This window comes from Streptomyces sp. NPDC000983 (assembly GCF_040299205.1).
In the GTDB taxonomy this organism is placed as follows: domain Bacteria; phylum Actinomycetota; class Actinomycetes; order Streptomycetales; family Streptomycetaceae; genus Streptomyces.
Genome location: NZ_JBEPBM010000021.1, coordinates 1 through 57671, shown reverse-complemented (window position 1 = coordinate 57671; position 57671 = coordinate 1). Strand labels below are relative to the sequence as shown.

Here is a 57671-nt window from a genome sequence, read left to right as displayed (position 1 = left end):
TGGCATTGCCGTTGTAATGCAGCAACCTTGCGCATCACCGCAAGATCATTGCGTTCCTCGGCACGGCGTGGGTGTTCGTTGCGCGGCGGCGGAGGACCGTTGCGCGGCGATGACTCACAGGGGTTCTTTGACCAGGAACGTGCAGGGATCGACGCACTCGCGCAGCGCGCCGTCCTGGTCGTCGTAGGAGTACCGGTCGAGGTAGTCGGTCAGCGGCCGGTAGCCGAGCCGTTCGTACAGCGCGGCGGCCCGCGGGTTGTCCCGGCCGACGCCGATGCCGACGGCGCTCAGTCCGCGCCGCCGGGCCAGTTCCTCGGCGGCGCCCACGAGCGCGCTGCCGATGCCCCGCGAGCGCAGGTGGTCGGGCCACACGGCGAGGCCGCCGATCTCCGGGCAGCCCGGGCGGGCGGCCCGCACCTCGGGGGCCGAGCAGCCGATCCAGCGCATCTCGGTGTGCCCGACGGGCCAGCCGTCGAGGTGGGCGACGAGGTACGTGCACTGACCCGCCCGCTGCCTGGCGAACCGGCGCGCGTGGAAGGAGGTGCGGCCCGGCGAGCCCATGTACCGGTCGAGCAGCGCCACGTCCGAGGCCGTGCAGACGGTGATGTCCATGCCCCGACGGTAGGGCCCCGGACCTGCGGACGGCCCCCGGTTTTCCCGCGCGAGGGGAATAACGGGGGCCGTCCGCAAGGGAGTTCGGTCAGCTCCAGCTGGCGTGCAGGGGCTTGCCCTCGGCGTATCCGGCGGCGCTCTGGATGCCGACGACGGCCTTCTCGGTGAACTCCTCCAGGGAGCCGGCACCGGCGTAGGTGCAGGACGAGCGGACGCCCGCGATGATCGAGTCGATCAGGTCCTCCACACCCGGGCGGACCGGGTCGAGGAACATCCGGGAGGTGGAGATGCCCTCCTCGAACAGGGCCTTGCGGGCGCGGTCGTAGGACGACTCCTCGGAGGTGCGGTTGCGGACCGCGCGCGCCGAGGCCATGCCGAACGACTCCTTGTACAGGCGGCCGCCTGCGTCCTGCTGGAGGTCGCCCGGGGACTCGTAGGTGCCCGCGAACCAGGAGCCGATCATCACGTTGGAGGCGCCGGCGGCCAGGGCCATCGCCACGTCACGCGGGTGCCGGACGCCGCCGTCGGCCCAGACGTGCTTGCCGTACTTGCGGGCCTCGGCGGCGCACTCCAGCACCGCGGAGAACTGCGGGCGGCCGACGCCGGTCATCATCCGGGTGGTGCACATGGCGCCCGGTCCGACGCCGACCTTGATGATGTCGGCGCCCGCCTCGATCAGATCCCGCACGCCCTCGGCGGCGACGATGTTGCCGGCCACGATGGGGACCTGCGGGTCGAGCGCGCGGACCACCCTGATCGCGCTGATCATCGACTCCTGGTGGCCGTGCGCGGTGTCGATGACGAGGGTGTCCACGCCCGCGTCGAGCAGCTGCTTGGCCTTGCCCGCCACGTCGCCGTTGATGCCGACGGCGGCGGCGACGCGCAGCCTGCCCTGCGCGTCGACGGCCGGCGTGTACAGCGTGGCGCGCAGGGCGCCCTTGCGGGTGAGGATGCCCGCGAGGCGGCCGTCGGCGTCCACGGCCGGGGCGTAGCGGCGGTTGTGGTGGTCGAGGGTGTTGAACGCCTCGCGCGGGTCGATGCCGGCGTCGAGGAGCAGCAGGTCGCGGGACATGACCTCGGCGAGCTGGGTGAAGCGGTCCACGCCGGTGAGGTCGGCGTCGGTGACCACGCCGACCGGCTTGTGGTCCTCGTCCACGACGACACCGGCGTTGTGGGCCCGCTTGGGCAGCAGGGCGAGGGCGTCGGCGACGGTCTGGTGCGGGGCCAGCACGATGGGGGTGTCCAGGACGTGGTGCCGGCTCTTGACCCAGGAGACGACGTCGGTGACGACCTCGATGGGGATGTCCTGCGGGATGACCACCAGACCGCCGCGCCGGGCCATCGTCTCCGCCATCCGCCGACCGGCGATGGCGGTCATGTTGGCGACGACGAGCGGGATCGTCGTGCCCGTGCCGTCCGGGGCGCTGAGGTCCACGCCCTGCCGGGAACCGACCGCGGAGCGGCTCGGGACCATGAAGACGTCGTCGTACGTCAGGTCGTACGGGGGCTGGATGTCATTCAGGAAACGCACGTGCTGCACATCCCAGTCGTTCAGAGGTGGCCCCCGGACAGGTCAGCCAGGGGGAAAGAGCACGTACTTCATTCTCCCATGACGACCCCCGCGCCATACACGGTCGGTTCGTCCAGGGCCGCCGGAACCCGCTAGGAGGATCCTCCAAGGGCGAGGGCCACGGTGACGGCCGAGGCGTCCGTGAACACCTCGCGGGCGGTGTCCCACTCCTGCGGGCGCGCCTCGGCGTAGGCCCGCCAGTTGCGTACGACGACCACGGCGGCCTCCCCGGGCCACAGCTGCGGGTCGGACAGGACGTCGGCCAGCGCGTCCCAGTTGCGGCCGAACCAGTCCGGCAGCGCCAGGTCCCGCAGGCACCGGTCCATCAGGCCCGCCTTGTCGGTGACCCCGTCGAGGTCCAGCGTGAGCAGGACTTGCGTCATCTCGGTACCGCCCTGAACGAGTCGTGGTGATCGTCGGTGGAGTGGACCTCGGCGCCGGAAGGGCCGATGGCACCGTGCGGGGCGCACGCGGCAAACGGGCCGCGGCGGCATCCAGGCGATGCCACCGCGGCCCGTCAATGCCGACCCTCTGTCAGATACCGTCCGGATCGGCCCTGTTGAGCGCGGGCTTCGGGGTCGGTCCGGTGGTCATCAGCACGTCCGCGGCGGAGGTGTCGGTCACCAGGCTCGTCACGAGTCCCGACCGCAGGACCGCGTCGATCGCGGACGCCTTGCGCGCCCCGCCCGCTATGGCGACCACCTCGGGGATACGGCGCAACTGGTCGGCCTTGACGGTGATGCACCGCTCGCCCAGGTCCCGGCCGACCCGGCGGCCGTCGGAGTCGAAGAGGTGCGCCGACATCTCGGCGGCCACCCCGAGCGAGGCGTAGTGCGCCCGCTCCTGGTCGCTGAGCATGTCGTGCACCGTGGAGATGCCGGGCTCCCAGGATCCGATGGAGACACAGGCGACCGTGACCTTGTCGAAGTACTCGAAGGCCCGGGCGATCCCGGTCTGGTTGCGCAGCGCCGCCGCGGTGGCCGCGTCCGGCAGCAGCATCGGCGCGTAGATGGGGTGCGCGTCGCCGCCGGAGACCTGGGCGGCCCGGCGCACCGCCTCCACCGAGCCGCGCTCGGCGGTCCCGGCGTCGTAGACGCCCGTCAACTGCACGACCGTGCAGGGCGGCAGCCGGTCCAGCGCGGCCGCCATGTGGATGGTGGACCGGCCCCAGGCCAGGCCCAGCACATCGCCCTCGTTCACCAGTTCGCCGAGCAGGTCGGCGGCCACTTCTCCCAGGTTCTCCGGGTCGGGAGTGTCCTCGGCCTCCGCGGGCGACTCGACCACGACGGCATGCCGCAGACCGTAGCGGGCGCGCAGCGCGTCCGAGCGCTCGGCGTCCAGCTCCGCGGGGACTCGGATCTCGATACGCACGAGATCCCGCTCGAGGGCGGTCTCCAGGACCCGGGCCACCTTGAAGCGGCTGACGCCGAACTCCTCCGCGATCTGGATCTTGGACTTGCCCTCGAGGTAGAAGCGGCGGGCCATGGCCGCCGCCTGCACCAGCTCAGCGGGTCCCATCCGCATGGCTGACCGGCCCGCCGACATACCCGACACGGCGATCTCCTCACTACTGTTCAACTGTTCACACTCTGGGTTCGCCGTTCATCCTTGCAGATCCGGCGCGATGGATCCGCCCTGAAGGGCGCCGTTCACGTTCCCTTGGCTCAGTGGCCGCATGCCCAGGCGGCGGTCTTCGTCGTCGCCTCGGCCCGCTCGCGCAGCGCCCGGACCGCCTCGGCGGGGTCCTCGGCGCCGTACACCGCGGAACCGGCGACGAAGACGTCCGCGCCGGCCTCCGCGCACCGCTCGATCGTCGCCTCCGAGACCCCGCCGTCGACCTGGAGCCACAGCTCGAGGCCGTGCTTGCTGATCAACTCGCGGGTGCGGCGAATCTTGGGGAGCATGATGTCGAGAAACGCCTGCCCCCCGAATCCCGGCTCGACCGTCATGATCAGCAGCATGTCGAGCTCGGGGAGCAGATCCTCGTACGGCTCGATCGGCGTCGCGGGCCTGAGCGCCATGGAGGCCCGCGCGCCCTTGGCCCGGATCTCCCGGGCCAGACGCACAGGAGCGGCGGCGGCCTCGACATGGAAGGTGACGGAACCGGCCCCCGCCTCCACGTACTGGGGCGCCCACCGATCGGGGGCCTCGATCATCAGATGGCAGTCCAGCGGAGTGTCCGTCGCACGGGCCAGCGACTCTACGACCGGCACACCGAGCGTGAGGTTCGGGACGAAATGGTTGTCCATGACGTCGACATGGAGCCAGTCGGCTCCCTGGACCGCCTTCGCCTCGTCCGCGAGGCGGGCGAAGTCGGCGGACAGGATGCTGGGATTGATCTGCGCGGCCATGCCCCAAGCGTATGCGGTCCGCACGACTTGAGCCGTGGGGGCCCAAGGGGTGGCGGTTTCCGGCCCGGTGCGGATTGGATGGGGCCGATCGCGCCCGCGCGGCGGTCGCCGCGGATCGAACACAGCCGTGCGCCCCACGGGTGCCGGCACGGAGGTCTCCATGCCGGATAACCGGGGCATTGCGCATCTCGTCTGCGGGCGCCGGGCCAAGTGGGTCGTGCTGGTGCTCTGGCTCATCCTGCTGTTCCTGACGGCTCCGTTCGCCCAGAAACTCGCCGACGCGCAGGACAACGACGCCGCCTCCTGGCTGCCCGGCTCGGCGGAATCCACCCAAGTCCTCCACATCTCCGAGGACTTCAGGCCCGAGCAGATCCCCGCCGTGGTGGTCTACGCCCGCGACGACGGCCTCACCGCCCAGGACCGGGCCGCCATCGAGGAGGACGTGCGGGAGCTGAAGCAGCTCACCGTCTACGGAATCCGCGGCGACGAGACCCGCGGGCCCACCTACGACCGGGACGTCGATCCGCGCGCGGCCCAGGTGTACGTGCCGATCACCATGGACGAGCAGGGCTGGGAGCGCATCGCGCCGGCCGTCGACGAGATCCGGGACGTCGTCGGGGAGGGCGGCGGCGGCCTCGCCGTGCACATCACCGGGCCGGGCGGGACCTCGGCGGACTTCTCCGAGGCGTTCGAGGGCATCGACTCCACGCTGCTGCTGTCGGCGATGGCCGTCGTCATCGTGATGCTGCTGATCACCTACCGCAGTCCGACGCTGCTGCTGGTGCCGCTGCTCGCGGTGGTCGCCGCGCTCTTCACCGCGCAGGCGGTGATCTACTTCCTCGCCGAGCACGCCGGGCTGACCGTCAACGGCCAGAGCGCGGGCATCCTCACCGTGCTGGTCTTCGGTGCGGGGACGGACTACGCCCTGCTGCTCGTCGCGCGCTACAGGGAGGAGTTGCGCCGTCACGAGGACCGGCACGAGGCGATGGCGCTGGCCCTGCACCGGGCGGGCCCTGCGGTGATCGCCTCCGGCGCGACCGTGGTGCTCAGCATGCTGGTGCTGATGTTCGCCGAGATGAACTCCACCAGCGGTCTGGGACCGGTCGCGGCGATCGGCGTCGCGGTCGCCGTGCTCGCGATGATGACGCTGTTCCCGGCGCTGCTGGTGATCTGCGGACGGTGGATCTTCTGGCCGGTGAAGCCGCACCTGGGCGCCCCGAACCCGCACGACAGCGGCATCTGGGCGCGCATGGGCAGCCGTATCTCCGCGCGGCCGCGGATGATCTGGGCGGTCACCGCGGTGGCCCTCGCGATCTGCTCGCTGGGCCTGATCCAGCTGCGCGCGGAGGGCATCAGCAACGCGGACGCGTTCACCGGCACCCCGGACTCGATCACCGGCCAGGAGATCTCCGAACAGTACTTCCCGGCGGGCAGCGGCGATCCGCTGGTCATCATCAGCAATCAGGCGCAGGCCCGGGAGGTCGGCCTGGCGGTCGCCGAGACCCCGGGCGTGGTCCCGGAGTCCCTCGGGCTGCCACCGGGGACCGCTCCGTCCGTCGACGGGAAGGTCCTGTTCGAGGCCACGATGTCCGACCCGGCCGACAGCGAGGCCGCCAAGCAGACCGTGGAGCGGGTGCGGGACGCCGTGCACGCGGTGCCGGACGCCGACGCCCAGGTGGGCGGCGGTACGGCCGCCCTGCTCGACATGGACCGGGCGACCACGCACGACAACATCCTGATCATCCCGCTGGTGCTGGTCGTGGTGCTGCTGATCCTGTGCGTCCTGCTGCGGGCCGTGATCGCCCCGCTGCTGCTGATCGGGACGGTGATCCTGTCCTTCGCGGCGGCGCTGGGCATCAGCGCGCTCGCCTTCCGGTACATCTTCGACTACGCGGGCGAGTCGACGGACTTCCCGCTGTTCGTCTTCGTGTTCCTGGTCGCCCTGGGCATCGACTACAACATCTTCCTGACCACCCGGATCCGCGAGGAGGCGGCCCACCAGGGCACCCGTGCGGGTGTGGTGACCGGCCTCGCCGCGACCGGCGCGGTGATCACCTCGGCGGGGCTGGTGCTGGCCGGCACCTTCGCCGCCCTCGGCACGCTCCCGATGGTGGCCTTCGCGGAGATCGGCTTCGCGGTCGCCCTGGGCGTGCTGCTGGACACCTTCGTGGTCCGGTCGGTGCTGGTCACGTCGCTCTTCCTGGACGTGGGCCCGAAGGTGTGGTGGCCGCACCGGCTGGCCAAGGAGGACGGCCGCGCGGCGGCTCCCGAACCGACCCAGGAGTCCCGCACCGGCTGACGTCGGCGCGGGACCCGCTCTCAGGCCGTGCGGCGGATCAGGGCCAGGTACATGGCGTCGGTGCCGTGCAGGTGGGGCCAGAGCTGGACGTCGGGCCCCTCGCCGAGGTCGGGCACACCGGGCAGCAGCGGGCGCGCGTCGATCAGTTCCGCCTCCGGGTGCTGCTTGAGGAGGTCGTCGACGACGGCACGGGTCTCGGCGAGGTGCGGGGAGCAGGTGGCGTAGCCGACGACGCCGCCGACCCGCACGGATTCGAGGGCCGTCCCCAGCAGGGCCCGCTGGAGCGGCGCGAAGGCGTCGAGGTCCTCGGGCCTGCGCCGCCACCGCGCCTCGGGCCGCCGCCGGAGCGCGCCGAGACCGGTGCACGGCACATCCATCAGCACGCGGTCGAAGGAGCCGGGGCGCCACGGCGGACGGGTCCCGTCGGCGGCGATGACCTGCCAGGGCCCGGGGTTGCCGTCGAGGGCCCGGGCGACGAGGCCGGCCCGGTGCGGCTGCTTCTCGGAGGCGAGCAGCACGGCTCCGCGCCGGGCGGCGAGCGCGCCGAGCAGCGCGGCCTTGCCGCCGGGTCCGGCGCATCCGTCGAGCCACCTGCGGTCGGGTCCGTCGACCGGCGCGTTGGCGAGCGCCAGGGCGACCAGCTGACTGCCCTCGTCCTGCACCCCCGCGCGCCCGTCGCGCACGGCGCCGATGGCGCCGGGCTCCCCGCCCTCGGCGAGCCGCACGGCGTACGGCGACCAGCGTCCCGGTACGGCGGCCTCCTCGCCGAGCAGTTCCTCGGTGGTGGCCCGCCCGGGCCGGGCGACCAGCGTCACCTCGGGCCGCTCGTTGTCGGCCGCGAGCAGCTCCTCGATCCCCGCGCGGCCGCCGCCGAGGGAGTCCCACAGGGCGGAGACGACCCAGCGCGGATGGGAGTGGACGACGGCGAGATGGTCCTCGGGGTCGTCGTCGTAGGGCGGCGCGACCCGCTCGATCCACTCGTCGAGACCGTGCTGGGCGATCTTGCGCAGCACGGCGTTGACGAACTTGGCCCGGCCGTCGCCGAGGACGACCCGGGCGAGCTCGACGGAGGCGGAGACCGCGGCGTGCGTGGGGATCCGGGTGCCGAGCAACTGGTGCGCCCCGAGGCTCAGCACGTCGAGCACCGGCGGGTCGACCTCGCGCAGCGGCCGGTCGACGCAGGCCGCGATGACCGCGTCGTAGGTGCCCTGGCGGCGCAGCGTCCCGTACACCAGCTCGGTGGCGAGGGCGGCGTCCCGGTTGTCGAAGTCGCCCTTCTCCCGCGCCTTGCGCAGCAGGGGCGGGAGGACCAGGTTGGCGTAGGCGTCCCGCTCGTCCACGGCCCGCAGGGCCTCGAAGGCGAGGATGCGGACGGGGTCCTTCTTGGGCCGCCGGTAGGGCTTGCCGGGCTTGTGGGGCCGAGGGGAGGTGTCGCTCACGAAAAAGGTGCTCCGGATTGCTGGATGACGAACCGGCCGCTGCCGGCCGCCGTGTCCGTCCAGCGTACGACGCACCGGGCGCCCGGTGCGCGGCCGGTCAGGGCCCCCGGGGCCGGTCAGGCGCCGAGCAGCTCGCCGTCGGTGATGCGCACGCCGCGCGCCCAGTCGGCCGCCCGCATCGGCTTCTTGCCCTGCGCCTGCACCCACAGCAGCTCCACGGCGTACGAACCGGTGCCGGTGTGCACGCTGTTCTTGCCGACGGCGAGCGCGCCGGGGGCCAGTTCGGTGCGCTCCGGCACCGGACGCACCTGGATCAGCTTGAGCCGCTCGCCGCGGAAGACCGTCCACGCCCCGGGCGCGGGGGTGCAGCCGCGCACCAGCCGGTCGACGCGCAGGGCGGGGGCGCGCCAGTCGACGTGGGCGTCCTCGACGTTGACCTTGGGGGCCAGGCTGACGCCGTCGCCGGGCTGCGGCACGGCCTTGAGGGAGCCGTCCTCGATCCCGTCCATGGTGGCGGCGAGCAGTCCGGCGCCGGCGAAGGCGAGCCGGGTCAGCAGGTCGCCGCTGGTGTCGGTGGGCCGGACCTCCTCGGTGACCGTCCCGTACACCGGTCCGGAGTCGAGGCCCTCCTCGATCAGGAAGGTGCTGGCGCCGGTGATCTCGTCGCCCGCCATGATGGCGTGCTGCACGGGAGCGGCACCGCGCCAGGCGGGCAGCAACGAGAAGTGCAGGTTGACCCAGCCGTGGGCGGGCACGTCGAGGGCGATGCGCGGGAGGATCGCGCCGTAGGCCACGACGGGACAGCAGTCCGGCGCGATCTGCCGCAGCCGCTCCAGGAACTCCGGGTCGCGCGGCTTGGCGGGCTTGAGGACCTCGATCCCGGCCTCCTCGGCGCGCTGGGCGACGGGCGAGGCGACCAGGCGGCGCCCGCGCCCGGCGGGGGCGTCGGGCCGGGTGACGACGGCGGCCACCTCGTGCCGCCCGGAGGCGAGGAGGGCGTCCAGGGCGGGAACGGCGACCTCGGGGGTACCGGCGAAGACGAGCTTCATGAGTGCGTACGGGCCTCTCGGGGTCGGGTTCGGTCGGGCAGCACACCAGTCTATTGGGGTACGGCGCCCGGGGGTTGCCGAGGCCACCGGGAACGGACGCGGCCGTACGCGCCCCGGGACCGACGCGCGACGCCGCGCCCTCCCCGGCGCACGCATATGCCGGTACGCCCCCTCTGCGTGACCAGCGGAGCGCAGACGCGTTGGTCAAGAAAGAGTTGACCACAGCGGGCCGCACATCGCTCGGCCCGATCCTTTTCAACGCCGGTTTCGAGAGGCTTGTTCATGGCCGACCACGCAACCCACGACGCCCAGGCTCGGGCCAGCCTGCACTTGCTGGTGCGGGACATCGAGCGGGTCCGCCGGCAGGTGGACGCACTGCGCACGCTCACCGCCCAGTTGGGCAACGTCTACCGCCCGCGCCGCTCCGGCCCGTCCACGGGCTTCGTCGTCTACGGACGCGCCCCCGCCCCGACGGTCCGTCTCGCCCAGGAGCTGCGGGACAGTGTGGAGACGCTGGTGACGGCCGCGGTGGACTTCGACCGCTCGCTCGGCTTCTCGTGGGACGCGGTGGGCTCCGCCCTCGGCGTGACCAAGCAGGCGGTGCACCGCCGTTACGGCTCGCGGCGCGCGGCGACCCAGGCGGCGGCCGAGGCCGAGCGCACGACCGAGCAGGCGAGCCGGACGGTGAGCGTCACCACGGGTATCCCTGCGGTGCCGACCGTGCCCGCGGCCCACTCGATGCCCACGCAGCCCACCGCGTCCCCCGCCCTGCGGGACGACCCCCGCCCCCCGGCCTTCCCCTCCCCCCGCAACGGCTGACCCGTCCCGCACCCCGACGAACCCCCGTCCTCCCGACGCCGACACCGGGAGGACGGGGGTTCGTCACGCACAGGGCGCCCCCGGCACTGCAACCGCTCGGCCCGAACCCGCCCCGCCCCGCCCCGACTCGTGCCGCCCGCCTCACCTCACCTCGCGCCGCGTCGCCCCGTCCCGCCCCGCGCCGCCTCGCCCCACCCAGCCCAGCCCAGCCCAGCCCAGCCCTCAGCCGATGTCCGGTGGATCGATCCGTACCCGTACCGCCGTCTCCCCGCCCGAGCCGCCCCGTGCCATCCGCGCGGCCTGCGCGGTCTTCAGCGCGGTCGCCAGGGCCGCGCCCCTCCCCGGCGGCACCCGGATCAACGCCCGCTCCCACCGCTCCCCCGGCGGCGGCGCCCCGACCCGCCTGGGGCCGCCCGGCGTGGTGACGGGCACCGGGACGGGCCCCAACACCTCGGCCTCCGCGGGCAGTTCCACCGCACGCAGGAACTCCGTGACGGCCTCGGCGCCGCCGGAGACCGCCGCCATCCGGGAGACCGGCGGGAACCCCAGCTCGGCCCGGTCCGCCAGCTCCCGCACGGCGTGCCCCACCGGATCCCACCGGACCAGGGCCTGCACCGGCCGCAGGGTCGGTTCGGCGACCGCCACCACGGTGCCGCCCGCCCCCTGCGGCCGCACCAGCGCCGCCGCGCCGATCCACCGCCGCAACGCGTCCTCCCCCGCCCGCAGATCGGGCCGCCCGAGCATGGCCCAGCCGTCCAGCAGCAGCGCCGCCGCGTAGCCCCCCTCCGCGACCGGCTCCGCCCCCGGCGTGCTCACCACCAGGGCCGGCGTCCCCGGCACGGTGTCCAGCACATGCTCCCGACCGGAGGTCCGCACCGGCACGGCCGGAAACGCCCGGCCCAGTTCCTCCGCGGTCCGCCGGGCACCGACGACCTGCGCGCGCAGCCGGAACCCACCGCACTCCGGACAGTGCCAGGAGCCGTCCTCGCGTCCGCACCAGCCGCAGCGCAGCGCCCCGGCGTCCTGCGCCTCCAGGGGGCCCGCGCAGTGCCGACACCGCGCGGGCGCCCGGCAGTTCGCGCACGCCAGCCGCGGCACGTACCCGCGCCGGGGCACCTGCACCAGCACCGGCCCCTGCTTCAGGGCGTCCCTGACGACCTGCCAGGCGATGGAGGGCAGCCGGGCGGCGCGCGCCGCCTCGTCCCGGGCCAGGTCCCCGTCGCCCACGGTCCGCACCAGCGGCGCCGCGGCCCGCACCTGTTCCCGGGCGGCGGCCAGCGGCCGGGCCCAGCCGCTCTCCACCAGTTGCGCGGCCTCCACCGTGCAGCTCCAAGCCCCCAGCAGGAAACCGCACTTGTCCTGCGCGGCCCGGGACAGCAGCACATCGCGGGCGTGCGGCTGCGGAGCGTGCGGCTCGCTGTGACTGTCGTCCCCGTCCTCCCAGATGACCACCAGACCCAGGTCCCGCACCGGCGCGAACATGGCGGCCCGCGTCCCCACCACGGCCCGTACGGACCCGCGCCGCACGGCGAGCCACTCCCGGTACCGCTTCTCGGGCCCCGCGTCGGCGGTGAGCACGGCGTGCCGGCCCTCCCCGAGCAGCTCGGTCAGCGCGGCGTCGACCCGGGCGACGGCGCGCCCGTCCGGCACCACCACCAGCGCCCCCCGCCCGGAGGCGAGCGTCGCGGCGACGGCCCGGGCGATCTCCTCGCTCCACCGCGGCCCCGGCAGCGCGTTCCACACCGCCCGGGGCGCGCCGCCCGCCGCCAGCGCGTGGAGAAACGCGGGACCGTGCTCGTACCGCTCCCAGGAGCCCGCGGCGGGCCGAGCGGGCGCCGGCAGCGGCTCGGGCGAGGGCCGTTGCTCGGCGCGGGCGCTGCGCGGGGGGACGGCGAGCTGCAGCACGTCCGCCAGGCTTCCCGCGTACCGGTCGGCGACGGCCCGGGCCAGCCCCAGCAGCTCCTCGTCGAGGACCCGCTCGGGCGAGACGACCTGGGCCAGCGCGGCCAGCGGCCCGGCGTAGTCGGACTCGGCGAGCCGCTCGACGAGGAACCCGTCGATCAGCCCGCCGCCCTCGCGGCGCCCCTCGCGCACCCGGCCCCGGCCGGCCCCGAACCGCACCCGCACCCGCACCCCGGGCTGCGCGTCGGCGTCCAGCTCCTCGGGCACCGCGTAGTCGAAGTACCGGTCGAGGTGGAGGACGCCCTTGTCGACCAGCACCCGGGCGACCGGCAGCCGCGGGGCCAGGGCAGCTCCCCGCCAGGTGCGCGGCTTGGCCCGCGGTGTCCCGGCCTTGCGCACACTCTCCCGAATGAACGCGAGCTGCTCCGGCGGCGCCCCCTCGGCGCCGCCGCCCGCCTGCCCGTCCTCGCTGCTCACGCCTGCATTCTTACCAAACGGCACTGACAGCCGGAGCGCCGCGGACATGCGACGAGGCCCGGCGCCCCGCTCGGGGGCACCGGGCCTCGTCGGCCGTACGGAGGGCGGACCCTACAGACCCGCCGCCTTGCGCAGCGCGTCCACGCGGTCCGTGCGCTCCCAGGTGAACTCGGGCAGCTCGCGGCCGAAGTGGCCGTAGGCGGCCGTCTGGGCGTAGATCGGGCGGAGCAGGTCCAGGTCGCGGATGATCGCGGCCGGGCGGAGGTCGAAGACCTCGTCGATCGCCTTCTCGATCCTCTCGGCGTCGACCTTGGCGGTGCCGAAGGTCTCGACGAACAGACCGACCGGCTCGGCCTTGCCGATGGCGTACGCCACCTGGACCTCGCAGCGGGAGGCCAGGCCCGCGGCGACGACGTTCTTGGCGACCCAGCGCATCGCGTAGGCGGCCGAGCGGTCCACCTTGGACGGGTCCTTGCCGGAGAAGGCACCGCCGCCGTGGCGGGCCATGCCGCCGTAGGTGTCGATGATGATCTTGCGGCCGGTGAGGCCGGCGTCGCCCATCGGGCCGCCGATCTCGAAGCGTCCGGTCGGGTTGACCAGCAGGCGGTAGCCCTCGGTCTCCAGCTTGATGCCGTCGTCCAGGAGCGCCTTCAGCTCCGGCTCCACGACGAACTCGCGGATGTCGGGGGCGAGCAGCGACTCCAGGTCGATGTCGGAGGCGTGCTGCGAGGAGACGACGACGGTGTCGAGGCGGACGGCCTTGTCGCCGTCGTACTCGATGGTGACCTGGGTCTTGCCGTCGGGGCGCAGGTAGGGGATGGTGCCGTTCTTGCGGACCTCGGAGAGGCGCTTGGACAGCCGGTGCGCCAGGAAGATCGGCAGCGGCATCAGCGTGGGCGTCTCGTCGGTGGCGTAGCCGAACATCAGGCCCTGGTCACCGGCGCCCTGACGGTCCAGCTCGTCCTCGTCGCCCTCGACCCGGTTCTCGTACGCCGTGTCGACGCCCTGCGCGATGTCCGGCGACTGCGCGCCGATGGACACCGACACGCCGCAGGAGGCGCCGTCGAAGCCCTTCTTGGAGGAGTCGTAGCCGATTTCGAGGATCTTGTTGCGGACCAGCGTCGCGATGTCCGCGTACGTCTTGGTCGTGACCTCGCCGGCCACATGCACCAGGCCGGTGGTGATCAGCGTCTCGACGGCGACCCGGGACGTCGGGTCCTCACGCAGAAGCGCGTCGAGAATGGTGTCGCTGATCTGGTCAGCGATCTTGTCGGGGTGACCCTCGGTCACGGACTCCGAGGTGAAAAGGCGACGGGACACAACGCTCCCTGGGGTTGCAGCGGCTGCTGGCTGATCATTGGCGGACGGGACGGAGGCTGCGCCCGGCGTCGTCCGAGAACAGTTTATCGGTCGCGCTCGGCCACGGGCCCACCTGTCTCGCCTCTCGGGAGCCCTGTGACCTGCGGCACGGGCATTCTGCCCAATCCCCCGCGGCCTTGGCCAGGGGCGCCACGCCCCAATGCGCGGGGTTTTGGAACCCGTGAAAGGAATGCAACATTCAGCTCAGCCGAACGGCGACCAGATCCCACACGGTTTCGGCCAGGGCCTCCTTGGGTCCGTAGGGGACGGGCGTCTCGGTGCCGTCGGCACCCAGCACCACGGCCTCGTTCTCCTCGGCGCCGAAGGTCTTGCGCTCCCCCACCTCGTTCACCACCAGCAGGTCGCATCCCTTGCGGGCGAGCTTGGCGCGGCCGTTGGCCAGCACGTCGTCCGTCTCGGCGGCGAAGCCGACGACCACCTGGCCGGGCCGGGCCCGGTCGCCGGAGATCTCCGCAAGGATGTCCGGATTCCGCACCAGCACGATGGGGGCAGGTTCCTGCCCGTCCTTCTTCTTGATCTTCCCGGAGGCGTACTCGGCGGGCCGGAAGTCCGCGACCGCCGCGGCCATGACGACCGCGTCCGCGTCGGCGGCCGCCTTCAGCACCGCCTCGCGCAGCTGCACGGCCGTGCCCACCGGGACGACGTCGACGCCCGCCGGGTCGGGCAGCCCGGTGTTCGCGGCGATCAGGGTGACCCGGGCGCCCCGCGCGGCGGCGGTGCGGGCGAGGGCGTAGCCCTGCTTGCCGGAGGAACGGTTGCCGAGGAAGCGGACCGGGTCCAGGGGCTCGCGGGTGCCGCCGGCGCTGACCACGACATGGCGCCCCGCGAGGTCGGGCTCGGTGACGCCTCTGGCCAGCACCCGGCGGCAGACCTCGAAGATCTCGGCGGGGTCGGGCAGGCGCCCCTTGCCGGTGTCCACGCCGGTGAGGCGGCCGACGGCGGGTTCGATGACGACGGCGCCGCGGCGGCGCAGCGTCGCCACGTTCTCCTGGGTGGCCGGGTGCTCCCACATCTCGGTGTGCATCGCGGGGGCGAAGACGACCGGGCAGCGGGCGGTGAGGAGGGTGTTGGTCAGCAGGTCGTCGGCGAGGCCGTGCGCCGCCTTGGCGAGCAGGTCCGCGGTGGCCGGGGCGACCACGACCAGGTCGGCGTGCTGGCCGATGCGGACGTGCGGCACCTCGTGGACGTCGTCCCAGACCTCGGTCGAGACGGGGTTGCCGGACAGCGCGGACCAGGTGGCGGCACCGACGAAGTGCAGGGCGGAGGCGGTCGGCACCACCCGGACGTCGTGTCCTGACTCCGACAGCCTGCGCAGCAGCTCACAGGCCTTGTAGGCGGCGATGCCGCCGCTCACCCCCAGAACGACCCTCGGCTTGTCCACGGTCTCTCCCCGGCTCGGAAAACGTACGACCCCATGCTGCATCACGACGGACGGTGAACCCGTGTGCCCCCTGAGCAGACCACAGGCCCGGCAGCTGGTGCTGCCGGGCCTGTGGAAAAGTCTGCTGCGAGCAGCAAATACTACTACGCCGGGCCCTCGATGGCCTCGGACGTGAGCAGTCCCGCGTTGATCTCGCGCAGGGAGATCGAGAGCGGCTTCTCGTGGACGTGGGTGTCCACGAGCGGACCGACGTACTCGAGGAGGCCCTCGCCGAGCTGCGAGTAGTACGCGTTGATCTGGCGGGCGCGCTTGGCCGCGTAGATCACGAGGCTGTACTTCGAGTCGGTGGCCTCGAGGAGCTCGTCGATCGGCGGGTTGATGATGCCCTCGGGCGCGGAGATGGAAGAGGACACGCTCTACCTTCCGATGGATGGGAAAGATTCAGTCAGGCGATCGGACACGATCACACAACGTCCATCAAGGCTAGCAGCTCGCGCGCCACGTCCTCGACAGAGGTGTTGACCAGGGTCTCGTCGAACTCCGGCTCGGCGGCCAGTTCGACCTTCGCCGCCTCCAGGCGGCGCTCGATCACCTCGGGCGGCTCGGTGCCACGACCGGTGAGCCTGCGCACCAGCTCGTCCCAGGAGGGAGGGGCCAGGAACACCAGGTGCGCCTCCGCCATGGACTCGCGGACCTGCCGAGCGCCCTGGAGGTCGATCTCCAGCAGCACCGGCTCACCCGCCTCCAGGCGCTCCAGCACGGCCGCGCGCGGCGTGCCGTAGCGGTTGCCGGCGAACTCGGCCCACTCCAGCAGCTCGCCGTTGGCGATCAGCTTGTCCATCTCCTCGTCGGTGACGAAGAAGTAGTGGACACCGTGCTTCTCGCCGGGGCGGGGCTTGCGGGTCGTCGCCGACACCGAGAGCCAGACCTCGGGGTGTTCCTTGCGCATATGGGCGACGACCGTGCTCTTGCCGACCCCTGAGGGGCCGGAGAGCACGGTCAGCCGCGGACGTACGTCCGGGGGCTCGGGGGTCGTCCCCCGGAATGTTGCAGCCATGCAGCGATTATTCCAGCAATCCCGGAGTGCCCGGGACTCCCTCCCCGGCAGTGCCGGGATCAGGAACCGGTGCTGCCGAACTCACGCTCCAGGGAAGCGATCTGGTTGGAGCCGAGGCCACGCACGCGGCGGCTCTCGGAGATGCCGAGTCGCTCCATGATCTGCTTGGCGCGGACCTTGCCCACGCCCGGCAGGGACTCCAGCAGCGCGGAGACCTTCATCTTGCCGATGACGTCGTTCTCCTGGCCCTGCTTGATGACCTCGTGGAGGGAGGCGCCGGAGTGCTTGAGTCGATTCTTGACCTCGGCCCGCTCCCGGCGAGCCGCGGCGGCCTTTTCGAGCGCGGCTGCGCGCTGTTCAGGGGTAAGGGGCGGAAGAGCCACGCCTACGTCACCTCGGATGTTGAACTGTCGGATACGGACCGGTGAGGAACCCATTCACCCCTCACCCGGGGGGCGACGGGCAACACGCTTGCCCGCTCTCCCCCCACTGCTCGGAGAGGGTGGGAGGCGCCCCCACGCCTCGGAGACTAGCGGGCAAGTTCGCCAGAGTCAGCGAGAACAGCGGAAAAGTCCTGGTCAGCCTCTGCCAGGGCAGACATTTCAGACATATCGCCCCGGATTTGAGAATGTATTCAGACGGAGGGCGTCCCTGAGCCACTCGCCGAAGCACTCGAACAAGCGTCTAAATATGCTCGGCCGGCCTCCCCCGGGACTCACCCGGCCGTCACGGCCGCCCGGATCTCCTCGGCGAAGCGCTCCGCCGCCGACCTGAGCGCCGCGGCGTCGGGTCCGTGCCGCAGCACCCCCCGGCTGACGTTGGGCACGACATTGCGCACCGCCGCCCCGAAGACCCGGGGAAGGTCGGCGGGCGTGGCCCCCTGGGCCCCGATGCCGGGCGCCAGGAGCGGCCCGTTGATCCGCAGCTCGTAGGAGGACAGATCGCCGAGCGTGGCGCCGACGACCGCGCCGAAGGAACCCATCGGCTCCTCCCCCGTGTTCTCGGCCGCCAGGTGGGCCAGCATGGTCGCGCCCACGGTGCGCCCGTCGGCCCGCACCGCGTGCTGGACCTCGCCGCCCTCCGGGTTGGAGGTCAGCGCCAGCACGAACAGCCCGGCACCGCTCTCCCGGGCCAGCGCCACGGCGGGCGAGAGCGAGCCGTAACCGAGATAGGGCGAGACGGTCAGCGCGTCCGAGAAGAGCGGGGAGTCCTTGCGCAGGAACGACTCGGCGTACGCGGCCATGGTCGAGCCGATGTCACCGCGCTTGGCGTCCATCACCACCAGCGCCCCGGCCGCCCGGGCCTCCTCGACCGACTTCTCCAGCACGGCCACCCCGCGCGAGCCGAAGCGCTCGAAGAACGCGCTCTGCGGCTTCAGCACGGCGACCCGGTCGGCCATCGCCTCGACGACCGTGCGGCTGAACCGCTCCAGGCCGGCGACGTCGTCGTTCAGGCCCCACTCGGCGAGCAGGGAGGCGTGCGGGTCGATCCCCACGCACAGCGGGCCCCGCTCGTCCATGGCACGGCGCAGCCGCGCGCCGAAGGGTTCGAGGGTCATGCGGCGTTCCTCACGTCGGCGCCGACCGCGTCGGCGAGGGTGGCGTACGGGCTGGTGCGCAGGCGGGCGGCGAGCCCCTTGTGGACGGCGCGGGCCCAGAAGGGGCCCTCGTAGATGAAGGCGCTGTAGCCCTGGACCAGGGTGGCGCCGGCCAGGATGCGCTGCCAGGCGTCCTCGGCGTTCTCCACGCCCCCGACGCCCACCAGGGTGATCCGGTCGCCCACGCGCGCGTAGAGGCGGCGCAGGACCTCCAGGGAGCGCTCCTTGAGGGGGGCGCCGGACAGACCGCCGGTCTCCTGGACCAGCTCCGGCGCGGAGGCCAGTCCGAGCCCCTCGCGCGCGATGGTGGTGTTGGTGGCGATGATGCCGTCCAGGCCGAGTTCGACGGCCAGGTCGGCGACGGCGTCGACGTCCTCGTCGGCGAGGTCCGGCGCGATCTTGACCAGGAGCGGGACCCGGCGGGAGCGGACGGTGCGGTCGGCGGCCTCGCGCACCGCGGTCAGCAGCGGGCGCAGCGACTCGGTCGCCTGGAGGTTGCGCAGCCCGGGCGTGTTCGGGGAGGAGACGTTCACGACCAGGTAGTCGGCGTACGGCGCGAGCCGCTCGGTGGACTGCACGTAGTCGGCGGCCGCGTCGGCCTCCGGGACCACCTTGGTCTTGCCGATGTTGACGCCCAGGACGGTCCGGAAGACCGGCGTACGGGTCGCGAGGCGGGCGGCGACGGCCAGCGAGCCCTCGTTGTTGAAGCCCATCCGGTTGATCAGCGCCCGGTCCGGCACCAGCCGGAACAGCCGCTGCTTGGGGTTGCCCGGCTGCGCCTCACCGGTGACGGTGCCGATCTCGACGTGGTCGAAGCCGAGCATCGCCATGCCGTCGACAGCGACGGCGTTCTTGTCGAAACCGGCGGCGAGCCCGAAGGGGCCGTGCATCCGCAGCCCGAACGCCTCGGTCCGCAGCTCCTTGTACCGGGGTGCGAGGACCGCGGCGACGAAGGTGCGCAGGACGGGGACGCGGGCGGCGAGCCGGATCCAGCGGAAGGCCAGGTGGTGCGCCCGCTCGGGGTCCATCCGCTTGAAGACGAGGTTGAAGAAGATCTTGTACATGTTCCTCACCGGGAAGTGGTGTGCTCGCCAAGAGGGGGACACCGTTTCCGGTGTCCCCCTCTTGGCTGCTAGTCGCGGGCCGCGGTCAGATGTTCGGCGTGTTCCTGGAGCGAACGGACGCCGACGTCACCGTGGTTGAGGGCGTCGATGCCCTGTACCGCGGCGGCGAGCGCCTGCACGGTCGTCAGACACGGCACGGACCGCGCCACGGCGGCGGTGCGGATCTCGTAGCCGTCGAGGCGGCCACCGGTGCCGTACGGGGTGTTGACGATGAGGTTGACCTCGCCGTCGTGGATGAGCTGGACGATGGTCTTCTCGCCGTTCGGGCCGGTGCCCTCGGACTGCTTGCGCACCACGGCGGCGTTGATGCCGTTGCGCTTGAGGACCTCGGCGGTGCCGGAGGTGGCCAGCAGCTCGAAGCCGTGCGCGACCAGCTCCCGCGCGGGGAAGATCACCGAGCGCTTGTCCCGGTTGGCCACCGAGATGAAGGCGCGGCCCTTGGTGGGCAGCGGGCCGTAGGCGCCGGCCTGGGACTTGGCGTACGCCGTGCCGAAGACGGAGTCGATGCCCATGACCTCGCCGGTGGAGCGCATCTCCGGGCCGAGGACGGTGTCGACGCCGCGGCCGTGGATGTCGCGGAAGCGCGACCACGGCATGACGGCCTCCTTGACGGAGATCGGGGCGTCCAGGGGCAGCTCGCCGCCGTCGCCGGTGCGCGGCAGGAGCCCCTCGGCCCGCAGTTCGGCGACGGTCGCGCCGAGCGAGATCCGGGCGGCGGCCTTGGCGAGCGGCACCGCGGTGGCCTTCGAGGTGAAGGGGACGGTGCGCGAGGCGCGCGGGTTGGCCTCCAGGACGTAGAGGATGTCACCCGCCATCGCGAACTGGATGTTGATCAGGCCGCGGACGCCGACGCCCTTGGCGATGGCCTCCGTCGAGGCGCGCAGGCGCTTGATGTCGAAGCCGCCGAGGGTGATCGGGGGCAGCGCGCACGCGGAGTCGCCGGAGTGGATGCCGGCCTCCTCGATGTGCTCCATCACGCCGCCGAGGTAGAGCTCCTCGCCGTCGTAGAGGGCGTCGACGTCGATCTCGATGGCGTCGTCCAGGAAGCGGTCGACGAGGACCGGCCGGGTGGGGCTGATCTCGGTCGACTCGGCGATGTAGGACTCCAGCCGGGTCTCGTCGTAGACGATCTCCATGCCGCGTCCGCCGAGGACGTAGGAGGGCCGGACGAGGACCGGGTAGCCGATCTCGTCGGCGATGGCCTTGGCCTCGGCGAAGGTGGTGGCGGTGCCGTGCTTGGGGGCCGGGAGGCCGGCCTCCTTCAGCACGCGGCCGAAGGCACCGCGGTCCTCGGCGGCGTGGATCGCCTCCGGGGAGGTGCCCACGACCGGCACGCCGTTGTCCTTGAGCGCCTGCGCCAGGCCCAGCGGGGTCTGCCCGCCGAGCTGCACGATCACGCCCGCGATCGGGCCGGCCTGGGCCTCGGCGTGGACGATCTCCAGCACGTCCTCCAGGGTGAGCGGCTCGAAGTAGAGCCGGTCGGAGGTGTCGTAGTCGGTGGAGACGGTCTCCGGGTTGCAGTTGACCATCACGGTCTCGAACCCGGCGTCGCTCAGCGCGAAGGAGGCGTGGACGCAGGAGTAGTCGAACTCGATGCCCTGGCCGATGCGGTTGGGGCCCGAGCCGAGGATGATCACCGCGGGCTTCTCGCGCGGGGCGACCTCGGTCTCCTCGTCGTAGGACGAGTAGAAGTACGGCGTCCGCGCGGCGAACTCGGCGGCGCAGGTGTCGACGGTCTTGTAGACCGGGCGGATGCCGAGCGCGTGCCGGACCTCGCGGACGACGTCCTCGCGCAGGCCGCGGATCTCACCGATCTGCTGGTCGGAGAAGCCGTGGTGCTTGGCCTCGGCGAGCAGTTCGGGGGTCAGCTCGGCGGCCTCGGCCAGCTCGTCGGCGGTCTCCTTGATGAGGAAGAGCTGGTCGACGAACCAGGGGTCGATCTTCGTGTACTCGAAGACCTCCTCGGGCGTGGCGCCCGCGCGGATGGCCTCCATGACGGTGTTGATCCGGCCGTCCGTGGGGCGTACGGCCTCGCGCAGCAGCTCCTCCTTGTCGCCGGTCTCGCCGACGAAGGTGAACTGGCTGCCCTTGCGCTCCAGCGAGCGCAGCGCCTTCTGGAAGGCCTCGGTGAAGTTGCGGCCGATGGCCATGGCCTCGCCGACCGACTTCATGGTGGTGGTGAGGGTGGAGTCGGCGGAGGGGAACTTCTCGAAGGCGAACCGCGGGGCCTTCACGACCACGTAGTCGAGCGTGGGCTCGAAGGAGGCCGGGGTCTCCCGCGTGATGTCGTTGGGGATCTCGTCGAGGGTGTAGCCGACGGCGAGCTTGGCGGCGATCTTGGCGATGGGGAAGCCGGTCGCCTTGGACGCGAGCGCCGAGGACCGCGACACGCGCGGGTTCATCTCGATGACGATCACGCGGCCGTCCTCGGGGTTCACCGCGAACTGGATGTTGCAGCCGCCCGTGTCGACGCCGACCTCGCGGATGATCGCGATGCCGACGTCGCGCAGCACCTGGTACTCGCGGTCGGTCAGCGTCATCGCCGGGGCGACGGTGATGGAGTCACCGGTGTGCACGCCCATGGGGTCGAAGTTCTCGATGGAGCAGACGACCACGACGTTGTCGTGCTTGTCGCGCATCAGCTCCAGCTCGTACTCCTTCCAGCCGAGGATGGACTCCTCCAGGAGCACCTCGGTGGTCGGCGAGAGGGTGAGGCCCTGTCCGGCGATGCGGCGCAGCTCCTCCTCGTCGTGCGCGAAGCCGGAGCCGGCGCCGCCCATGGTGAAGGAGGGGCGGACGACGACCGGGTAGCCGCCGAGCGTGTCGACTCCTTGGAGGACGTCGTCCATGGAGTGGCAGATCACCGAGCGGGCGGACTCGCCGTGCCCGATCTTGCCGCGGACGGCCTCGACGACGTCCTTGAAGAGGTCGCGGTCCTCGCCCTTGTTGATGGCCTCGACGTTGGCGCCGATGAGCTCGACGCCGTACTTGTCCAGGGTGCCGGCCGCGTGCAGCGAGATCGCGGTATTCAGCGCCGTCTGGCCGCCCAGGGTGGGCAGCAGGGCGTCGGGGCGCTCCTTGGCGATGATCTTCTCGACGAACTCCGGGGTGATCGGCTCGACGTAGGTGGCGTCGGCGATCTCCGGGTCGGTCATGATCGTCGCCGGGTTGGAGTTGACGAGGATGACGCGCAGGCCCTCGGACTTGAGCACTCGGCACGCCTGGGTGCCGGAGTAGTCGAACTCGGCGGCCTGGCCGATGACGATCGGGCCGGAGCCGATGACCAGGACGGACTGGATATCGGTGCGCTTAGGCACGCTGGCCCTCCATCAGGGAGACGAAACGGTCGAACAGGTAGGCCGCGTCGTGCGGGCCCGCCGCCGCTTCCGGGTGGTACTGGACGCTGAAGGCCGGCTGGTCGAGCAGCTGGAGGCCCTCCACCACGTTGTCGTTGAGGCAGACGTGGGAGACCTCGGCGCGGCCGTAGGGGGTGTCGGACACCTTGTCGAGCGGGGCGTCGACGGCGAAGCCGTGGTTGTGCGCGGTGACCTCGACCTTGCCGGTCGTACGGTCCTGCACGGGCTGGTTGATACCGCGGTGGCCGTACTTCAGCTTGTAGGTGCCGAAGCCGAGCGAGCGGCCCAGGATCTGGTTGCCGAAGCAGATGCCGAAGAGCGGGGTCTTCCGCTCGAGCACGCCCCGCATGACGGAGACGGCGTGGTCGGCGGTGGCCGGGTCGCCGGGACCGTTGGAGAAGAACACGCCGTCCGGGGAGACCGCGTAGACGTCCTCGACGGTCGCGGTGGCGGGCAGGACGTGCACCTCGATGCCGCGTTCGGCCATCCGGTGCGGGGTCATGCCCTTGATGCCGAGGTCGACGGCGGCGACGGTGAACTTCTTCTCGCCGACCGCGGGGACGACGTACGTCTCCTTGGTGGCGACCTCGGCGGAGAGGTCGGCGCCCTTCATCTCGGGGGCCTGGCGGACCTCGGCGAGCATGGTGCCCTCGTCGGGCAGGGCGTTGCCGGAGAAGATGCCGACGCGCATGGCGCCGAGCTCGCGCAGGTGGCGGGTGAGGGCGCGGGTGTCGATGCCGGAGATCCCGACGACGCCCTGGCCGCGCAGTTCCTCGTCCAGCGAGCGCTTCGAGCGCCAGTTGGAGGGCACGCGCGCGGGGTCGCGCACGACGTAGCCGGCGACCCAGATGCGCTTGGACTCGGGGTCCTCGTCGTTGACGCCGGTGTTGCCGACGTGCGGGGCGGTCATCACGACGACCTGGCGGTGGTACGACGGGTCGGTGAGGGTCTCCTGGTAGCCGGTCATGCCGGTGGAGAACACGGCCTCGCCGAAGGTCACCCCCACGGCCCCGTAGGCGCGGCCGCGGAAGATCCGGCCGTCCTCCAGGACGAGGACGGCGGGAACCTTCGTGGTTCCCCTTGTGGAGGTCGTCATCGTGCGCCTTCCGTGTTGTTGATCATCTGGTTCAGGGTGTCGACCCATTCGGTGTGCTCGGCGGCCGTGTCCGAGCGGAAGCCGGAGTCGATCAGCCGGTCGCCGTGCGCCCAGGTCACGACGAGCAGGCCGCCCTCGGTGAGGACCTTGCCGGCGATGCCCTTGTCGAGCCGGGCCTCGCGCAGCTGTCCGGCCGGGACGAAGAAGTCGTTCGCCCCGGGGCGTACGACGTCCAGGCCCGCGTCGGTCAGCGTGAGCTCGACCCGGCTGCGGGTGCCCAGGCCGTGCGCCACGATGCGGTCCAGCCACTGTCCGGCGGTGGTGGAACCGTGGTAGCGGCCGCTCATGGTCAGTGTCGCCTCGCCCGGCTCCGACGGCGCGCCGGGCAGCTCGGGCAGGTCGCCCTGGAGCGTGCCGCGCCACTTCCAGCCCTCGCGCATCAGCCAGTAGACGAGCGCGACGAAGAGGGCCAGTCCGACCAGCCAGCCGATCCGGGCCGCCCAGTCGGTGACCTCGGCCGACTTCTGTTCGAGCGCGAGCAGGGTTACAGGTGTCACGTGAGCTTCCCGTCGACGAGCGTGGCCTTGCCCCTCAGCCACGTGTGCGTCACACGGCCCGGCAGCTCACGCCCCTCGTACGGGGTGTTGCGGCTGCGCGAGGCGAAGCCCGCGGGGTCCACGGACCCACGGTATGCCGTGTCGACGAGCGTGAGGTTGGCGGGCTCACCAGCCGAGACGGGACGTCCGTGGCCCGTGGCCCGCCCGATCCCGGCGGGCCTGAAGGACATGCGGTCGGCGACCCCGGCCCAGGTGAGGAGCCCGGTGTCCACCATGGTCTCCTGCACCACCGACAGCGCGGTCTCCAGGCCGACCATGCCCATGGCGGCGGCGGCCCACTCGCAGTCCTTGTCCTCGTGCGGGTGCGGGGCGTGGTCGGTGGCCACGATGTCGATCGTGCCGTCGGCGAGGGCCTCGCGCAGCGCCAGCACGTCCCGCTCGGTGCGCAGCGGCGGGTTCACCTTGTACACGGGGTTGTAGCTGCGGACGAGTTCGTCGGTGAGGAGCAGGTGGTGGGGGGTGACCTCGGCGGTGACGTCGATGCCGCGGGACTTGGCCCAGCGCACGATCTCCACGGACCCGGCGGTCGACAGGTGGCAGATGTGGACGCGGGAGCCGACGTGCTCGGCGAGCAGCACGTCCCGGGCGATGATCGACTCCTCGGCCACCGCGGGCCAGCCCCCGAGTCCCAGCTCGGCGGAGACGACGCCCTCGTTCATCTGGGCGCCCTCGGTCAGCCTCGGCTCCTGGGCGTGCTGGGCGACGACCCCGCCGAAGGCCTTCACGTACTCCAGCGCCCGGCGCATGATCACGGCGTCGTCGACGCACTTGCCGTCGTCGGAGAAGACGGTGACCCCGGCGGCCGACTCGTGCATCGCGCCCAGCTCGGCGAGCTTGCGGCCCTCCAGGCCGACGGTGACGGCGCCGATGGGCTGGACGTCGCAGTAGCCGTGCTCCTGGCCGAGCCGGTAGACCTGCTCGACGACGCCAGCGGTGTCGGCGACGGGGAAGGTGTTGGCCATGGCGAACACGGCGGTGTAGCCGCCGGAGGCGGCCGCGCGGGTGCCGGTCAGCACGGTCTCGGAGTCCTCGCGCCCGGGCTCGCGCAGATGGGTGTGCAGGTCGACCAGGCCCGGCAGCAGCACCTTGCCGGCGGCCTCGACGACCTCGGCGCCCTCGGCGGAGAGACCGGTGCCGACCGCCTCGATGACGGCGCCGTCGATCAGCACGTCCTGCGGCTCGCCGCCGAGCACCTTCGCACCACGGATCAGGATCTTGCTCATGGTCTTACTTCTCCTCGACGCGGGTGTGGGTGACGGCGGGCTGGTTGCCGCCCAGCAGCAGGTACAGGACGGCCATCCGGATGGAGACTCCGTTTGCGACCTGCTCGACGACGGTGCAGCGGTCGGAGTCGGCGACCTCGGCGGTGATCTCCATGCCGCGGACCATCGGGCCGGGGTGCATCACGATGGCGTGCTCGGGCATCCTCGCCATGCGTTCGCCGTCGAGTCCGTAGCGCCGCGAGTACTCGCGCTCGGTCGGGAAGAACGCGGCGTTCATCCGCTCCCGCTGGACCCGGAGCATCATCACGGCGTCGGACTTGGGCAGTACGGCGTCGAGGTCGTACGAGACCGCGCAGGGCCAGGTCTCGACGCCGACCGGCACCAGGGTGGGCGGGGCGACGACGGTGACCTCGGCGCCCAGGGTGTGCAGCAGGTCGACGTTGGAGCGGGCGACCCGGCTGTGCAGGACGTCTCCGACGAGCGTGATCCGCTTGCCCGCGAGGTCCTGGCCGAGCCCGGCGTCCCGGCCGACGAGCCGGCGGCGCATGGTGAAGGCGTCCAGCAGCGCCTGGGTGGGGTGTTGGTGGGTGCCGTCACCGGCGTTGATGACGACGGCGTCGATCCAGCCGGAGTTGGCGAGCCGGTAGGGCGCGCCGGAGGCGCCGTGCCGGATGACCACGGCGTCGACGCCCATGGCCTCCAGGGTCTGGGCGGTGTCCTTCAGGGACTCGCCCTTGGAGACGCTGGAGCCCTTGGCGGTGAAGTTGATGACGTCCGCGGACAGCCGCTTCTCGGCCGCCTCGAAGGAGATCCGGGTGCGCGTGGAGTCCTCGAAGAAGAGGTTGACGATGGTCCGGCCGCGCAGGGTGGGCAGCTTCTTGATGGGCCGGTCGGCCACCCGGGCCATCTCCTCGGCGGTGTCGAGGATCTGGACGGCGTCGTCGCGGGTGAGGTCGGCGGCCGAGATGAGATGACGCTGCATCTGTCAGGCTCCGTAAGGCAGTTCAGGTTCGGGAGATTCCGGGCAGGCGGGGGCGCACCGGGGCGGTGCGTGCGCCCCGGGCCGCTACTGGGTCGGCTTCACACCGAGCAGCACGGTGTCGCGACCGTCCTCCTCGGTGAGCTGGACCTTGACCGTCTCCCGCAACGACGTGGGGAGGTTCTTGCCGACGTAGTCGGCGCGGATGGGCAGTTCGCGGTGGCCGCGGTCGACGAGGACGGCGAGCTGCACGGCGCGCGGCCGGCCGATGTCGTTGAGCGCGTCGAGGGCGGCGCGGATGGTGCGGCCGGAGAAGAGGACGTCGTCGACGAGGACGACGAGGCGGCCGTCGAGGCCGTCACCGGGGATCTCCGTGCGGGCGAGCGCGCGGGGCGGGTGCATGCGCAGGTCGTCGCGGTACATGGTGATGTCCAGCGAGCCGACCGGGATGGTGCGCTCGGTGATCTCCTGGAGCTTGTCGGCGAGCCGCCGGGCGAGGAAGACGCCCCGGGTCGGAATGCCTAGGAGCACCACGTCGTCGGCGCCCTTGGCGCGTTCGACGATCTCGTGGGCGATGCGGGTCAGTACCCGCGCGATGTCGGGACCCTCGAGAACGGGCCGCGCATCGGACGTGTGCGTGTCCATACGAGAAGGACCTCCTTCTCCGCCTCACGGGACGGACCTTAAAGGACGTCGGGTTAACGTCATCCACCGTAGCAGGCCGGAAAACGGACCCGGATCACCCCCTTGGCCCAGTCGACCGTCACCACCACGGAAGAGTCGGTGTGGACCATTCGGCTTGACGCATGAGAGTCACGCTGCGTAACCTCACAGTGAGTTACCAGCCGCGCGGCAGGAAGACGGCCGGCCGCGTCGACACAGTGTCCGGGGAGCCATATGTCCAGCGAATACGCCAAACAGCTCGGGGCCAAGCTCCGGGCCATCCGCACCCAGCAGGGCCTTTCCCTCCACGGTGTCGAGGAGAAGTCCCAGGGTCGCTGGAAGGCCGTGGTGGTCGGTTCGTACGAGCGCGGCGACCGTGCCGTGACCGTGCAGCGCCTTGCCGAGCTGGCGGACTTCTACGGCGTTCCGGTGCAGGAGCTGCTGCCCGGCACCACTCCGGGCGGGGCCGCCGAGCCGCCGCCGAAGCTGGTCCTGGACCTGGAGCGGCTGGCGCACGTACCGGCCGAGAAGGCGGGTCCCCTCCAGCGGTACGCCGCGACGATCCAGTCCCAGCGCGGTGACTACAACGGCAAGGTGCTCTCGATCCGCCAGGACGACCTGCGCACACTCGCCGTCATCTACGACCAGTCCCCCTCGGTCCTCACCGAGCAGCTGATCAACTGGGGTGTGCTGGACGCCGACGCCCGTCGCGCGGTGTCCCACGACGAGAGCTGAGCCTTCTGCCGACTGAGCAGAAACGTGCCGCCGGGGCGGCCGGAACCGAGGGGTTCCGGCCGCCCCGGCGTCGTTCACGGGAGCGTCGGGCGCCTCTGGGGCCTGTGGGGCCTGTGGGGCCTCTGGGGCGCCCATCCAGTCCCGTCCGGCCCCGTCCGCCCCCGGACATGTCTGAGGGCCCGCAGCGTGTCGCTGCGGGCCCTCAGACGATGTCGGGTGCCCTTGACGCCTCGGCGCCTTCCTACGCCTCGTCCCGGCGCAGCGAGGGCTTGAGCTCCTTCAGACGGCCGAGGAGGCCGTTGACGAAGGAGGGCGACTCGTCCGTGGAGAACTCCTTGGCCAGCTGCACCATCTCGTCCAGCACGACGGCGTCCGGGGTCTCGTCGACCCAGATCAGCTCGTAGGCGCCGAGCCGCAGCAGATTGCGGTCGACGACCGGCATCCGGTCGAGCGTCCAGCCGACCGAGTACTGGGCGATCAGGTCGTCGATGCGCCGCGCGTGCTCCGCGTAGCCCTCGACCAGCTGCATCGTGTACTCGCTCACCGGCGGCTGCCGGGTGTCGGCCCGGGAGAGCCGGATCCAGTCCGCGAGGACCGTCAGGACGTCGGCGCCGCGCTGGTCGCCCTCGAAGAGGATCTGGAAGGCGCGCTTGCGGGCCGTGTTGCGAGCGGCCACGGTTAGCTGTTCACCCGGCCGAGGTAGTCGCTGGTGCGGGTGTCGACCTTGATCTTCTCACCGGTGGTGATGAAGAGCGGGACCTGGATCTGGTGGCCGGTCTCCAGGGTGGCGGGCTTGGTGCCACCGGTGGAGCGGTCACCCTGGACACCGGGCTCGGTCTCCTGGATGACGAGCTCGACGGCGGCCGGCAGCTCCACGAAGAGCACCTCGCCCTCGTGCTGCGCCACGGTGGCGGTGAAGCCCTCGATCAGGAAGTTGGCGGCGTCGCCGACGGCCTTGCGGTCGACCATCAGCTGGTCGTAGGTCTCCATGTCCATGAAGACGAAGTACTCGCCGTCCATGTAGGAGAACTGCATGTCGCGCTTGTCGACGGTGGCCGTCTCGACCTTCACGCCGGCGTTGAAGGTCTTGTCGACGACCTTCCCGGAGAGCACGTTCTTGAGCTTGGTGCGCACGAAGGCCGGGCCCTTGCCGGGCTTGACGTGCTGGAACTCGACGACGGACCACAGCTGGCCGCCTTCGAGCTTGAGCACCATGCCGTTCTTGAGGTCGTTCGTGGAAGCCACGGTTGCGGAATCTCCTGGACTGACGTGGACGACCCCGGTGCACGCACCTGCCTAGAGGGCGAGCAGCTCCTTGGTCGTGATGGTGAGTAGCTCGGGTCCGCCGTCCGCCTCGGGGCGGACGACGAGCGTGTCATCGATCCGGACGCCGCCCCGGCCCGGGAGGTGGACCCCCGGTTCGACGGTGACCGGCACGCAAGCGTCCAGTTTACCCATGGCCGCGGGAGCCAACTGCGGGTCCTCGTCGATTTCGAGTCCGACGCCGTGACCGGTGAGCGGGGACAGCCCCTCGGAGTGCCCCGCGGAGTCCAGCACCTGGCGGGCCGCGCGGTCCACGTCCCGGTAGGCGGCGCCGGGTGCGAGGGACTCCCGGCCCGCCCGCTGAGCGGCGAAGACGACGTCGTACAGCTCGATCTGCCAGTCGGCCGGGGAGGTGCCGATGACGAAGGTGCGGCCGATCTCGCAGCGGTAGCCGCGGTAGCCGGCGCCGAGGCACACGGAGAGGAAGTCGCCCTCCTCCACCCGCCGGTCGGTGGGCCGGTGGCCGCGTCTGCCGGAGTGCGGTCCGGTGGCCACGGAGGTCGGGAAGGCGGGGCCGTCGGCGCCGTGGTCGACCAGCCGACGCTCCAGCTCCAGCGCGAGATGCCGTTCGGTGCGCCCGACGAGGATCGACTCCAGCAGTTCACCGAGGGCCTGGTCGGCGATCTCGGCGCCGATGCGCAGACAGGAGATCTCCTCCTCGTCCTTGACGACCCTGAGCTGCTCCACGGCCGCGCCGAGGTCGGCGAGGCGGATGCGCGGGGCGACCGAGCGGATCGCCCGGTGCCGGGCCACGGTGAGGTGGTGTTCCTCCACGGCGAGCGACTCGGCGTGCTGCACCTCGGCGAAGTCGGCGGCGGCCACCGCCGCGTCGCCCACGGCGCCGGACAGTATGTGCAGCCGCAGGGCGTCGTCCGGGCGTCCGTCGCCGGGGCGTTCGTCCGGCGGTCCGGTGCACACCAGGACGTCCTCGGTGGGACCGATCAGCAGGGCCGCACCCCGGGGGGCCGCGCCCGCGAGGTAGCGGACGTTGGCGGGGCGGGTGACCAGCGCGGAGTCGCTGCCGCCGGCCTGGCAGCGGTCCCGGAGCCGGGAGCGGCGGGTGGCGTACACCTCTGACATAGAACGAGCGTAGGAGCTGTGCGGGCGGGGCGCCGGTCGGGAGAGCCGAGTGGGGGTGCCCCTGGGGGCTTCGGCACCCCGGGAAGGGGCCTACCAGCTGGGCGGGCTCGCTATCGACCGCGCCAGCACCTCGTCCAGCACCTGTGCCGTCTGCGCCACGTCCAGCTGGGAGTTGTCGATGATCGGCAGCCCCGAGCCGTACCAGCCGGCCATGCGGCCGTGGATACGGGCGACCTCCTCGTCGGTGAGGCGGCGGTTGCCGGAGCGTTCGGCGTTGCGCTCCAGGACGATCTCCAGGCCCGGCAGCAGGACCACCGGGAGGAGCCCGGGGCCCACATGACGCTTCCAGCCCCCGAGGCCGACCACCGGCCGGTCGGGGAAGACGGCGTCGTCGAGGATGCAGGAGATGCCGTTGGCCAGGAAGTTGCGGGCGGCGAAGCCGCAGGTGCGGCGGGCCAGGCGGTACTGGGCCTCGGAGTGGTCGTTCCAGCCCGACTGGGGGTCGGCGAAGCCGGAGCGGACCCATTCGCGGACGTCGTCGAGGCTGATGTGGGCGGTGGGGACCCGGCGGTGGTCGGCCCAGTACTTGGCGACGCTGGTCTTCCCGGCGCCCGCCGGGCCGATGAGCAGCACCGCGAGGGTCGTGCCCGAGGGGTCCGGCGCGGCCGGGGTGCTCGGCACGGCGACCGGTCCGCCGGGCGGCAGCGGCACATGGCCGGTGGTGTCCGGGTGCGGCGGTACGTGCTGGTGCGGGGGCGGAACCGGTCCGGGGGGCGGCCCGGTGAAGCCCGGCGCCGCGGGCGGCGGGGGCACGGGGGCGGCACCCTGGTGGGGGCCGGGGTGCGGCGGGCCCTGCTGCTGCGGTGGGCCCTGGTGCTGTGCGGCCGGGGACCAGCCGGCGGCCGGTCCGTGCCCCGGCCGGTGGGGCGGCGGCAGCGGAGGACCCACTGGGTGCTGCATCCGGTGCCACTCCATCTCGTACGGGCCATGGGCTCTGGTCGTGGGGCGAGCCCCGCTCCCTACCGAACGGTACCGCCCCCGGCCGTCGTTTGGTGAACGGCCGAGGGCGGTCCGAAGTGCCCCTGGGCACAGGGAAAATCGGGCGTTCGCCGCCCCGGCGGACTTACTGCCCCACTTCGCCGTACGCGGCGAGGAGCACCGCGGGGTCGGGCCCCTCCATGACGGTGGGCTTGGCCAGACCGTCCAGGACGATGAAGCGCAGCAGGTCGCCGCGGGACTTCTTGTCGACCTTCATGGTCTCCAGCAGCTTGGGCCACTGGTCGTAGCGGTAGTGCAGGGGAAGGCCGACCGCCTCCAGGACGGCGCGGTGCCGGTCGGCGGTCGCGTCGTCCAGCCGGCCGGCCAGCCGGCCCAGTTCGGCGGCGAAGTGCATGCCGACGGCGACCGCGGCGCCGTGCCGCCACTTGTAGCGCTCGTTCTTCTCGATGGCGTGGGCCAGGGTGTGGCCGTAGTTGAGGATCTCGCGCAGACCCGACTCCTTCAGGTCCGAGGAGACGACCTCGGCCTTGACCCGGATCGAGCGCTCGATCAGCTCGGCGGTGTGCGGGCCGGCGGGGGTGCGGGCGGCCTCGGGGTCGGACTCGATGAGCTCCAGGATCGCCGGGTCGGCGATGAAGCCGGCCTTGATGATCTCGGCCAGCCCGGAGACGTAGTCGTTGACCGGGAGGGAGTCCAGCGCGGCCAGGTCGCACAGGACGCCGGCGGGCGGGTGGAAGGCGCCGACGAGGTTCTTGCCCTCGGCGGTGTTGATGCCGGTCTTGCCGCCGACGGCCGCGTCGACCATCGCCAGCACCGTGGTGGGGACGGCGATCCAGCGCACCCCGCGCAGCCAGGTCGCCGCGACGAAGCCCGCGAGGTCCGTGGTGGCGCCGCCGCCGACGCCGACGACGACGTCGGTGCGGGTGAAGCCGGACTGGCCGAGCGCCTTCCAGCAGTAGGCGGCGACCTCGGCGGTCTTGGCCTCCTCGGCGTTGGGCACCTGGATGGCGACCGCCTCGTAGCCCTGGTCCGCGAGGTCGGCGCACAGGGCCTCGCCGGTCTCCGCGAGCGCCTCGGGGTGGATGACCGCGACCCGCTTGGCCCGGTCGCCGATCAACCCGCCCAGCTCACCGAGGAGCTGACGGCCCACCAGGACCTCGTAGGGCTCGCTGCCTGCCGTGCCGCCGACCTGGATCCTCGTCACTGCCTCAGTCATGCGTCCTTCAACTCCAGTGCGTCCAGGGCGACTTGGGTGACCTCTTCGGGCGTACGGCCGTCGGTGGCGACCACCGCGGTGGCGATCCCCTCGTACAGGTGCCGCCGCGCGTCCATCAGCTCGCGCCACTGCTTGCGCGGGTTGACCGCGAGCAGCGGACGGGCCGCGTTGAGGCCGGTGCGCCTGACCGCCTCCTCGACGTCCATCGAGAGGTAGACGACCCGCAGCCCGGCGAGGGACGCGCGGGTGCCCTCGTCGAGGATCGCGCCGCCGCCCAGGGCGAGGACGCCGTCGTGCTCGCCGAGGGCGCGGCGCACGGCCTCCTTCTCGATCGCGCGGAAGGCGGGCTCGCCCTCGTCGACGAAGATCTCGGCGATGGTCCTGCCCTGCTCGGCCACGATGTCGTCGTCGGTGTCCCGGTAGCCGACCCCGAGCCGCTCGGCGAGCAGCTGCCCGACGGTGGACTTGCCGACGCCCATCGGGCCGACCAGGACGACGACCGGCGCGGTGCTCATCGGATGGCCAGGTTGTCGAGGTAGGAGGTCACGTTGCGGTGGGTCTCGGCCACGCTGTCGCCGCCGAACTTCTCCGCCACCGCGTCCGCGAGGACCAGGGCCACCATGGCCTCGGCGACGATGCCCGCGGCCGGGACGGCGGAGACGTCGGAGCGCTGGTGATGGGCCTGGGCGGCCTCGCCGGTGGTGACGTCCACGGTCTGCAGGGCCCGCGGCACGGTCGCGATGGGCTTCATCGCGGCGCGGACGCGCAGCAGCTCACCGGTGGTCAGACCGCCCTCGGTGCCGCCGGAGCGGCCGGAGACCCGCCTGATGCCCTCGGGCGTGTTCACGATCTCGTCGTGCGCCTTGGAGCCGGGCACCCGGGCCAGCTCGAAGCCGTCGCCGAGCTCCACGCCCTTGATGGCCTGGATGCCCATGAGCGCGCCGGCGAGCCGGGCGTCCAGCTTGCGGTCCCAGTGGACGTGCGAGCCGAGGCCGACCGGCACGCCGTAGGCCAGGATCTCCACCACGCCGCCGAGGGTGTCGCCGTCCTTGTGGGCCTGGTCGACCTCCGCGACCATCGCCTTGGAGGTGTCGGCGTCGAGGCAGCGCAGCGGGTCGGCGTCGAGCCGGTCCACGTCGGCCGGGGTCGGGTAGACGCCCTGCGGCGCCTTCACCGAGCACAGCTCCACGACATGGCTGACGATCTCGATGCCGGCGGTCTCCTTGAGGTAAGACCGCGCCACCGCGCCGAGCGCCACCCGGGCCGCCGTCTCACGCGCCGAGGCGCGCTCCAGGATCGGCCGGGCCTCGTCGAAGCCGTACTTCTGCATGCCCGCGAGGTCCGCGTGGCCCGGTCGGGGCCGGGTCAGCGGGGCGTTGCGGGCGAGTCCGGCGAGGATCTCGGGATCGATGGGGTCGGCCGACATGACCTGCTCCCACTTCGGCCACTCGGTGTTCCCCACCATGACCGCCACCGGGGAGCCGAGGGTGAGGCCGTGCCGGACGCCGCCGAGGAAGGTGACCTCGTCGCGCTCGAACTTCATCCGCGCACCGCGGCCGTAGCCGAGCCGGCGCCGGGCCAGGTGGTCCGCCACCATCTCCGTGGTGATCGGCACGCCGGCCGGGAGGCCCTCCAGCGTCGCCACGAGTGCGGGGCCGTGGGACTCCCCCGCCGTCAGCCAGCGCAACCTGCTCAACGATGCTCCTCAGTGCTCGCGCCCTGGTACTGCTCTTCGTACGCGCGTCCTCGCGTACGGCGACGGCTGAACCAGGTGCGCGGCCCCGGCCCGCCACGACCGATCCTCCCACGTCCCCGGGGCGTCCCCGGCCGCCGGTCCATCAGTCGGACGCGAATGTGTCAGCCCTCGACGCGGCTGCGTCATCAGGCGGTGCCGTCCTCCGGACGCCGCTGCGGGGCGTACGCGCCCAGGAAGTCGGCACCGCTGCCCTGGGGCTGCGGCTGGGGCTGGGCCTGGGGTGCCCACGGGCCCAGGTGGTCGGCGCCGCTGCCCTGGGCGGCCGGGACCGGGTGCTGCCGGGCGAGGCGGGCGGCCCGGCGGGCGGCGATCTTGTTCCGCAGCTTGAGGATCCAGGTGGCCAGCACCGCCACGACGATCAGGACGAGCACGGTGTGCTGCACCCAGTCCGGCAGGAACCACAGCAGGCTCTCGAAGATCTGGCTCTTCGCGGACGCCACCGTCAGGCCCGTGTACATGGAACGCGCTCCCCTCCCGGCCCCGCCCCCTGCGGAACCGGAGGGATCCTAGCGGGATTCGAGCGCGTGTTCGCCCGCTTTTCGCATGGCGTCCAGCGGCGCCGGGGTGCGGCCCGTCATCTGCTCGACCTGGAGCACCGCCTGGTGCACCAGCAGGTCCAGTCCGCTGACCACGGCCCCGCCGTACGCGGACCAGCGGGCGGCGAGGTTCGTCGGCCACGGCTCGTACAGCACGTCGAAGAGGGTCGCGGGGCGCTCCGGCACCGCGGAGGCCAGGTCGTCCGTCGTACCGGCGGGGGTGGTCGCGATCACCAGGGGCGCGCGCAGCGCCTCGGCGGCGTCGGCCCAGTCCGCCGTACGCACCTCGACGTCGAGGCGTTCGCCCCACTCCCGCATCTCCGCGGCGCGGGCGGCGCTGCGGACGTAGGCCACCACCTCACCGGTGCAGATCCGGGCGAGGGCGGCCAGCGCGGAGGACGCGGTGGCGCCGGCGCCCAGGATCGCCGCCGAGTCGACCTGTTCGATGCCGCGTTCGCGCAGGGCGGCGACCATGCCGGGGATGTCGGTGTTGTCGCCCACCCGGCGCCCGTCCTCGGTGAACACGACGGTGTTGACGGCCTCCACCGACCGCGCCGTCTCGCTGATCTCGTCGACCAGCGGGATGACCGCGCGCTTGAGCGGCATCGTCAGCGACAGTCCCGCCCACTCGGGCCCGAGGTCCGCGAGGAACCCGGGGAGCGCGGCCTCGTCGATCTCGAACCGGTCGTACGTCCAGCCGGCGAGCCCCAGTTCCGCGTAGGCGGCGCGGTGCAGCACCGGCGACAGGGAGTGGGCGATGGGCGAACCCAGCACGGCGGCCCGGCGGGCGTCGGTGCCCTGAACTGTCATTGAACCTGTCCCTCAGTCCTTGTCACCGCGGCGGCACTCTCGTCACCGCGACAGTCCTCGTCACCGCGACGCGTTGAACTTCTCGACCAGCTTCTCGTGTTCGGCGAGCGTCTTGGTGAACTTGCTGGTCTTGCCGTCCAGGGAGATGAAGTAGAACCAGCCGTCGTCCGTCGGGTTGAGCGCGCCCTTGAGCGCCTCCTCGCCGGGGTTGTCGATCGGCCCGGGCGGCAGCCCCTTGACGAAGTAGGTGTTGTACGGGTTGTCGAACTGCCGCAGCTCGGCGATCGTCAGGTCGATCTTGCTCTGGTTCTTGATGTAGTTGTACGTGGAGTCGAACTCCAGCGAGCCGTAGGTCTCGGGGTTGCCGGGTTCGAGGCGGTTGTAGACGACCTCGGCCATCTTGCGGAAGTCGTCGTGGCTGGTGCCCTCGGCCTGCGCCAGGCTCGCCACGGTGAGCAGCTCCCAGGGCCCGTCCAGGCCCAGGGCGTCGGCCTTCTTCTCCAGGCCGAGCTGCTCGTACTTCTCGGTGGCCCGGGCGACCATCTCCTTGAGGACGGCCTCGGGCTTCTGGTCCTGGGCGATCGGATAGCTGGACGGGTAGAGGAAGCCCTCCAGCGGGTCCTTGACGTTCTTGTGGCCCGTCGCCCAGTCCGGCAGTCCGAGGCTGTCCGCCTTCTCCTCGGCGACCTCCGCCGTGGTGCCCTTGTCGAGGTCGAGACGGGTGTCGATCATCTCGTAGATGCCGACGTTGCGCGTGCCCTCGGGGATGATCAGGTTGTTCTGGCTGTCCGGGCTGAGCATCATCTCGACCGCGCTGTCGGCCGACATCTCCCGCTCCAGGGTGTAGACGCCCGCCTGGATGGCGTTGCCCTTCGGATTCTGCTGCTGCGCGGCGACGAACGCGTCGACGCTCTTGACGACGCCCTTCGCCTTCAGTTCCTGCCCGATGGCATAACCACCCGCGCCCTTGGGAATCTCGACGGTGACCTGCTCGCCATTGCCGCTTCCCGCGAAGTCCGGGGCGTCACCGAAACGATTCTGGTAGAACTGGTACCCGAAATATCCGACACCTGCGACACCGCCACCGAAGACCAGCACGACCACCAGGCAGGCACATCCACTGCGCCGCTTCTTGCCTTTGCCGCCCCGGCCCCGCTGGTCGCCGCGCCCGTCCCGGTCACCCCTGCCGCGCCGGCTCCGAGGGTGGTCGTCGAGGTCGCCGTCATCGTCGTCGCCGCCACCCCCGGCGAAGAAGGCGTGCTCACCCTGGTCGGGACCCGGGTCCCAGTCGGGCTCGGGCTGGGGCACCGGCTCGGGTTCCGGCTGCCGCCGGTTGGGCGGCTGCGGCGGTGGGTAGGCCTCGGGCGTGCCGTAGTAGTCCGGCTGCGGCTCCCCGTAGCCCCCGGCCTGCTGTCCGTACGGGTCGGCGGGGTCGGTGTACTGCACATGCGTATGCGTACCCGTGCCCCAGCCGCCGTCGCCGTACCCCTGCTGACCCTGGGCCGGGTACTGCTGCTGAGGCTGCTGCTGGTGGTGGGGCTGCTGCGGGTACTGCTGCTGGTCGTACTGGTTCGGGTACTGCTGCTGCGGCTGACCGTAACCACCCTGCGGGTCGGTGCCCCAGTCGCCGTACTGCGGCTGCTGCGGCTGCTGCGGGTAGTGCTGTGGCTGGCCGCCGTAGGGGGACTGCTGACCCTGCTGGGCCTGCTGTCCTCCCCATCCACCGTCCCCGTAGTACGGGTCCTCGGGATGCCACGGTTCGGAGCCTTCGCCCCGGCCATACTCAGTCATCGATCCCCTAGAGCCGCGAGGCGGCGGTCGCGCGGCGTCCTGCCCGGCATCCGGCCCGCCTCTCTTTGTGCGGCAGCTGTTCGAACACCGCCGCATCGCGCGGAACGTTACCGTATCGCGATCAGATGACCACTTCGACGCCCTCGCCCGGCGCTTTACCTGACACCCGTTCGGATTCGAGCGCCTGCTGAAGGATGATCACAGCGGCTGCCTGGTCAATGACCGATCTGCCCTTTTTCGACTTCACGCCCGAAGCACGCAGTCCCTGACCGGCCGTCACCGTGGTCATCCGCTCGTCCACGAGCCGCACCGGGACCGGCGCGATGCCCTGGGCCAGCTCCTGGGCGAAGCCGCGGACCTTGACCGCGGCCGGGCCCTCGCCTCCCTTGAGGGAGCGCGGGAGCCCGACGACGACCTCGATCGGCTCGTACTCCTCGACCAGCTGCTTCAGCCGGCGGTGGGCCGCCGGTACGTCCCGGCCGGGGACGGTCTCCACCGGGGTGGCGAGGATCCCGTCGGGGTCGCACGAGGCGACCCCGATGCGGGCGTCCCCGACGTCGATGGCGAGCCGACGTCCTCTGCGCATTACTTGGCCGTCTCCCCGACCAGGCGCTCCACCGCGTCCACGGCCTCGCCGATGGCGGCCGGGTTCTGGCCGCCGCCCTGGGCGACGTCCGGCTTGCCGCCACCGCCGCCGCCGAGGGTCTTGGCGGCCGTGCGGACCAGGTCGCCGGCCTTCAGACCGCGCTCGCGGGCGGCCTCGTTGGTGGCGATGACCGTCAGCGGCTTGCCGCCGGCCACGGTGAACAGGGCCACCACGACGGCCCGGCCGCCCTGGATGCGGCCCCGCACGTCGAGGACGAGCCTGCGCAGGTCGTCGGCGGTGGTGCCGTCCGGGACCTGGCCGGTCACCAGGGCGACGCCCCGTACGTCCTTGGCGGACTCGGCGAGCCCGGCGGCGGCCTGGAGCACCTTCTCGGCGCGGAACTTCTCGATCTCCTTCTCGGCGTCCTTCAGCTTGCCGAGCATGGCAGAGACCTTCTCCGGGAGCTCCTCCGGACGGCCCTTGATCAGCTCCTGGAGCTGGGCGACGACCGTGTGCTCACGGGCGAGGAAGTTGTAGGCGTCGACGCCGACGAGGGCCTCGATACGGCGCACGCCCGAGCCGATCGACGACTCGCCGAGCAGCTTGACCAGGCCGAGCTGGCTGGTGTTGTGGACGTGGGTGCCGCCGCACAGCTCCTTGGAGAAGTCGCCGATGGTCACCACGCGGACGCGCTCGCCGTACTTCTCGCCGAACTCGGCGATGGCGCCCTGCTTCCGGGCCTCGTCGATGCCCATGACCTCGGCGTGCACGTCCAGGTCGCGGGCGAGCACCTCGTTGATCTTCTGCTCGACGTCGGTCATCACGGCCGTGGGAACGGCGGACGGCGACCCGAAGTCGAAGCGGAAACGGCCGGGCTGGTTCTCGGAACCGGCCTGGGCGGCCGTCGGGCCGAGGGCGTCGCGCAGGGCCTGGTGGGTGAGGTGGGTGGCCGAGTGGGCGCGGGCGATGGCGGTCCGGCGGCGGCCGTCGATGGAGGCGTGGGCCTTGGCGCCGACGGTGACCTCGCCGACCTGGACGACGCCCTTGTGGACGTAGACGCCCGGGACCGGCTTCTGGCAGTCGCGGATCTCGATCACGGCACCGGTGTCGACCCTGATCCGGCCGGTGTCGCCGATCTGGCCGCCGCCCTCGGCGTAGAACGGGGTGCGGTCGAGGACGATCTCGACCTCGTCGCCCTCGGTGGCGGCCGGGGAGGAGGCGCCGTCGACGAGGATGCCGACGATCGTCGACTCGCCCTCGGTGTCGCCGTAGCCGATGAACTCGGTCTCGCCGACCTTGTCGGCGATCTCCCGGTAGGCGCCGGCGCCGGCGTGGCCGGTCTTCTTGGCCTGGGCGTCGGCCTTGGCGCGCTCCCGCTGCTCCTTCATCAGGCGGCGGAAGCCGTCCTCGTCCACGGACAGCCCCTGCTCGGCGGCCATCTCCAGGGTGAGGTCGATGGGGAAGCCCCAGGTGTCGTGGAGCAGGAAGGCCTTGTCGCCGGCGAGCACGGTGGAGCCCGTGGCCTTGGTGTCGGAGACGGCCGTGTCGAGGATGTTGGTGCCGGCCTTCAGCGTCTTGAGGAAGGCGTTCTCCTCGGCGAGGGCGACCTTCTCGATGCGCTCGCGGTCGGTGATCAGCTCGGGGTACTGCTGGCCCATCATGCCGATGACGACGTCGATCAGGTTCTGCACGACCGGACCGGTGGCGCCCAGGAGGCGCATGTTGCGGATGGCGCGGCGCATGATGCGGCGCAGCACGTAACCGCGGCCCTCGTTGCCGGGGGTGACGCCGTCGCCGATGAGCATCACCGAGGTGCGCATGTGGTCAGTGACCACGCGCAGCGAGACGTCCGAGCCGTGGGCGTCGCCGTAGGCGACACCGGTCAGCTCGGTGGCCTTGTTGATGACGGCCATCGAGGTGTCGATCTCGTACATGTTCTGCACGCCCTGCAGAATCATGGCGAGCCGCTCCAGGCCGAGCCCGGTGTCGATGTTCTTGCTCGGCAGTTCACCGAGGATCTCGAAGTTGTCCTTGCCGATGCCCTCGCCGCGCTCGTACTGCATGAAGACGAGGTTCCAGATCTCCACGTACCGCTCGTCGTTGACGGCGGGGCCGCCCTCGACGCCGAACTCGGGGCCGCGGTCGTAGTTGATCTCGGAACAGGGGCCGCAGGGTCCGGGGACGCCCATGGACCAGTAGTTGTCCTTCATGCCCAGGCGCTGGATCCGCTCCTTGGGCACACCGACGACCTCGTGCCAGATGCGCTCGGCCTCGTCGTCGTCCTTGTAGACGGTGATCCAGAGCTTCTCCGGCTCCAGGCCGTAACCACCCTTGTCCTGGGGGCTGGTGAGCAGCTCCCAGGCGTACTTGATGGCGCCTTCCTTGAAGTAGTCGCCGAAGGAGAAGTTGCCGCACATCTGGAAGAACGTGCCGTGCCGGGTGGTCTTGCCGACCTCTTCGATGTCCGGCGTGCGCACGCACTTCTGCACGCTGGTGGCGCGGTCGAAGGGGGGCTTGACCTCACCCAGGAAGTAGGGCTTGAAGGGCACCATGCCGGCGGGGACGAGGAGCAGAGTCGGGTCGTCCGCGATGAGCGACGCCGAAGGGACGACGGTGTGCCCGCGCTCCTCGAAGAAGCTCAGCCAGCGGCGGCGGATCTCAGCCGACTCCATCAGTGGTCCTCATTCCGGTTGTACGAGTACGTCGTGTCGTGGTCGATGACGTACGACTTCGGCTTGTTGCGGTTCTCGATCGCGGCGTGCCGCCGCGGCGCGGGGAGTTCGGGGTCCTCGTTGATGCCCAGCGCGTCCTGGAGCTCGGCCTCGCGCTGGACCATGTTGTCGCGGACGTCGAGCGCGAAGCCCACCGCGCGGTCCTTGAGGCGGCCGCCCGCCTCCAGGGCCTTGTTGGCGGCCTGGGTGGCGAGGTGCTCGGGGGTCAGCTGCTTGAGCTTGCGGTTGACCTTGGTGGTCGCCCACACACCCGCGGCCACACCCGTGGTGAACCAGAAGCTACGGCGGAACATCGCTGGATCAGCCCTTCTTCCGCTTGCTCCGCCGTGCGGCGGGAACGGTGCGGCCCACGATCACGGTACGTCGGGGTTCCCTGACGGGCACGTCCTCCTTGCGGCCCGCGATGGCCCGGCGCACGCCGTAGCCGAAGGCCGCGACCTTGACCAGGGGGCCGCCGAAGGTGGAGGCCACCGTGGACGACAGCGCGGAGGCGTTGGAGGTGACCTCCTGGACGTCGGAGGCGATGGCGTCGACCCGGTCGATCTGGGTCTGCGCCGAGCGCACCGCGCCGGAGGCGTCCGCGAGGAGGGGGACGGCCTGTTCGGTCACGTCCGCGACGAGCTTGGTGGTCGCCCTGAGCGTCTGGGCCAGCCTCACCAGTGCCACGGCGAGGAAGGAGACCAGGATCGCCCAGAACACGGCCACCAGGATCCCGGCCACCTCTCCACCGGACACTGTGTGCACCCGCTCCCTGAAACGTGCAGCGACATCGAAACCTTGAGTAAACAGTGCACCGAGCCTATCGCGCCGGGCGCGGAGCTCCGTACCGGATTACCGCCCGCCCGCGCCGGAGTTGCGCGAAGCGATTGTACGGAGCGAACACGCTTCAGTACGCTCCGTGTCCCATGCGGGAGCGACAGCGTGAGGACACCCCGGTGGCCGGCAATCTGCCCTGGGAGCTCGACGTCTTCGTGGGGCGCGGGGCCGAGACGGCGGGGCTGGCCGGGGCGCTCGGCGAGGCGCGGCTGGTGACGGTGACCGGGGTCGGCGGGGTGGGCAAGTCGCGGCTGGCGGCGCACGCGGCCGCCCGGACCGGCTTCCCGGACGGAGTGTGGCGGGTGGAACTGGCCCCGGTGCGCGATCCCGCCTTCGTCGACCACGCGGTGGTGGCGGCGCTGGGGCTGACCGACCACACCGCGCGCCCGCCGCGCGAGACGCTCCACGGCCATCTCGCCGACCGGCGGCTCCTGCTGCTTTTGGACGGGTTCGAGCAGGTGGTGGACGCCTGCGCGGAACTGGTCACCGAACTCCTGGGCCGGGCGCCCGGGCTGAGGGTGCTCGCCGCGGGCCGCCGGCCGCTCGCCCTGGCCGGCGAGCGGCTGTTCCCGCTGGAACCGCTGGCGGAGGACGAGGCGGTGGAGCTGTTCCGGTGCCGGGCGGCCCTGCTCGGGGTGCCGGTCGCGGACGACGCGGAGGTGCGCGAGCTGTGCCGGCGGCTGGAGGGCATCCCGCTCGCCGTCGAGCTGGCGGCGGGACGGCTGCGGGCGCTGTCCCCCGGCCAGTTGCTGGCCCGCCTGGACGACCGGTTCCGGCTGCTGACCGGGGCCGGCGCGGACACGCCGTGGCGGCATCGCGCCTTGCGCACCGCGATCGGCTGGAGCCATGAACTGTGCACGCCCGAGGAACGGTTGCTGTGGGCGCGCCTGTCGGTGTTCGCCGGACGCTTCGACCTGGAGGCCGTGGAGTACGTGTGCGGCGGGCACGGTCTGGCCTCCGAGGACGTCCTCGACGTGCTCTCGGAACTGCTGGCGCAGTCGGTGGTGTCCCGCGAGGAGACGTCCTCGGGGGTGCGCTACCGGATGCTGGACACGGTCCGGGCGTACGGCGCCGACTGGCTGGAGGCCACCGGTGACGCCGGACGGCTGCGGCGCCGGCACCGCGACTGGTACCTGGGCCTGGCCACCTGGTGCGAACTGGACTGGTTCTCACCGCGGCAGGCCGAGGTCGCGGCGCGGGTGGAGGCGGAGCTGCCGAATCTGCGGGGCGCGCTGGAGCACTCGCTGTCCGAGCCCGGGGAGGCCCATCTGGGCCAGCTGCTGGCGGGCTCGCTCTGGTTCTACTGGGTCGGCTGCGGGCGGCTGTCGGAGGGCCGGCACTGGCTGGACCAGGCGGTCCGGCTCGACTCCGGCCATGAGCCGTCCCTGCTGAAGGCCCTGTGGGTGCTCGGCTACGTGGCGATCCTCCAGGGCGACACGGTGGCCGCGCTGGCGGCGCTGCACGAGTGCCGCGAGGAGGCGGAGCTGTCGGCGAACCCGACCGCGGCGGCCTACGCCGAGCACCGCACCGGCTGTCTGGCCCTGGTCAGCGACGACATGGCCGGCGCCGAGACGCTGCTGCGCTCGGCGCTGGCCGGCTACCAGGAGATCGGCGAGCTGAACAGCAACGTCCTGATGGGCCAGGTGGAGCTGGCGATGGCGCGGGCCTTCCAGGACGACCTGGCCGAGGCGGTGCGGCTGTGCGAGGACGTCCGCCGGGTCTGCGAGGACCACGGGGAGCGCTGGGCCCGGTCGTACGCGCTGTACGTGCTGGCGTACGCGGCCTGGCGCGAGGGCGACCAGTCGAACGCCCGCCGCCTGCTGACGGACAGTCTGGGCAGCGCCCACTCCTTCCACGACCTGCTCGGCTCGGTGCTCGCGGTGGAGCTGCTGGCCCTGGTGACGGTGACCGAGGGGGACGCCGTGGAGGCGGCGGTGCTGCAGGGGGCGGCCGGGCGGATGTGGCCGTCGGTGGGGCTGCCGCTGTTCGGCTCGGCGTACTACAACGCCCCGCACGAGCTGTGCGAGGCGCGCTCCCGGGAGCGGCTGGGCGACGAGCGGTACGAGGCGTGCGTACGGACGGGGGCGCTGCTGGACCGGGAGGAGGCGGTGTCCCGGGCACTGGGGCGGCCCGCCGCCCGCTCGTCCCGGCCGCCGTCGCGGCGGGGCAGGGTGCTGCCCGCCGAGGTGACCGCCGGTACGCACGAACCCGCCGCCTCGCCCACCCGGAAGGGCGGGGAGACGGCGGGCTGACGCGCAGGTGGTGCTACGTCCGCTGCGGGATGATCAGCGGGCGTAGTACTCGACGACGAGCTGCTCGTCGCAGATCACCGGGATCTCCTTGCGGTTCGGCTCACGGTCCAGGCGGAACGCCAGGGCCTTGAGGTTCACCTGGAGGTAGCGCGGGGTCTCGCCGTCGGGGGCGAAGCCGCCCTCACGGGCGATGGAGAAGAGGGTCTTCTCGCGGCTGCGCTCGCGGACCATCACGACGTCGTCGGGACGGACGCGGAACGACGGCTTGTCGGTCTTCTGGCCGTTGACCTCGATGTGGCCGTGCACGACCATCTGACGGGCCTGGTAGATGGTGCGGGCGATGCCCGAACGCAGGACCAGGGCGTCGAGACGGCGCTCGAGCTCGATGATCAGGGCCTCACCGGTCTTGCCCTGCACCTTGGAGGCACGCTCGTAGGCGCGGACCAGCTGGCGCTCGGAGATGTCGTACTGCGCGCGCAGACGCTGCTTCTCCAGCAGACGGACCTTGTAGTCCGAGTTCTGCTTGCGGCCACGGCCGTGCTCACCCGGCGGGTAGGGACGGGCCTCGAAGTACTTGACGGCCTTCGGGGTCAGCGCGATGCCGAGGGCACGCGACTTCTTGACCTTGGGGCGGGACTGGTTCGCCACTGTTTCTCATTTCCTTGTGTCGGCTTGTCAGCGTTGTGGGAGGTCGCATCCGCAGCCGGGGAAACCCTCCGGGACCCGTTGCCGGGCGCCTGGTGGGCAGCCGCTCCCCTGGTCTGGGCACATACGTGCAGCACGCGAGTGGCCCACCGACCTCTCCCGGAGCTCCGGGTGGTGGTGGGCTGCCCGCGACACCGATCGACGGTGCGCGACGCTCCTGGAACCCGCGGGGGGTTCCGGCCGGCTGTCCCGCTCTGACTGCGCGGGACTCGGCACTCCGAGGGATTCTACAGGCTGCTCAGGACCGCCTGCGACCGAGGTGCTTGCGGGTCCACTCCACCGCGTCCGCGTAGCGGGCCTCGGCGCCGTGCCGGGTGGGGGTGTAGTACTCGTGGTCCTTCAGGGCGTCGGGGGCGTACTGCTGCTCGGCGATGCCCTCGGCCCGGTCGTGCGGGTACACGTACCCCTGCGCGTGGCCGAGTTTGGCGGCTCCCTTGTAGTGCCCGTCGCGCAGATGTGTGGGCACGGGGCCGGCCAGACCCTTGCGTACGTCCTCCATGGCGGCGCCGATCGCGGTGGTGGCGGCGTTGGACTTCGGGGCCAGGGCGAGGGCGATGGTGGCGTGGCTGAGGGTGAGGGCGGCCTCCGGAAAGCCGATCATGGCGACGGCCTGGGCGGCGGCGACCGCGATGGGCAGGGCGTTGGGGTCGGCGAGGCCGATGTCCTCGCTGGCCGAGATCATCAGGCGGCGGGCGATGAAGCGGGGGTCCTCGCCGGCCTCGATCATCCGGGCCAGGTAGTGCAGGGCGGCGTCGACGTCGGAGCCGCGGATCGACTTGATCAGGGCGCTGGCGACGTCGTAGTGCTGGTCGCCGTCGCGGTCGTACTTCACGGCCGCGCGGTCGACGGTCTGCTCCAGGGTGGCCAGGGCGATCGCGCTCTCGCCGAGGTCGAGGGCGGCTCCCGCGGCGGCCTCCAGAGCCGTGAGCGCGCGGCGGGCGTCGCCGCCGGCGATCCGCAGCAGGTGTTCCTCGGTGTCCTCGGGGAGGGTGACGGCGCCCTTGAGGCCGCGCTCGTCGGTCAGCGCCCGGCGCAGCAGGTCCCTGATGTCGTCGTCGGTGAGGGGTTCGAGGGTGAGCAGCAGGGAGCGGGAGAGCAGCGGGGAGATCACCGAGAAGTACGGGTTCTCGGTGGTCGCCGCGATCAGTGTCACCCAGCGGTTCTCCACCGCGGGGAGCAGGGAGTCCTGCTGGGCCTTGCTGAAGCGGTGGATCTCGTCGAGGAAGAGGACGGTCTCCTTGCCGAAGCCGCCGGAGGCGCGGCGCGCGCCGTCGATGACCGCGCGGACCTCCTTGACGCCCGCGGTGATCGCGGACAGCTCCACGAACCGTTTGTCGGTGGCCTTGGAGACGACGTACGCGAGGGTCGTCTTGCCGGTGCCGGGCGGGCCCCAGAGGATCACCGAGGAGGGCCCGGCGGGGCCGCCCGACTCGGCGACCAGCCGGCGCAGCGGCGCTCCCGGCCCCAGCAGGTGCCGCTGGCCCACCACCTCGTCGAGGGTGCGCGGACGCATCCGTACGGCCAGGGGGCTGGCGGCAGGGTCCTTCTCCTGGCGTTCTTCTGCTGCTGCGGTGAACAGGTCGGGCTCCACCCTGAAACCCTAAATCACCGCACCGACAACGCCTCCGGCGCGGTCAGGAGGTCCAGAAGTCCCACCAGCGGGTCATGATCAGGATGCCGATGACGCCGATGTGCAGCACCGGGAGCACCCAGGTGAACTCGCCGAAGAAGCTCTTCAGCCAGCGCGGTCCGGGCAGGAAGCCGTGGCGCACGTTGAAGGAGGTGACGTACCAGAACATGATGATCGTCGCGACCCAGGCAAGGGAGCACCACAGGCACAGGGCGCCGATGCGGTACAGCGACTGGAACTGCAGCCAGGTGCAGAAGCCGACGCCGAACAGGGTGCCGGCGTTGAAGGTGAGCCAGTACCAGCGCGGGAAGCGGGCGCGGGTCAGCAGGCTCACACCGACGGCGATGACGACGCCGTAGGCGACGAGGCCGAGCATCGGGTTGGGGAAGCCGAAGACGGACGCCTGGTCGCTCTCCATCACGCTGCCGCAGGAGACGACGGGGTTGAGGCTGCAGCCGGGGACGAAGGTCTTCCCCTCGACCTTGGCCTCCAGCAGTTTGAACTTGTCGATCGTGATGACCCAGGCCGCGAGTAGCCCGGCCGCACCGGTGATCATCAGCATCAGCGCGAAGGCGACGCTGCCGCCCTCTCTGCGCGGCGCCTCGACGGTGCGCTCCGGCTCGGTGGAGACGTCTTTCACTGTCGTCTTGCTCATCACGCCGATTCCGTCTGCTTGAGAGTTGGACCTTCTTCGAGCAGGGGCCATTGTGCCGCACGGGGACCCCTATCCACCGTTCGGTGGACATAAGGACGTACGCGCGAAGGCCCCTGAACGTTCGGTTCCGGCCGACTTCCGCGGCGGGTCGCGGGCCGGAATCATCCGGCGGGGCGAATCCGGGGTCACAGGGTTGACGGAGGTACGACGAAGGCGCCGGGCGGACCCGGCGCCTTGGTCGAAGGGAGGTGTCAGCCGAGCCTGGACTCCAGCTCGGCGACGATCTCGTTGACGCCGATCGCCGACTGCTCGCCGGACTCCATGTCCTTGAGCTGGACGACGCCCTCGGCGAGGTCGCGTTCGCCGGCCACCACGGTGTAGCGGGCGCCGCTGCGGTTGGCGTTCTTCATGGCGCCCTTGAGGCCCTTGACGCCGTAGGAGAAGTCCGCCGCGATGCCGACCTTGCGCAGTTCGGTGACCTTCGCGAACAGGACCCGGCGGGCCTCCTCGCCGAGCGGCACCGCGAAGACGCTGGTCGTGGAGGGCAGTGCGAGCTCCACGCCCTCGGCCTCCAGGGCGAGGACGGTGCGGTCGACGCCGAGGGCCCAGCCGACGGAGGGCAGCGCGGGGCCGCCGATCATCTCGGAGAGGCCGTCGTAGCGTCCGCCGCCGCCCACCGCGGACTGGGAGCCCAGGCCGTCGTGGACGAACTCGAAGGTCGTGCGGGTGTAGTAGTCCAGGCCGCGGACCAGCTTGGCGTCGTCCTCGAAGGCGACCCCGGCGGCCGTGATCAGCTCGCGGACCTCCTCGTGGTACGCCTTGCAGGCGTCGCACAGGTAGTCGCGCAGCAGGGGCGCGTCGGTGAGCTGCTTCTGGACGTCCGGCCGCTTGTCGTCGAGGACGCGCAGCGGGTTGATGTCCGCGCGGCGCAGGGTGTCCTCGTCGAGGTCGAGACCGTGCAGGAAGTCCTGGAGGGCGGCCCGGTAGACGGGACGGCACTCCTTGTCACCGAGGCTGTTGAGCAGGATGCGGAAGTCGCGCAGGCCCAGGGAGCGGTACGCCTGGTCGGCGAGGATGATCAGCTCGGCGTCCAGGGCCGGGTCCTCGGCTCCGATCGCCTCGGCACCGACCTGGGAGAAGTGGCGGTAACGGCCCTTCTGGGGGCGCTCGTAGCGGTAGTACGAGCCGGAGTACCAGAGCTTGACCGGGAGGTTGCCCGCCTTGTGCAGGTTGGCCTCCAGCGCGGCGCGCAGCACGGACGCGGTGCCCTCGGGGCGCAGGGCGAGCCGGTCGCCGCCCTTGGTCTCGAAGGCGTACATCTCCTTGGTGACGATGTCGGTGGACTCGCCGACACCGCGCGCGAACAGCTCGACGCTCTCGAAGCCGGGCGTCTCGATGTAGCCGTAGCCGGAGTTGCGCAGCGGGGCCGCGATCGCCTCGCGGACGGCGAGGAACTTGGCGCTGTCCGGCGGGATCAGGTCGTAGGTGCCCTTGGGGGCCTTGAAGGTGCTCACGGAAGGTCTCGTCACATTCCTCGTCGGGGAGCCTCGGTCGCTCCCTGGCCGGCGGCCACCTGTCGCAGATGCGGGTTGGTGGCGCGCTCCCGGCCGATGGTCGTCTGGGGGCCGTGGCCGGACAGCACCACGGTCGAGTCGTCGAGCGGCAGGGCCACGCGGGCCAGCGAGTCGAGCATCTCGGCCATGTCACCGCCGGGCAGGTCGGTGCGTCCGATGGAGCCGGCGAACAGCAGGTCGCCCGAGAACAGGATCGGCGGGATGTCCGCCGCCTCGGGCAGGCCGAAGGTCACCGACCCCTTGGTATGGCCGGGCGCGTGCGCCACGGTCAGCTCCAGACCGGCCAGTTCCAGCTTGGCGCCGTCGGTCAGCTCCTTGACGTCGTCCGGCTCCCCGATGGTCAGTTCGCCCATCAGCGGCATCCCGATGGAGCGGCCGAGCGCACGCTCGGGGTCGCTCATCATGAAGCGGTCCTCGGGGTGGATCCAGGCCGGCACGTCGTGCGCGCCGCACACGGGGACGACCGAGGCCACATGGTCGATGTGACCGTGGGTGAGGACGACGGCGACGGGCTTGAGGCGATGCTTCGCGATCGCTTCCTCGACGCCTCGGGCGGCCTGATGGCCGGGGTCGATGATCACGCACTCCTCACCGGCGGCGGGGGCGACGAGATAGCAGTTCGTCCCCCAGGCCCCGGCGGGGAACCCGGCAATGAGCACGATCGTCCTTCGTTGTGTCGGTTCGGGCGACAAGTCGGCGGGCTGCGCCTGAGGTCAGAGCCTACCGGCGCTGCCGATTCCTCAGCGAACCCATATACGGTACGGGGCACACGCAGACGCATACAGACGCTTGAGGAGACAACCCCGTGGTCAGCCAGGAACAGCGGCGGCGTCAGCTCGCCCGGGAGAAGTTCTTGCGGCAGCAGCAGCGGCGCACGGACGCGCGGCGCAAGTCCCGCACGCGCAACGCGGTGATCGCGTCCGCGGTGGGCGTGGTCCTCGTCGGCAGCCTCGGGCTCTGGACGGCGGGCGCCTTCGAGGGGGACGACGGCAAGGCGAACGCGGGCGCGGAGGTCAGCCCCAGCGCCGCCCCGACCAGCAAGGCCCCGGACCCGTGCGAGAAGCCGGCCGCGGGCGAGGTCGAGACCATGAGCTGGAAGAAGGAACCGGCCATGACCATCGACAAGTCCGCCGACTACACGATGAAGCTGTCGACGACGTGCGGCGACATGGACATAGCCCTCAAGGCGTCCGCCGCCCCGCACACGGTGAACTCGTTCAACTTCCTGCTGAACAAGGGCTACCTGGACCACTCCAAGTGCCACCGGCTGACCGACAGCGGCATCTACGTGCTGCAGTGCGGCGACCCGACGGCCACCGGCACCGGCGGACCGGGCTACACGATCCCGGACGAGAACCTCAAGGACAAGAGCCTCAAGGGCAACGTCTACCCGGCGGGCACCGTCGCGATGGCGAACCAGTTCAACGCCCAGACCGGCGAGGGCAAGGACTCCGGCGGCAGCCAGTTCTTCCTCGTCTACCAGGACAGTCCGCTGCCCGCGAACTACACCCCGTTCGGCACGGTGTCCGAGGCCGGCATGAAGGTCCTCACCAAGCTGGCGGCCGCCGGCGCGCAGGCCGCGGACCCCACGACGGGCAACACGGCACCCAACGCGACCGTGGTGATCAACAAGGCGTCCGTGACCCGATCCTGACCCGCGAACTGCGAAATTTCGGTCGCGCGGGATGCGGACAGGCAACCCGCCGGTCGCCTATGTTGGCCGTGACGAAACTGTGGACGATGCCCGGGGGCGCCGAAGCCCCACGCAGGCATCATGTGGAGGAGGCGCTGTGAGCAGCGACCCGTGGGGCCGCGTCGACGAGACGGGGACCGTGTACGTGCGTACGGCCGACGGCGAGCAGGTCGTCGGTTCCTGGCAGGCGGGCTCCCCCGAGGAGGCGCTGGCCTATTTCGAGCGCAAGTACGAGGGCCTGGTTGTCGAGATCGGCCTCCTCGAGAAGCGAGTGAAGACCACCGACCTGTCGGCGAAGGACGCCCAGGTCGCGATCGACCACATTCGCGAACAGGTCGAGGCCCATCACGCGGTCGGCGACCTGGCCGCGCTGCGGACCCGGCTGGACAAGCTCGTCGAGAACGTCGACAAGCGCCGTGAGGAGCGCCGGCAGCAGCGCGCGAAGCAGTCCGACGAGGCCCGGCATGCCAAGGAGGCGCTGGTCACCGAGGCGGAGGAGCTGGCGCAGTCCGACCAGTGGCGGGCGGCCGGTGAGCGGCTGCGCGCGCTGGTGGACACCTGGAAGGGGCTGCCGCGGCTCGACCGCAAGTCGGACGACGAGCTGTGGCACCGCTTCTCGCACGCGCGTTCGGCGTTCTCCAAGCGGCGCAAGGGGCACTTCGCGGCCCTGGACGCACAGCGCGAGGAGGCCCGCCGCACCAAGGAGCGGCTGGTCTCCGAGGCGGAGTCGCTGTCCGGGTCGACGGACTGGGGTCCGACGGCGGCCCGCTACCGCGAGCTGATGGCGGAGTGGAAGGCCGCGGGCCGCGCCCAGCGCGAGCACGAGGACGACCTGTGGAACCGCTTCCGCGGCGCCCAGGACGTCTTCTTCGCCGCGCGCAGCGGGGTCTTCGCCGAGCGTGACGCCGAGCAGACCGAGAACCTCAAGCTGAAGGAGGAGCTGGCCCTGGAGGCCGAGAAGATCCTCCCGGTGACGGATCTCAAGGGCGCGCGTGCCGCGTTCCGCTCGGTCAACGAGCGCTGGGAGGCCATCGGCCATGTGCCGCGGGACGCCCGGCCGAAGGTCGAGGGCCGGATGCACGCCGTCGAGCGGGCCATCCAGGAGGCCGAGGAGGCCGAGTGGCGCCGGACCAACCCGGAGGCACGCGCGCGTGCCGCGGGTCTGACCGGTCAGCTCCAGGCCGCCGTGGACAAGCTCCGGGGCCAGATCGAGCAGGCGCGCGCACAGGGCAACACCGCCCGCGCCGACAAGCTGGAGCGTGAGCTGGAGGGCCGCCAGGCCCTGCTGGACCAGGCTCTGAAGGGTCTGCAGGAGTTCGGCGGCTGACGCCGACGCGTACGCACAGAGGAAGGGGCTCCCCTCGGGGAGCCCCTTCGTCGTGTCCGTGAAGCCGTTACGACCGGCTGCGCGCCGAGGTGACCCGGTAGACGTCGTAGACGCCCTCGACGCCCCTGACCGCCTTCAGGACGTGCCCGAGGTGCTTGGGGTCGCCCATCTCGAAGGTGAACCGGGAGGTGGCGACCCGGTCGCGGGAGGTCTGCACGGCCGCGGAGAGGATGTTGACGTGCTGGTCGGACAGGACGCGGGTGACGTCCGACAGCAGCCGGGAGCGGTCCAGCGCCTCGACCTGGATGGCGACCAGGAAGACCGAGGACTGGGTGGGCGCCCACTCGACGTCGAGGATCCGCTCGGGCTCGCGGGACAGTGACTCCACGTTGACGCAGTCACTGCGGTGAACCGATACACCACTACCCCGGGTGACGAATCCGATGATCGGGTCGCCGGGTACGGGCGTACAGCAGCGGGCGAGCTTGACCCAGACGTCGTCCACGCCCTTGACCACCACGCCGGGGTCCTGGTTGCTGCGGCGCTTGCGGCTGCGGCCGCGGGCCGGCGGGACCGCCTCGTCGATCTCCTCGGTGGCCGCCTCCTCGCCGCCGAGGGCCTGCACCAGCTTCTGCACGACGTTCTGCGCGGCCACGTGGCCCTCGCCGATCGCCGCGTACAGCGAGGAGATGTCGGGGTAGCGCATCTCGTGCGCGAGCGTGACCAGGGAGTCGCCGGTCAGGATGCGCTGGATCGGCAGGTTCTGCTTGCGCATCGCGCGGGCGATGGCGTCCTTGCCGTGCTCGATCGCCTCGTCCCGGCGCTCCTTGGAGAACCAGGCCCGGATCTTGTTGCGGGCGCGCGGGGACTTGACGAAGCCGAGCCAGTCCCGGGAGGGGCCGGCGCCGGCGGCCTTGGAGGTGAAGACCTCCACCAGGTCGCCGTTGTCCAGGGTGGACTCCAGCGGCACCAGGCGTCCGTTGACCCGGGCTCCTATGGTCCGGTGGCCGACCTCGGTGTGCACGGCGTACGCGAAGTCGACGGGGGTGGCCCCGGCCGGGAGCGCTATGACATCGCCCTTGGGGGTGAAGACGAAGACCTCGTTGCGGGACAGGTCGAAGCGCAGGGACTCCAGGAACTCGCCCGGGTCCTCGGTCTCCTTCTGCCAGTCCAGCAGCTGGCGCAGCCACGCCATGTCGTTGAGGTGGTCGTCCTTGCCCTTGGCGGCCTTGGGCACGTCGGTGCGCACCTTGGAGGCACCGGCGACGGCCTCCTGCTTGTACTTCCAGTGCGCGGCGATGCCGTACTCGGCGCGGCGGTGCATGTCGAAGGTGCGGATCTGGAGTTCGACCGGCTTGCCGTTGGGGCCGATGACCGTCGTGTGCAGCGACTGGTACATGTTGAACTTGGGCATCGCGATGTAGTCCTTGAACCGCCCCGGAACCGGGTTCCAGCGGGCGTGGACGGTGCCCAGGGCCGCGTAGCAGTCGCGGACGGTGTCCACCAGGACGCGGATGCCCACCAGGTCGTAGATCTCCGCGAAGTCACGGCCGCGGACGATCATCTTCTGGTAGACGCTGTAGTAGTGCTTGGGGCGGCCGGTGACGGTGGCCTTGATGCGGGCGGCCCGCAGGTCCTGCTGGACCTCGTCGGTCACTATGGCCAGGTACTCGTCGCGCTTGGGTGCCCTTTCGGCGACCAGCCGGACGATCTCGTCGTACATCTTGGGGTAGAGGATCGCGAAGGCGAGGTCCTCCAGCTCCCACTTGATGGTGTTCATGCCCAGGCGGTGGGCGAGCGGCGCGTAGATCTCCAGGGTCTCGCGCGCCTTCTTCTCCTGCTTCTCGCGCTTGAGGTAGCGCATGGTGCGCATGTTGTGCAGGCGGTCGGCGAGCTTGATGACCAGGACGCGGGGGTCCTTGGCCATGGCGACGACCATCTTGCGCACGGTCTCGGCCTGCGCGGCCTCGCCGAACTTGACCTTGTCCAGCTTGGTCACGCCGTCGACGAGGAGGGCGACGGAGTCGCCGAAGTCGCGGCGGAGCTGGTCCAGGCCGTACTCGGTGTCCTCGACCGTGTCGTGGAGCAGGCCCGCCATGAGCGTGGCCGGATCCATGCCCAGCTCGGCGAGGATCGTCGTCACCGCGAGCGGGTGGGTGATGTAGGGGTCGCCGCTCTTGCGCTTCTGGCCGCGGTGCCAGCGCTCGGCGACCTGGTAGGCGTTCTCGATCTGGCGGAGCGTGGCCGTCTCGATCTTCGGGTCGTTGCTGCGCACGATCCGCAGCAGCGGCTCCAGCACCGGGTTGTACGGGTTGGAGCGCTGCACGCCGAGACGGGCGAGCCGGGCCCGGACGCGGTTGGAGGAGCCGGAGCGGGGCGGCTGGCCGCTGTTGGGGCGGACCGCGGACGAGGAGCGCTCGGGCGGGGCCGGCTTGGGGCGGGCCTGCTCGGCCGTCTTCCCGGCGGGGGCGGACTGGGCGTGCTCGACCGGCCCACCGGCGTCGTTCTTCGCGTTCGACGTGCTCGGCGCGGGCTTGGCCGCGGGGCCCGAGGCGGCGTCGGGCTTGGCGGCGGTCAGGTGCTGGGCCTCGTCTGGCAAGAGGGCTCCTCGTGCGCGATCCGGGTCCCCCGGTCAGGCTCCGGAGACCCCATGGTAGCGATCCTGCGCGCGAGGATCGCCTTCAGGCCGTGGTGAGGCCCGTACACCGGGGAAACACGGGGGGCGTGCTCGGGATTCCGGGGAGGGGTCCGGCCGGTGTGCCACGGGGGTGCGGCCGGACATGCGCGCGGGGCGCACGCCTCCCTTCCGGGAGGGGTGCGCCCCGCGTGCGTGGGTCGCTCAGATCTTGAGCAGGGCCTCCAGAGGGGCGCCCGCCAGGGCTCCCGCGAGGCGGTCGCGGCCGCCGAGGAAGCCGAGCTCCATCAGCACGGCCAGGCCCGCGACCTCGGCACCCGCCCGGCGGATGAGCTGGATCGAGGCCTCGGCGGTGCCGCCGGTGGCGAGGACGTCGTCGACGACCAGGACACGGTCGCCGGCGGTGAGGTCCTCGGCGTGCACCTCGATCTCGGCCGAGCCGTACTCCAGGTCGTACGCCTGGCTGAGGGTGGCTCCGGGGAGCTTGCCCGCCTTGCGCACCGGGATGAAGCCGAGTCCGGCGCGGACGGCGACGGGGGCGCCGAGGATGAAGCCACGGGCCTCCAGACCGACGACCTTGGTGGCGCCGGTGCGTCCGGCGATCCCGGCGAGGGTGTCGGTGAGCGCGGTGAACGCCGCCGGGTCCGCCAGGAGCGGGGTGATGTCCTTGAACATCACGCCCGGCTCCGGGTAGTCGGCCACATCACGGATGCGGCTGAGCAGCAGCTCCTCGATGTCGGTCATCGGCGCTTCCCCGAGGGGCGGCCACGGCCGCGGCCGCGCGAGGCCGGCTGGTGGCGCGGTCCGACGACCGCGGGAGCGGCGTCCTCCGGCTCGTCGTCGTACTCCTCGTGGACCGGCTCGGTGTCCAGGGGCTCGCCCTTGGCCGCGGCCGCCGCGCGCTTGGCGAGCACCCGCTTCTTGAGGGCCTTCATCTGCGGCTCGAGTTCCTTGAGGTCGGCGACGAGCGGCGTGGCGATGAAGATCGAGGAGTACGCGCCGGCCGCGAGGCCGACGAACAGCGACAGCGAGATGTCGTTCAGCATGCCGGCGCCGAGGAAGCCGCCGCCGATGAAGAGCAGGCCCGCCACCGGCAGCAGCGCGACCACCGTGGTGTTGATGGACCGCACCAGCGTGCTGTTGATCGACCGGTTGGCGATCTCGCTGTAGGTCCAGCGGGTCTGCTTGGTGATGTCCTTCGTCTGTTCCTTGAGGCTGTCGAAGACCACCACGGTGTCGTACAGCGAATAACCGAGGATGGTCAGCAGACCGATCACCGTGCCCGGTGTGACCTCGAAGCCCACCAGGGCGTAGATGCCGACCGTGATGGTGATGTCGTGGATCAGCGCCACGAACGCGGCGATCGCCATCCGCCACTCGAAGGCGATGGCCAGGTAGATCACCACCAGGACCAGGAAGATCCCCAGGCCCTGCCACGCCTTGTTGGCGATCTGCTCACCCCAGCTGGGGCCGACCAGCTCGCCGGTGACGTCGTTCTCGTCGACCTTCATGTCCTTGGCGAGCTCCGCCGAGACCTTGTCGGCCGTGGCGGTGTCGATGCCCGAGACCTGGATGCGGAGCGTGCCGTTGCCGAGCTTCTGGACGATCGCGTCGTGGCCGGAGGCCTCTTCCGCGTACTCCTGGGCCTGGGAGACGGAGACGGAGGTCTTCGGGGTGGTGAAGACCGCGCCGCCCTGGAACTCGATGCCCATGTTCAGGCCGCGCACCGCGAGGCCCACGATCGCCGTGATGGTGATCAGGATGGACAGGCCGTACCAGAGCTTGCGGTTGCCGACGAAGTCGTAGCCGATCTCGCCGCGGTGCAGTCGGGCGCCGAGATTTCCGAGCTTCGACATCTCACGCCTCCTTCGTCTCGATGGGGGCGGAGGGACGGCGCGAACGGCGCAGGGGCGGCTTGGCACCCAGACGCTTGGGGTCGAGGCCGGACCAGGGGTGGCCGCCGCCGAAGAACTTCGTGCGCGCGAGGATCGTCAGGAGCGGCTTGGTGAAGAGGAAGACGACCACGACGTCGAGCACGGTGGTCAGGCCGAGCGTGAACGCGAAGCCCTGGACCTTGCCGACGGTGACGACGAACAGCACCGCTGCGGCCAGGAACGACACGAAGTCGGAGACCAGGATGGTGCGCCGGGCGCGCGGCCAGGCCCGCTCGACGGAGGGGCGCAGCGAGCGGCCCTCGCGGATCTCGTCCCGGACCCGTTCGAAGTAGACGATGAACGAGTCCGCCGTGATGCCGATGGCGACGATGGCTCCGCAGACGGCAGGCAGGTTCAGCGCGAAGCCGATGGCCGGGCCGAGCAGCGACATGATCACGTAGGTGAGGGCGGCGGAGACGAGCAGCGAGGCGACGGCGATCAGCGCCAGACCGCGGTAGTAGACCACCAGGTAGATCACGACGAGCGCGAGGCCGATGGCACCGGCGATCAGACCGGCGTGCAGCTGCTCGCCACCGAGCGCGGCGGTCACCGTGGTGACGCTGTCCTCGCTGAACGACAGCGGCAGCGCACCGTACGACAGCATGTTGGCGAGCGACTGCGCGGACTGCTGGTCGAAGTTGCCGGAGATCTCGGCGTTGCCGCCGGTCAGCGCCTGGCTGACGGACGGGTCGGAGACGACCTCGTTGTCCAGGACGATCGCGAACTGGTTCTGCGGCTGCTGGTTCTGGGCGAGCTTGCCGGTGATGTCACCGAACTTCTTGCGGCCCTCGCCGGTGAACTCCATGGTCACGGTCCAGCCGGCGGCGGTCGTGGTGTTGAAGACCGCCTCGGCCTCCTTGACGTCCGTGCCGTCGACCTCGGCCGGGCCGAGGATGTACTTCTGCCACTGGCCGCCGGCGTTCTGGCCGCAGGCGACGGTGGAGTCCTCGGGCTTGGCGCCGTCGCCGGCCTTGGCGCGGACGGCCTCGTCGGTGCAGTCCAGCGCGGCGTACTGCGCTTCGAGCTTGCTGGTGTCCGCGGCGCCGGAGGCGCTGGCGGACGGCGAGGCCTCGGCCTCGGGGGTGGCGCTCGCCGACGCGGAGGGGTCGGCCTTCAGGGCGTCGGTGACCGCGCGGCCCTGGGTCGTGGCGCTCGCCGAGGGCGTGTTCGACGCCGAGGGGGACGAGGAGGGGGTCGCCTTGTCGGTCGCCTTGTCCGTGGCCTTGTCGGTGGCCTTGTCGGTCGCGCCGTCGGAGGCGCTCGGGGACGGGCTGGTCGTCGCGGCGGCGCCCACGACCTCGGTGGCGATGACCGGGCGGAAGTACAGCTTGGCGGTGGTGCCGACCTGGTCCCGGGCCTGCTTGGAGTTGGTGCCCTTGGGAATGTTGACGATGATGTTGCGATCGCCCTGGGTCTGGACCTCGGCCTCGGAGACACCAAGACCGTTGACGCGCCGCTCCATGATGTCGACGGCGGTGGCCATGTTGGTCTTGTTGATCGCCGATTCCTGGCCCGGCTCGGCCTCCGCGCGCAGCGTGATGCTCGTACCGCCGGCCAGGTCGATGCCCAGGCGCGGGGTGGTGTGCCCGGAGAGGAACATTCCCCCGGTGAGCGCCACCATGGCGATCAGAATGAGGGCCAGCGAGCGCCCCGGCCTGCCCTGGGGGCTCGCGCTCCGGCCCTTCTTAGGTGATGCCACCTTCTCGTACTCCCTCTCGGGCCGTCTGTCGCCGGGTCGGCGTCGACGGCCATGCCATTAGTGGGGTCCCGTGCGAGAGCCACGTCCGTCCCGGGGCGCGCGGCGGGGTCCAGGAGCAGCACTCGGCGTGCGACGGCGTCGAGGTCGAGGGGGCCGTGGTCGAGGAGGGGGTCGGCCGCGCGGAGCCGGTCCAGGC

General features: G+C 71.6%; 50 protein-coding genes. 6 read left to right on the top strand and 44 right to left on the bottom strand.

The features are described from left to right. Positions 1-114 precede the first annotated feature (114 nt). From ABT296_RS23685 to rpe, 5 genes are all read right to left on the bottom strand, one after another. Complete coding sequence (locus ABT296_RS23685) at positions 115-612, bottom strand: GNAT family N-acetyltransferase (protein ID WP_351930479.1); 498 nt, start codon at positions 610-612, stop codon at positions 115-117. Positions 613-700: 88 nt separating this feature from the next. Beyond that, a complete protein-coding gene (locus ABT296_RS23680) occupies positions 701-2143 on the bottom strand; it encodes a GuaB1 family IMP dehydrogenase-related protein (RefSeq protein WP_351930477.1) in 1443 nt (480 codons plus the stop codon). A gap of 131 nt (positions 2144-2274) precedes the next feature. Beyond that, a complete protein-coding gene (locus ABT296_RS23675) occupies positions 2275-2565 on the bottom strand; it encodes a barstar family protein (protein ID WP_351930475.1) in 291 nt (96 codons plus the stop codon). Between the two features lie 151 nt (positions 2566-2716). Next, a complete protein-coding gene (locus tag ABT296_RS23670) occupies positions 2717-3760 on the bottom strand; it encodes a sugar-binding transcriptional regulator (RefSeq protein WP_351930473.1) in 1044 nt (347 codons plus the stop codon). Positions 3761-3846: 86 nt separating this feature from the next. Then, the gene (gene rpe / locus ABT296_RS23665) at positions 3847-4533 is read right to left on the bottom strand and encodes a ribulose-phosphate 3-epimerase (protein WP_351930471.1); all 687 of its coding nucleotides are present in this window, start codon (positions 4531-4533) and stop codon (positions 3847-3849) included. Between the two features lie 160 nt (positions 4534-4693). Here rpe and ABT296_RS23660 point away from each other — a divergent pair, with 160 nt between their 5' ends. Further along, a complete protein-coding gene (locus tag ABT296_RS23660) occupies positions 4694-6832 on the top strand; it encodes an MMPL family transporter (RefSeq protein WP_351930469.1) in 2139 nt (712 codons plus the stop codon). Between the two features lie 20 nt (positions 6833-6852). Here the strand turns inward: ABT296_RS23660 and ABT296_RS23655 are convergent, their stop codons facing one another. After that, a complete protein-coding gene (locus ABT296_RS23655) occupies positions 6853-8271 on the bottom strand; it encodes an RsmB/NOP family class I SAM-dependent RNA methyltransferase (protein ID WP_351930467.1) in 1419 nt (472 codons plus the stop codon). A gap of 116 nt (positions 8272-8387) precedes the next feature. Continuing rightward, positions 8388-9320 (bottom strand): methionyl-tRNA formyltransferase, encoded by a 933-nt coding sequence (gene fmt / locus ABT296_RS23650; RefSeq protein ID WP_351930465.1) that lies wholly within the window; start codon positions 9318-9320, stop codon positions 8388-8390. A 282-nt stretch (positions 9321-9602) separates the two neighbouring features. Between fmt and ABT296_RS23645 the strand changes: the two genes are divergently transcribed. After that, the gene (locus ABT296_RS23645; protein WP_351930463.1) at positions 9603-10139 is read left to right on the top strand and encodes a hypothetical protein; all 537 of its coding nucleotides are present in this window, start codon (positions 9603-9605) and stop codon (positions 10137-10139) included. Between the two features lie 222 nt (positions 10140-10361). Here ABT296_RS23645 and ABT296_RS23640 read toward each other — a convergent pair whose 3' ends face one another. From ABT296_RS23640 to pyrR, 14 genes are all read right to left on the bottom strand, one after another. Further along, positions 10362-12518, bottom strand: coding sequence for a primosomal protein N' (locus ABT296_RS23640; protein ID WP_351930461.1), 2157 nt, complete (start codon positions 12516-12518; stop codon positions 10362-10364). A gap of 111 nt (positions 12519-12629) precedes the next feature. Then, entirely contained in the window at positions 12630-13838 is a 1209-nt protein-coding gene (gene metK / locus ABT296_RS23635) for a methionine adenosyltransferase (RefSeq protein WP_351930459.1), read from the bottom strand. Positions 13839-14076: 238 nt separating this feature from the next. Next, positions 14077-15279 carry a bifunctional phosphopantothenoylcysteine decarboxylase/phosphopantothenate--cysteine ligase CoaBC gene (coaBC, locus tag ABT296_RS23630; protein ID WP_351930457.1) on the bottom strand — a complete coding sequence of 401 codons (1203 nt, stop codon included), beginning with the start codon at positions 15277-15279 and terminating at the stop codon, positions 14077-14079. A 143-nt stretch (positions 15280-15422) separates the two neighbouring features. Then, positions 15423-15692 (bottom strand): DNA-directed RNA polymerase subunit omega, encoded by a 270-nt coding sequence (rpoZ, locus tag ABT296_RS23625; RefSeq protein WP_030785847.1) that lies wholly within the window; start codon positions 15690-15692, stop codon positions 15423-15425. A gap of 50 nt (positions 15693-15742) precedes the next feature. Beyond that, positions 15743-16336 carry a guanylate kinase gene (gene gmk, locus ABT296_RS23620; protein WP_351930455.1) on the bottom strand — a complete coding sequence of 198 codons (594 nt, stop codon included), beginning with the start codon at positions 16334-16336 and terminating at the stop codon, positions 15743-15745. Positions 16337-16395: 59 nt separating this feature from the next. Then, positions 16396-16719: an integration host factor gene (locus tag ABT296_RS23615; RefSeq protein ID WP_003977346.1), complete on the bottom strand. Its 324-nt coding sequence runs from the start codon at positions 16717-16719 to the stop codon at positions 16396-16398. Positions 16720-17051: 332 nt separating this feature from the next. Further along, positions 17052-17894: an orotidine-5'-phosphate decarboxylase gene (gene pyrF / locus ABT296_RS23610; RefSeq protein ID WP_351930454.1), complete on the bottom strand. Its 843-nt coding sequence runs from the start codon at positions 17892-17894 to the stop codon at positions 17052-17054. Then, positions 17891-18997 (bottom strand): quinone-dependent dihydroorotate dehydrogenase, encoded by a 1107-nt coding sequence (locus ABT296_RS23605; protein ID WP_351930452.1) that lies wholly within the window; start codon positions 18995-18997, stop codon positions 17891-17893. Before ABT296_RS23605 ends, pyrF begins: the two co-directional genes overlap by 4 nt. A gap of 68 nt (positions 18998-19065) precedes the next feature. Then, entirely contained in the window at positions 19066-22374 is a 3309-nt protein-coding gene (gene carB / locus ABT296_RS23600) for a carbamoyl-phosphate synthase large subunit (RefSeq protein WP_351930450.1), read from the bottom strand. Then, positions 22367-23509 (bottom strand): glutamine-hydrolyzing carbamoyl-phosphate synthase small subunit, encoded by a 1143-nt coding sequence (gene carA / locus ABT296_RS23595; protein WP_351930448.1) that lies wholly within the window; start codon positions 23507-23509, stop codon positions 22367-22369. Before carA ends, carB begins: the two co-directional genes overlap by 8 nt. Continuing rightward, positions 23506-24066, bottom strand: a complete 561-nt coding sequence (locus ABT296_RS23590; protein ID WP_351930446.1) for a PH-like domain-containing protein — start codon at positions 24064-24066, stop codon at positions 23506-23508. The genes carA and ABT296_RS23590 overlap by 4 nt, the downstream gene beginning before the upstream one ends. Next, on the bottom strand, positions 24063-25349 hold the full coding sequence (locus ABT296_RS23585; RefSeq protein WP_351930444.1) for a dihydroorotase: 1287 nt from the start codon (positions 25347-25349) through the stop codon (positions 24063-24065). Before ABT296_RS23585 ends, ABT296_RS23590 begins: the two co-directional genes overlap by 4 nt. 4 nt (positions 25350-25353) lie before the next feature. Next, positions 25354-26331: an aspartate carbamoyltransferase catalytic subunit gene (locus ABT296_RS23580; protein WP_351930442.1), complete on the bottom strand. Its 978-nt coding sequence runs from the start codon at positions 26329-26331 to the stop codon at positions 25354-25356. A gap of 84 nt (positions 26332-26415) precedes the next feature. Next, on the bottom strand, positions 26416-26973 hold the full coding sequence (gene pyrR / locus ABT296_RS23575; RefSeq protein ID WP_351930440.1) for a bifunctional pyr operon transcriptional regulator/uracil phosphoribosyltransferase PyrR: 558 nt from the start codon (positions 26971-26973) through the stop codon (positions 26416-26418). 252 nt (positions 26974-27225) lie between these two features. Between pyrR and bldD the strand changes: the two genes are divergently transcribed. Beyond that, on the top strand, positions 27226-27726 hold the full coding sequence (bldD, locus tag ABT296_RS23570) for a transcriptional regulator BldD (RefSeq protein ID WP_351930438.1): 501 nt from the start codon (positions 27226-27228) through the stop codon (positions 27724-27726). Between the two features lie 241 nt (positions 27727-27967). Here bldD and nusB read toward each other — a convergent pair whose 3' ends face one another. From nusB to ABT296_RS23500, 14 genes are all read right to left on the bottom strand, one after another. Continuing rightward, positions 27968-28402 carry a transcription antitermination factor NusB gene (nusB, locus tag ABT296_RS23565; protein ID WP_351930436.1) on the bottom strand — a complete coding sequence of 145 codons (435 nt, stop codon included), beginning with the start codon at positions 28400-28402 and terminating at the stop codon, positions 27968-27970. A 2-nt stretch (positions 28403-28404) separates the two neighbouring features. After that, positions 28405-28971 carry an elongation factor P gene (gene efp / locus ABT296_RS23560; RefSeq protein ID WP_015661807.1) on the bottom strand — a complete coding sequence of 189 codons (567 nt, stop codon included), beginning with the start codon at positions 28969-28971 and terminating at the stop codon, positions 28405-28407. A 51-nt stretch (positions 28972-29022) separates the two neighbouring features. Further along, positions 29023-30129, bottom strand: coding sequence for an aminopeptidase P family protein (locus tag ABT296_RS23555; RefSeq protein WP_351930434.1), 1107 nt, complete (start codon positions 30127-30129; stop codon positions 29023-29025). 90 nt (positions 30130-30219) lie between these two features. Next, positions 30220-31089, bottom strand: a complete 870-nt coding sequence (locus ABT296_RS23550) for a Pro-rich N-terminal domain-containing protein (protein WP_351930432.1) — start codon at positions 31087-31089, stop codon at positions 30220-30222. A gap of 163 nt (positions 31090-31252) precedes the next feature. Next, positions 31253-32344 (bottom strand): 3-dehydroquinate synthase, encoded by a 1092-nt coding sequence (gene aroB / locus ABT296_RS23545; RefSeq protein ID WP_351930430.1) that lies wholly within the window; start codon positions 32342-32344, stop codon positions 31253-31255. Then, a complete protein-coding gene (locus ABT296_RS23540) occupies positions 32341-32859 on the bottom strand; it encodes a shikimate kinase (protein ID WP_351930428.1) in 519 nt (172 codons plus the stop codon). The genes aroB and ABT296_RS23540 overlap by 4 nt, the downstream gene beginning before the upstream one ends. After that, positions 32856-34040, bottom strand: coding sequence for a chorismate synthase (gene aroC, locus ABT296_RS23535; protein ID WP_351930426.1), 1185 nt, complete (start codon positions 34038-34040; stop codon positions 32856-32858). The genes ABT296_RS23540 and aroC overlap by 4 nt, the downstream gene beginning before the upstream one ends. 185 nt (positions 34041-34225) lie before the next feature. Beyond that, positions 34226-34558, bottom strand: a complete 333-nt coding sequence (locus ABT296_RS23530; protein ID WP_351930424.1) for a hypothetical protein — start codon at positions 34556-34558, stop codon at positions 34226-34228. Positions 34559-34606: 48 nt separating this feature from the next. Continuing rightward, a complete protein-coding gene (locus ABT296_RS23525) occupies positions 34607-35446 on the bottom strand; it encodes a shikimate dehydrogenase (protein ID WP_351930422.1) in 840 nt (279 codons plus the stop codon). 60 nt (positions 35447-35506) lie between these two features. Beyond that, positions 35507-37237 (bottom strand): endolytic transglycosylase MltG, encoded by a 1731-nt coding sequence (mltG, locus tag ABT296_RS23520; RefSeq protein ID WP_351930420.1) that lies wholly within the window; start codon positions 37235-37237, stop codon positions 35507-35509. 121 nt (positions 37238-37358) lie between these two features. Beyond that, positions 37359-37823 (bottom strand): Holliday junction resolvase RuvX, encoded by a 465-nt coding sequence (ruvX, locus tag ABT296_RS23515; RefSeq protein ID WP_351930418.1) that lies wholly within the window; start codon positions 37821-37823, stop codon positions 37359-37361. Continuing rightward, complete coding sequence (gene alaS / locus ABT296_RS23510; RefSeq protein WP_351930416.1) at positions 37823-40495, bottom strand: alanine--tRNA ligase; 2673 nt, start codon at positions 40493-40495, stop codon at positions 37823-37825. Before alaS ends, ruvX begins: the two co-directional genes overlap by 1 nt. Then, entirely contained in the window at positions 40495-40848 is a 354-nt protein-coding gene (locus ABT296_RS23505; RefSeq protein WP_351930414.1) for a hypothetical protein, read from the bottom strand. The genes alaS and ABT296_RS23505 overlap by 1 nt, the downstream gene beginning before the upstream one ends. A 7-nt stretch (positions 40849-40855) precedes the next feature. Next, positions 40856-41299, bottom strand: coding sequence for a DUF948 domain-containing protein (locus ABT296_RS23500; protein WP_351930412.1), 444 nt, complete (start codon positions 41297-41299; stop codon positions 40856-40858). A 161-nt stretch (positions 41300-41460) separates the two neighbouring features. On the opposite strand from ABT296_RS23500, the gene ABT296_RS23495 reads away from it, so the two are divergent. Next, positions 41461-43623: an ATP-binding protein gene (locus tag ABT296_RS23495; RefSeq protein ID WP_351930410.1), complete on the top strand. Its 2163-nt coding sequence runs from the start codon at positions 41461-41463 to the stop codon at positions 43621-43623. Positions 43624-43656: 33 nt separating this feature from the next. Here the strand turns inward: ABT296_RS23495 and rpsD are convergent, their stop codons facing one another. The 5 genes from rpsD to ABT296_RS23470 form a co-directional block, all read right to left on the bottom strand. Next, positions 43657-44271, bottom strand: a complete 615-nt coding sequence (gene rpsD / locus ABT296_RS23490) for a 30S ribosomal protein S4 (RefSeq protein WP_133913333.1) — start codon at positions 44269-44271, stop codon at positions 43657-43659. A gap of 295 nt (positions 44272-44566) precedes the next feature. Beyond that, positions 44567-45919, bottom strand: a complete 1353-nt coding sequence (locus ABT296_RS23485; protein ID WP_351930408.1) for a replication-associated recombination protein A — start codon at positions 45917-45919, stop codon at positions 44567-44569. A gap of 43 nt (positions 45920-45962) precedes the next feature. Further along, positions 45963-46613 carry a vitamin K epoxide reductase family protein gene (locus tag ABT296_RS23480; protein WP_351930406.1) on the bottom strand — a complete coding sequence of 217 codons (651 nt, stop codon included), beginning with the start codon at positions 46611-46613 and terminating at the stop codon, positions 45963-45965. Positions 46614-46864: 251 nt separating this feature from the next. Further along, complete coding sequence (gene hisS, locus ABT296_RS23475; RefSeq protein ID WP_351930404.1) at positions 46865-48127, bottom strand: histidine--tRNA ligase; 1263 nt, start codon at positions 48125-48127, stop codon at positions 46865-46867. 11 nt (positions 48128-48138) lie between these two features. After that, entirely contained in the window at positions 48139-48846 is a 708-nt protein-coding gene (locus ABT296_RS23470) for an MBL fold metallo-hydrolase (RefSeq protein ID WP_351930402.1), read from the bottom strand. Between the two features lie 146 nt (positions 48847-48992). On the opposite strand from ABT296_RS23470, the gene ABT296_RS23465 reads away from it, so the two are divergent. Then, complete coding sequence (locus ABT296_RS23465) at positions 48993-49841, top strand: peptidylprolyl isomerase (RefSeq protein WP_351930400.1); 849 nt, start codon at positions 48993-48995, stop codon at positions 49839-49841. Between the two features lie 136 nt (positions 49842-49977). Continuing rightward, positions 49978-51207 (top strand): DUF349 domain-containing protein, encoded by a 1230-nt coding sequence (locus ABT296_RS23460; protein ID WP_351930398.1) that lies wholly within the window; start codon positions 49978-49980, stop codon positions 51205-51207. Between the two features lie 67 nt (positions 51208-51274). Here ABT296_RS23460 and ABT296_RS23455 read toward each other — a convergent pair whose 3' ends face one another. From ABT296_RS23455 to secD, 4 genes are all read right to left on the bottom strand, one after another. Next, the gene (locus tag ABT296_RS23455; protein WP_351930396.1) at positions 51275-53806 is read right to left on the bottom strand and encodes a RelA/SpoT family protein; all 2532 of its coding nucleotides are present in this window, start codon (positions 53804-53806) and stop codon (positions 51275-51277) included. A gap of 240 nt (positions 53807-54046) precedes the next feature. After that, the gene (locus ABT296_RS23450) at positions 54047-54586 is read right to left on the bottom strand and encodes an adenine phosphoribosyltransferase (RefSeq protein WP_351930394.1); all 540 of its coding nucleotides are present in this window, start codon (positions 54584-54586) and stop codon (positions 54047-54049) included. Continuing rightward, positions 54583-55698 (bottom strand): protein translocase subunit SecF, encoded by a 1116-nt coding sequence (secF, locus tag ABT296_RS23445; RefSeq protein ID WP_351930392.1) that lies wholly within the window; start codon positions 55696-55698, stop codon positions 54583-54585. The genes ABT296_RS23450 and secF overlap by 4 nt, the downstream gene beginning before the upstream one ends. 1 nt (position 55699) lies before the next feature. Further along, on the bottom strand, positions 55700-57475 hold the full coding sequence (gene secD, locus ABT296_RS23440; protein ID WP_351930390.1) for a protein translocase subunit SecD: 1776 nt from the start codon (positions 57473-57475) through the stop codon (positions 55700-55702). Between the last annotated feature and the right edge of the window lie 196 nt (positions 57476-57671).

What these genes read in the sequence shown, in the direction of transcription:
- ABT296_RS23685 (WP_351930479.1), bottom strand. Translation starts at nt 612, where the DNA reads ATGGACATCACCGTCTGCACGGCCTCGGACGTGGCGCTGCTCGACCGG.
- ABT296_RS23675 (WP_351930475.1), bottom strand. Translation starts at nt 2,565, where the DNA reads ATGACGCAAGTCCTGCTCACGCTGGACCTCGACGGGGTCACCGACAAG.
- rpe (WP_351930471.1), bottom strand. Translation starts at nt 4,533, where the DNA reads ATGGCCGCGCAGATCAATCCCAGCATCCTGTCCGCCGACTTCGCCCGC.
- ABT296_RS23660 (WP_351930469.1), top strand. Translation starts at nt 4,694, where the DNA reads ATGCCGGATAACCGGGGCATTGCGCATCTCGTCTGCGGGCGCCGGGCC.
- fmt (WP_351930465.1), bottom strand. Translation starts at nt 9,320, where the DNA reads ATGAAGCTCGTCTTCGCCGGTACCCCCGAGGTCGCCGTTCCCGCCCTG.
- ABT296_RS23645 (WP_351930463.1), top strand. Translation starts at nt 9,603, where the DNA reads ATGGCCGACCACGCAACCCACGACGCCCAGGCTCGGGCCAGCCTGCAC.
- gmk (WP_351930455.1), bottom strand. Translation starts at nt 16,336, where the DNA reads ATGGCTGCAACATTCCGGGGGACGACCCCCGAGCCCCCGGACGTACGT.
- pyrF (WP_351930454.1), bottom strand. Translation starts at nt 17,894, where the DNA reads ATGACCCTCGAACCCTTCGGCGCGCGGCTGCGCCGTGCCATGGACGAG.
- ABT296_RS23605 (WP_351930452.1), bottom strand. Translation starts at nt 18,997, where the DNA reads ATGTACAAGATCTTCTTCAACCTCGTCTTCAAGCGGATGGACCCCGAG.
- carA (WP_351930448.1), bottom strand. Translation starts at nt 23,509, where the DNA reads ATGACGACCTCCACAAGGGGAACCACGAAGGTTCCCGCCGTCCTCGTC.
- ABT296_RS23585 (WP_351930444.1), bottom strand. Translation starts at nt 25,349, where the DNA reads ATGAGCAAGATCCTGATCCGTGGTGCGAAGGTGCTCGGCGGCGAGCCG.
- ABT296_RS23580 (WP_351930442.1), bottom strand. Translation starts at nt 26,331, where the DNA reads ATGCAGCGTCATCTCATCTCGGCCGCCGACCTCACCCGCGACGACGCC.
- pyrR (WP_351930440.1), bottom strand. Translation starts at nt 26,973, where the DNA reads ATGGACACGCACACGTCCGATGCGCGGCCCGTTCTCGAGGGTCCCGAC.
- bldD (WP_351930438.1), top strand. Translation starts at nt 27,226, where the DNA reads ATGTCCAGCGAATACGCCAAACAGCTCGGGGCCAAGCTCCGGGCCATC.
- ABT296_RS23555 (WP_351930434.1), bottom strand. Translation starts at nt 30,129, where the DNA reads ATGTCAGAGGTGTACGCCACCCGCCGCTCCCGGCTCCGGGACCGCTGC.
- ABT296_RS23550 (WP_351930432.1), bottom strand. Translation starts at nt 31,089, where the DNA reads ATGCAGCACCCAGTGGGTCCTCCGCTGCCGCCGCCCCACCGGCCGGGG.
- aroB (WP_351930430.1), bottom strand. Translation starts at nt 32,344, where the DNA reads ATGACTGAGGCAGTGACGAGGATCCAGGTCGGCGGCACGGCAGGCAGC.
- ABT296_RS23540 (WP_351930428.1), bottom strand. Translation starts at nt 32,859, where the DNA reads ATGAGCACCGCGCCGGTCGTCGTCCTGGTCGGCCCGATGGGCGTCGGC.
- ABT296_RS23530 (WP_351930424.1), bottom strand. Translation starts at nt 34,558, where the DNA reads ATGTACACGGGCCTGACGGTGGCGTCCGCGAAGAGCCAGATCTTCGAG.
- ABT296_RS23525 (WP_351930422.1), bottom strand. Translation starts at nt 35,446, where the DNA reads ATGACAGTTCAGGGCACCGACGCCCGCCGGGCCGCCGTGCTGGGTTCG.
- mltG (WP_351930420.1), bottom strand. Translation starts at nt 37,237, where the DNA reads ATGACTGAGTATGGCCGGGGCGAAGGCTCCGAACCGTGGCATCCCGAG.
- ruvX (WP_351930418.1), bottom strand. Translation starts at nt 37,823, where the DNA reads ATGCGCAGAGGACGTCGGCTCGCCATCGACGTCGGGGACGCCCGCATC.
- alaS (WP_351930416.1), bottom strand. Translation starts at nt 40,495, where the DNA reads ATGGAGTCGGCTGAGATCCGCCGCCGCTGGCTGAGCTTCTTCGAGGAG.
- ABT296_RS23505 (WP_351930414.1), bottom strand. Translation starts at nt 40,848, where the DNA reads ATGTTCCGCCGTAGCTTCTGGTTCACCACGGGTGTGGCCGCGGGTGTG.
- ABT296_RS23495 (WP_351930410.1), top strand. Translation starts at nt 41,461, where the DNA reads ATGCGGGAGCGACAGCGTGAGGACACCCCGGTGGCCGGCAATCTGCCC.
- ABT296_RS23480 (WP_351930406.1), bottom strand. Translation starts at nt 46,613, where the DNA reads ATGAGCAAGACGACAGTGAAAGACGTCTCCACCGAGCCGGAGCGCACC.
- ABT296_RS23450 (WP_351930394.1), bottom strand. Translation starts at nt 54,586, where the DNA reads ATGACCGACATCGAGGAGCTGCTGCTCAGCCGCATCCGTGATGTGGCC.
- secF (WP_351930392.1), bottom strand. Translation starts at nt 55,698, where the DNA reads ATGTCGAAGCTCGGAAATCTCGGCGCCCGACTGCACCGCGGCGAGATC.